Origin of the sequence: Vibrio sp. JPW-9-11-11 (assembly GCF_013369335.1) — a bacterium.
In the GTDB taxonomy this organism is placed as follows: domain Bacteria; phylum Pseudomonadota; class Gammaproteobacteria; order Enterobacterales; family Vibrionaceae; genus Vibrio.
On record NZ_SZQJ01000001.1, the window covers coordinates 1 to 57,671 of the forward strand.

General features: G+C 49.4%; 52 protein-coding genes, 1 tRNA gene and 2 rRNA genes (1 of these 55 running past the window's edge). 29 read left to right on the forward strand and 26 right to left on the reverse strand.

What is annotated here, in order from left to right:
- From FCU94_RS00005 to nagE, 4 genes are all read left to right on the forward strand, one after another.
- Nucleotides 1-191: ribosomal RNA gene (locus tag FCU94_RS00005) — 23S ribosomal RNA — on the forward strand; the annotation flags it as partial.
- A gap of 91 nt (nt 192-282) precedes the next feature.
- Nucleotides 283-398: ribosomal RNA gene (gene rrf, locus FCU94_RS00010) — 5S ribosomal RNA — on the forward strand.
- 69 nt (nt 399-467) lie between these two features.
- Nucleotides 468-558: transfer RNA gene (locus FCU94_RS00015), tRNA-Ser, on the forward strand.
- Between the two features lie 155 nt (nt 559-713).
- Nucleotides 714-2,192 carry an N-acetylglucosamine-specific PTS transporter subunit IIBC gene (nagE, locus tag FCU94_RS00020; RefSeq protein ID WP_176286541.1) on the forward strand — a complete coding sequence of 493 codons (1,479 nt, stop codon included), beginning with the start codon at nt 714-716 and terminating at the stop codon, nt 2,190-2,192.
- Between the two features lie 27 nt (nt 2,193-2,219).
- On the opposite strand, the gene FCU94_RS00025 is transcribed toward nagE, so the two are convergent.
- The 7 genes from FCU94_RS00025 to glnA all read right to left on the reverse strand — a co-directional run bounded on the left by FCU94_RS00025 (nt 2,220) and on the right by glnA (nt 12,462).
- Nucleotides 2,220-3,533, reverse strand: a complete 1,314-nt coding sequence (locus FCU94_RS00025) for a sensor histidine kinase (RefSeq protein ID WP_176286542.1) — start codon at nt 3,531-3,533, stop codon at nt 2,220-2,222.
- A complete protein-coding gene (locus tag FCU94_RS00030; RefSeq protein WP_176286543.1) occupies nt 3,517-4,191 on the reverse strand; it encodes a response regulator transcription factor in 675 nt (224 codons plus the stop codon). Before FCU94_RS00030 ends, FCU94_RS00025 begins: the two co-directional genes overlap by 17 nt.
- 291 nt (nt 4,192-4,482) lie before the next feature.
- Nucleotides 4,483-5,484, reverse strand: a complete 1,002-nt coding sequence (add, locus tag FCU94_RS00035; protein WP_176286544.1) for an adenosine deaminase — start codon at nt 5,482-5,484, stop codon at nt 4,483-4,485.
- Between the two features lie 98 nt (nt 5,485-5,582).
- Nucleotides 5,583-8,123, reverse strand: coding sequence for a bifunctional diguanylate cyclase/phosphodiesterase (locus tag FCU94_RS00040; RefSeq protein WP_176286545.1), 2,541 nt, complete (start codon nt 8,121-8,123; stop codon nt 5,583-5,585).
- A gap of 144 nt (nt 8,124-8,267) precedes the next feature.
- Nucleotides 8,268-9,671, reverse strand: a complete 1,404-nt coding sequence (glnG, locus tag FCU94_RS00045; protein WP_176286546.1) for a nitrogen regulation protein NR(I) — start codon at nt 9,669-9,671, stop codon at nt 8,268-8,270.
- Nucleotides 9,672-9,697: 26 nt separating this feature from the next.
- Nucleotides 9,698-10,750: a nitrogen regulation protein NR(II) gene (gene glnL / locus FCU94_RS00050; RefSeq protein WP_176286547.1), complete on the reverse strand. Its 1,053-nt coding sequence runs from the start codon at nt 10,748-10,750 to the stop codon at nt 9,698-9,700.
- Between the two features lie 302 nt (nt 10,751-11,052).
- Nucleotides 11,053-12,462, reverse strand: a complete 1,410-nt coding sequence (gene glnA / locus FCU94_RS00055; protein ID WP_176286548.1) for a glutamate--ammonia ligase — start codon at nt 12,460-12,462, stop codon at nt 11,053-11,055.
- Nucleotides 12,463-12,954: 492 nt separating this feature from the next.
- Here glnA and typA point away from each other — a divergent pair, with 492 nt between their 5' ends.
- Both typA and FCU94_RS00065 read left to right on the forward strand, forming a co-directional pair.
- Complete coding sequence (typA, locus tag FCU94_RS00060) at nt 12,955-14,784, forward strand: translational GTPase TypA (RefSeq protein WP_176286549.1); 1,830 nt, start codon at nt 12,955-12,957, stop codon at nt 14,782-14,784.
- Between the two features lie 76 nt (nt 14,785-14,860).
- Nucleotides 14,861-15,403, forward strand: a complete 543-nt coding sequence (locus tag FCU94_RS00065) for an AAA family ATPase (protein ID WP_176286550.1) — start codon at nt 14,861-14,863, stop codon at nt 15,401-15,403.
- Nucleotides 15,404-15,433: 30 nt separating this feature from the next.
- Here FCU94_RS00065 and FCU94_RS00070 read toward each other — a convergent pair whose 3' ends face one another.
- Nucleotides 15,434-16,075 (reverse strand): DUF2959 domain-containing protein, encoded by a 642-nt coding sequence (locus tag FCU94_RS00070; RefSeq protein WP_176286551.1) that lies wholly within the window; start codon nt 16,073-16,075, stop codon nt 15,434-15,436.
- A gap of 35 nt (nt 16,076-16,110) precedes the next feature.
- Between FCU94_RS00070 and FCU94_RS00075 the strand changes: the two genes are divergently transcribed.
- From FCU94_RS00075 to FCU94_RS00085, 3 genes are read left to right on the forward strand one after another with little or no spacing between them, the layout of a single operon-like run.
- The gene (locus FCU94_RS00075) at nt 16,111-17,058 is read left to right on the forward strand and encodes a virulence factor BrkB family protein (RefSeq protein ID WP_176286552.1); all 948 of its coding nucleotides are present in this window, start codon (nt 16,111-16,113) and stop codon (nt 17,056-17,058) included.
- The gene (gene dtd, locus FCU94_RS00080) at nt 17,030-17,464 is read left to right on the forward strand and encodes a D-aminoacyl-tRNA deacylase (RefSeq protein ID WP_176286553.1); all 435 of its coding nucleotides are present in this window, start codon (nt 17,030-17,032) and stop codon (nt 17,462-17,464) included. Before FCU94_RS00075 ends, dtd begins: the two co-directional genes overlap by 29 nt.
- A 44-nt stretch (nt 17,465-17,508) precedes the next feature.
- Complete coding sequence (locus FCU94_RS00085; RefSeq protein ID WP_176286554.1) at nt 17,509-18,432, forward strand: bifunctional GNAT family N-acetyltransferase/hotdog fold thioesterase; 924 nt, start codon at nt 17,509-17,511, stop codon at nt 18,430-18,432.
- Here FCU94_RS00085 and FCU94_RS00090 read toward each other — a convergent pair.
- From FCU94_RS00090 to hslR, 4 genes are all read right to left on the reverse strand, one after another.
- Nucleotides 18,429-20,339, reverse strand: a complete 1,911-nt coding sequence (locus FCU94_RS00090) for an AsmA family protein (protein WP_176286555.1) — start codon at nt 20,337-20,339, stop codon at nt 18,429-18,431. The two genes, FCU94_RS00085 and FCU94_RS00090, sit on opposite strands and share 4 nt — an antisense overlap.
- Nucleotides 20,340-20,452: 113 nt before the next feature.
- On the reverse strand, nt 20,453-22,084 hold the full coding sequence (gene pckA / locus FCU94_RS00095; RefSeq protein ID WP_176286556.1) for a phosphoenolpyruvate carboxykinase (ATP): 1,632 nt from the start codon (nt 22,082-22,084) through the stop codon (nt 20,453-20,455).
- Nucleotides 22,085-22,422: 338 nt separating this feature from the next.
- Nucleotides 22,423-23,298, reverse strand: coding sequence for an Hsp33 family molecular chaperone HslO (hslO, locus tag FCU94_RS00100; protein WP_176286557.1), 876 nt, complete (start codon nt 23,296-23,298; stop codon nt 22,423-22,425).
- Between the two features lie 29 nt (nt 23,299-23,327).
- On the reverse strand, nt 23,328-23,714 hold the full coding sequence (gene hslR / locus FCU94_RS00105) for a ribosome-associated heat shock protein Hsp15 (protein ID WP_176286558.1): 387 nt from the start codon (nt 23,712-23,714) through the stop codon (nt 23,328-23,330).
- Between the two features lie 251 nt (nt 23,715-23,965).
- Here hslR and gspC point away from each other — a divergent pair, with 251 nt between their 5' ends.
- Genes gspC through FCU94_RS00165 form a run of 12 tightly spaced genes read left to right on the forward strand, consistent with a single transcriptional unit; the run spans nt 23,966 to nt 35,166 of the window.
- The gene (gene gspC / locus FCU94_RS00110; protein WP_369597228.1) at nt 23,966-24,853 is read left to right on the forward strand and encodes a type II secretion system protein GspC; all 888 of its coding nucleotides are present in this window, start codon (nt 23,966-23,968) and stop codon (nt 24,851-24,853) included.
- 38 nt (nt 24,854-24,891) lie between these two features.
- The gene (gspD, locus tag FCU94_RS00115) at nt 24,892-26,919 is read left to right on the forward strand and encodes a type II secretion system secretin GspD (protein WP_176286559.1); all 2,028 of its coding nucleotides are present in this window, start codon (nt 24,892-24,894) and stop codon (nt 26,917-26,919) included.
- Nucleotides 26,919-28,409, forward strand: a complete 1,491-nt coding sequence (gspE, locus tag FCU94_RS00120) for a type II secretion system ATPase GspE (RefSeq protein WP_176286560.1) — start codon at nt 26,919-26,921, stop codon at nt 28,407-28,409. Before gspD ends, gspE begins: the two co-directional genes overlap by 1 nt.
- On the forward strand, nt 28,409-29,632 hold the full coding sequence (gspF, locus tag FCU94_RS00125) for a type II secretion system inner membrane protein GspF (RefSeq protein WP_176286561.1): 1,224 nt from the start codon (nt 28,409-28,411) through the stop codon (nt 29,630-29,632). The genes gspE and gspF overlap by 1 nt, the downstream gene beginning before the upstream one ends.
- 38 nt (nt 29,633-29,670) lie before the next feature.
- Complete coding sequence (gspG, locus tag FCU94_RS00130; RefSeq protein ID WP_176286562.1) at nt 29,671-30,114, forward strand: type II secretion system major pseudopilin GspG; 444 nt, start codon at nt 29,671-29,673, stop codon at nt 30,112-30,114.
- Nucleotides 30,115-30,132: 18 nt separating this feature from the next.
- Nucleotides 30,133-30,717: a type II secretion system minor pseudopilin GspH gene (gene gspH / locus FCU94_RS00135; RefSeq protein ID WP_176286563.1), complete on the forward strand. Its 585-nt coding sequence runs from the start codon at nt 30,133-30,135 to the stop codon at nt 30,715-30,717.
- Nucleotides 30,704-31,060 carry a type II secretion system minor pseudopilin GspI gene (gene gspI, locus FCU94_RS00140; protein ID WP_176286564.1) on the forward strand — a complete coding sequence of 119 codons (357 nt, stop codon included), beginning with the start codon at nt 30,704-30,706 and terminating at the stop codon, nt 31,058-31,060. Before gspH ends, gspI begins: the two co-directional genes overlap by 14 nt.
- Nucleotides 31,047-31,715, forward strand: coding sequence for a type II secretion system minor pseudopilin GspJ (gspJ, locus tag FCU94_RS00145; RefSeq protein ID WP_176286565.1), 669 nt, complete (start codon nt 31,047-31,049; stop codon nt 31,713-31,715). The genes gspI and gspJ overlap by 14 nt, the downstream gene beginning before the upstream one ends.
- Nucleotides 31,702-32,715 (forward strand): type II secretion system minor pseudopilin GspK, encoded by a 1,014-nt coding sequence (gspK, locus tag FCU94_RS00150; protein WP_176286566.1) that lies wholly within the window; start codon nt 31,702-31,704, stop codon nt 32,713-32,715. The genes gspJ and gspK overlap by 14 nt, the downstream gene beginning before the upstream one ends.
- Nucleotides 32,684-33,895 (forward strand): type II secretion system protein GspL, encoded by a 1,212-nt coding sequence (gene gspL / locus FCU94_RS00155; protein WP_176286567.1) that lies wholly within the window; start codon nt 32,684-32,686, stop codon nt 33,893-33,895. Before gspK ends, gspL begins: the two co-directional genes overlap by 32 nt.
- Before the next feature lie 10 nt (nt 33,896-33,905).
- Nucleotides 33,906-34,397 carry a type II secretion system protein M gene (locus FCU94_RS00160; RefSeq protein ID WP_176286568.1) on the forward strand — a complete coding sequence of 164 codons (492 nt, stop codon included), beginning with the start codon at nt 33,906-33,908 and terminating at the stop codon, nt 34,395-34,397.
- Nucleotides 34,398-34,401: 4 nt separating this feature from the next.
- Nucleotides 34,402-35,166 carry a type II secretion system protein N gene (locus FCU94_RS00165; protein WP_176286569.1) on the forward strand — a complete coding sequence of 255 codons (765 nt, stop codon included), beginning with the start codon at nt 34,402-34,404 and terminating at the stop codon, nt 35,164-35,166.
- A 45-nt stretch (nt 35,167-35,211) separates the two neighbouring features.
- Here the strand turns inward: FCU94_RS00165 and envZ are convergent, their stop codons facing one another.
- Nucleotides 35,212-36,519 carry a two-component system sensor histidine kinase EnvZ gene (gene envZ, locus FCU94_RS00170; protein WP_176286570.1) on the reverse strand — a complete coding sequence of 436 codons (1,308 nt, stop codon included), beginning with the start codon at nt 36,517-36,519 and terminating at the stop codon, nt 35,212-35,214.
- Nucleotides 36,520-36,594: 75 nt separating this feature from the next.
- Nucleotides 36,595-37,314, reverse strand: a complete 720-nt coding sequence (gene ompR, locus FCU94_RS00175; RefSeq protein ID WP_176286571.1) for an osmolarity response regulator transcription factor OmpR — start codon at nt 37,312-37,314, stop codon at nt 36,595-36,597.
- 169 nt (nt 37,315-37,483) lie between these two features.
- Between ompR and greB the strand changes: the two genes are divergently transcribed.
- A complete protein-coding gene (gene greB, locus FCU94_RS00180; protein ID WP_176286572.1) occupies nt 37,484-37,966 on the forward strand; it encodes a transcription elongation factor GreB in 483 nt (160 codons plus the stop codon).
- 52 nt (nt 37,967-38,018) lie between these two features.
- Here greB and FCU94_RS00185 read toward each other — a convergent pair whose 3' ends face one another.
- Nucleotides 38,019-39,917: a putative ATP-dependent zinc protease gene (locus tag FCU94_RS00185; RefSeq protein WP_176286573.1), complete on the reverse strand. Its 1,899-nt coding sequence runs from the start codon at nt 39,915-39,917 to the stop codon at nt 38,019-38,021.
- A gap of 214 nt (nt 39,918-40,131) precedes the next feature.
- Here FCU94_RS00185 and FCU94_RS00190 point away from each other — a divergent pair, with 214 nt between their 5' ends.
- A complete protein-coding gene (locus tag FCU94_RS00190) occupies nt 40,132-42,453 on the forward strand; it encodes a Tex family protein (protein WP_176286574.1) in 2,322 nt (773 codons plus the stop codon).
- 100 nt (nt 42,454-42,553) lie between these two features.
- Here the strand turns inward: FCU94_RS00190 and FCU94_RS00195 are convergent, their stop codons facing one another.
- Together FCU94_RS00195 and bioH are read right to left on the reverse strand one after the other, a co-directional pair.
- Entirely contained in the window at nt 42,554-43,024 is a 471-nt protein-coding gene (locus FCU94_RS00195; RefSeq protein ID WP_176286575.1) for an ATP-dependent Lon protease, read from the reverse strand.
- Between the two features lie 89 nt (nt 43,025-43,113).
- Nucleotides 43,114-43,932, reverse strand: coding sequence for a pimeloyl-ACP methyl ester esterase BioH (bioH, locus tag FCU94_RS00200; RefSeq protein ID WP_176286576.1), 819 nt, complete (start codon nt 43,930-43,932; stop codon nt 43,114-43,116).
- Between the two features lie 57 nt (nt 43,933-43,989).
- Here bioH and FCU94_RS00205 point away from each other — a divergent pair, with 57 nt between their 5' ends.
- From FCU94_RS00205 to cysQ, 4 genes are all read left to right on the forward strand, one after another.
- The gene (locus FCU94_RS00205; RefSeq protein ID WP_176286577.1) at nt 43,990-44,691 is read left to right on the forward strand and encodes a ComF family protein; all 702 of its coding nucleotides are present in this window, start codon (nt 43,990-43,992) and stop codon (nt 44,689-44,691) included.
- Nucleotides 44,692-44,777: 86 nt separating this feature from the next.
- Nucleotides 44,778-45,365, forward strand: a complete 588-nt coding sequence (gene nfuA, locus FCU94_RS00210) for a Fe-S biogenesis protein NfuA (protein WP_176286578.1) — start codon at nt 44,778-44,780, stop codon at nt 45,363-45,365.
- A 124-nt stretch (nt 45,366-45,489) separates the two neighbouring features.
- The gene (gene nudE, locus FCU94_RS00215; RefSeq protein ID WP_176286579.1) at nt 45,490-46,053 is read left to right on the forward strand and encodes an ADP compounds hydrolase NudE; all 564 of its coding nucleotides are present in this window, start codon (nt 45,490-45,492) and stop codon (nt 46,051-46,053) included.
- Nucleotides 46,054-46,093: 40 nt separating this feature from the next.
- Complete coding sequence (gene cysQ / locus FCU94_RS00220) at nt 46,094-46,921, forward strand: 3'(2'),5'-bisphosphate nucleotidase CysQ (protein WP_176286580.1); 828 nt, start codon at nt 46,094-46,096, stop codon at nt 46,919-46,921.
- Between the two features lie 8 nt (nt 46,922-46,929).
- Here the strand turns inward: cysQ and recG are convergent, their stop codons facing one another.
- The 6 genes from recG to FCU94_RS00250 form a co-directional block, all read right to left on the reverse strand.
- Nucleotides 46,930-49,008 (reverse strand): ATP-dependent DNA helicase RecG, encoded by a 2,079-nt coding sequence (recG, locus tag FCU94_RS00225; RefSeq protein WP_176286581.1) that lies wholly within the window; start codon nt 49,006-49,008, stop codon nt 46,930-46,932.
- Between the two features lie 74 nt (nt 49,009-49,082).
- Nucleotides 49,083-49,766, reverse strand: coding sequence for a tRNA (guanosine(18)-2'-O)-methyltransferase TrmH (trmH, locus tag FCU94_RS00230; RefSeq protein ID WP_176286582.1), 684 nt, complete (start codon nt 49,764-49,766; stop codon nt 49,083-49,085).
- 98 nt (nt 49,767-49,864) lie between these two features.
- Entirely contained in the window at nt 49,865-51,991 is a 2,127-nt protein-coding gene (gene spoT / locus FCU94_RS00235; RefSeq protein WP_176286583.1) for a bifunctional GTP diphosphokinase/guanosine-3',5'-bis pyrophosphate 3'-pyrophosphohydrolase, read from the reverse strand.
- Nucleotides 51,992-52,031: 40 nt separating this feature from the next.
- Nucleotides 52,032-52,304 carry a DNA-directed RNA polymerase subunit omega gene (rpoZ, locus tag FCU94_RS00240; protein WP_004410883.1) on the reverse strand — a complete coding sequence of 91 codons (273 nt, stop codon included), beginning with the start codon at nt 52,302-52,304 and terminating at the stop codon, nt 52,032-52,034.
- Nucleotides 52,305-52,380: 76 nt separating this feature from the next.
- A complete protein-coding gene (gene gmk, locus FCU94_RS00245) occupies nt 52,381-53,004 on the reverse strand; it encodes a guanylate kinase (RefSeq protein ID WP_176286584.1) in 624 nt (207 codons plus the stop codon).
- 185 nt (nt 53,005-53,189) lie between these two features.
- The gene (locus FCU94_RS00250) at nt 53,190-54,056 is read right to left on the reverse strand and encodes a YicC/YloC family endoribonuclease (protein ID WP_176286585.1); all 867 of its coding nucleotides are present in this window, start codon (nt 54,054-54,056) and stop codon (nt 53,190-53,192) included.
- A gap of 140 nt (nt 54,057-54,196) precedes the next feature.
- Between FCU94_RS00250 and rph the strand changes: the two genes are divergently transcribed.
- Together rph and pyrE are read left to right on the forward strand one after the other, a co-directional pair.
- On the forward strand, nt 54,197-54,913 hold the full coding sequence (gene rph, locus FCU94_RS00255; protein WP_176286586.1) for a ribonuclease PH: 717 nt from the start codon (nt 54,197-54,199) through the stop codon (nt 54,911-54,913).
- A gap of 120 nt (nt 54,914-55,033) precedes the next feature.
- On the forward strand, nt 55,034-55,675 hold the full coding sequence (pyrE, locus tag FCU94_RS00260; protein ID WP_176286587.1) for an orotate phosphoribosyltransferase: 642 nt from the start codon (nt 55,034-55,036) through the stop codon (nt 55,673-55,675).
- Nucleotides 55,676-55,754: 79 nt separating this feature from the next.
- Here pyrE and lpxL read toward each other — a convergent pair whose 3' ends face one another.
- The 3 genes from lpxL to coaBC all read right to left on the reverse strand — a co-directional run.
- Nucleotides 55,755-56,708: an LpxL/LpxP family Kdo(2)-lipid IV(A) lauroyl/palmitoleoyl acyltransferase gene (lpxL, locus tag FCU94_RS00265; RefSeq protein WP_176286588.1), complete on the reverse strand. Its 954-nt coding sequence runs from the start codon at nt 56,706-56,708 to the stop codon at nt 55,755-55,757.
- 22 nt (nt 56,709-56,730) lie between these two features.
- Nucleotides 56,731-57,321 (reverse strand): nucleoid occlusion factor SlmA, encoded by a 591-nt coding sequence (slmA, locus tag FCU94_RS00270; RefSeq protein WP_176286589.1) that lies wholly within the window; start codon nt 57,319-57,321, stop codon nt 56,731-56,733.
- A 108-nt stretch (nt 57,322-57,429) separates the two neighbouring features.
- Nucleotides 57,430-57,671: the 3' portion of a bifunctional phosphopantothenoylcysteine decarboxylase/phosphopantothenate--cysteine ligase CoaBC gene (gene coaBC, locus FCU94_RS00275; RefSeq protein ID WP_176286590.1), read on the reverse strand. 976 nt of this gene lie beyond the right edge of the window; the window shows 242 of its 1,218 coding nt (coding positions 977-1,218); the start codon falls outside the window, past its right edge; the stop codon is at nt 57,430-57,432.

The window sequence follows — 57,671 nt, forward strand, 5'->3', positions numbered from 1 at the left end:
GCCCGGTAGCTAAGTTCGGAATCGATAAGCGCTGAAAGCATCTAAGCGCGAAGCGAGCCCTGAGATGAGTCTTCCCTGACCCCTTGAGGGTCCTAAAGGGTTGTTCGAGACTAGAACGTTGATAGGCAGGGTGTGTAAGCGTTGTGAGGCGTTGAGCTAACCTGTACTAATTGCCCGTGAGGCTTAACCATACAACACCCAAAGGGTTTTGATGGACTCAAAGCAAGAACAGATTTGAATGTGTAGAGAACACAATAACAGCTTTCCGAATTAAAGAATTTGCTTGGCGACCATAGCGATTTGGACCCACCTGATTCCATGCCGAACTCAGAAGTGAAACGAATTAGCGCCGATGGTAGTGTGGGGCTTCCCCATGTGAGAGTAGGACATCGCCAGGCTTTAAATATTGTTACCCGTAATACGTGTAATCACATCATCAGTGTACTAATCTGACGATGACAATTTGTGGAGAGATGGCTGAGTGGTTGAAAGCACCGGTCTTGAAAACCGGCATACGTTAATAGCGTATCTAGGGTTCAAATCCCTATCTCTCCGCCACTTTAAAAAAACCGCTAATTACTTAGCGGTTTTTTTTCGTCTGTAGAAAATGCTTCTGCAACATTAACTAATCTTAATCTAAGCAAAACGACCTCTTAATCCCAGCTTTAGTAACCTTGTCTCGAATAAACTGATAACGATATAGGGGACACAAGGTGAATATATTAGGGTATTTACAAAAAGTCGGTAAGGCGCTGATGGTGCCAATTGCCGTATTGCCAGCTGGCGGTTTAATGCTCGGCTTGGGCTACGCCATCGACCCTGCGGGTTGGGGTGCTAACAGTACGTTGGCAACAATACTTGTTTATGGTGGTAAAGGCATCATGGATAACCAAGCATGGTTATTCGCGGTAGGTGTTGCTTACGGTTTGGCTAAAGATAATAACGGCGCAGCGGCACTGTCTGGGCTTTTAGGCTTGCTAATCATCGAAATGATCGTGGGAAATATTGCAGTTATTTCTCAAATCACAGGGGTTCCTGTCGAGCAAATGAGTAGCTCTGAGCTTATCGCATCCAAAGCGGCGGTGAGTGCGTTTACGGGGATCATGATGGGGATAGTAGCGGCGACGCTCTATAACCGTTTCTACAATATCAAGCTTCCAGCGGCACTCGGGTTCTTTGGTGGCCGACGATTCATTCCTATTATTACCTCACTTTCGGCGATCTTCATTAGCTTAATCATGGTTTATGTATGGCCAGCGGTATATGGCTCATTGGTGAACTTTGGTATCTCCATTTCTGAGATGGGTGCAACAGGCGCGGGCCTATATGGTTTCTTCAACCGCCTACTGATCCCTGTTGGTCTTCACCATGCGTTAAACCAAGTGTTCATTTTTGACCTAGTAGGCATTAGCGATATTTCGAAATTCTGGTCTGGTACTGGTGAGCTCGGTGTCACAGGTATTTATCAAGGTGGCTTCTTCCCTGTTATGGGCTGCGGCCTACCAGCCGCGTGTTTGGCGATGTACCACTGTGCAAAACCAGAGAACAAGAAAAAAGTGGGCGGCATTTTAGGAGCATCCGCTCTTACGGCCATTCTCACTGGGGTGACAGAGCCTATTGAGTTTGCCTTCATGTTTGTCGCACCTGTGCTTTACGTCATTCATGCGATTCTAACCGCAGCATCACTTTACATTGCGGCGAGCATGCAGTGGATTGCGGGCTTTACTTTCAGTGGTGGTTTGATTGATTTCGTATTGTCGTTCAACCTTCCTCTTGCAATGAAGCCTTATATGTTGATTATTCAGGGGTTAGGTTTCGCTACTGTTTACTATGCAGTGTTCCGTTTCGCTATCATTAAGTTCGACTTAAAAACGCCGGGCCGTGAAGATGTGGATTCGGAAGACGTGGTTCAAGGCTCGACTGACGAAGTTGCCGCTCAGTACCTAAAAGCATTAGGTGGTCATGCTAACTTAACTTCCATCGACTCGTGCATTACTCGTTTAAGACTGACGATGAAAGATGTCAACATTGCTGATGAGGCGATGTTGAAAGCCATTGGTGCAATGGGGGTGGTCAAGATGGGTGAGAACAACCTTCAGGTAATTATTGGCACAGAGGCCGAATCAATTGCGCATGCGATGAAGAATATCCCAGACTCTCAAGATCTCTCTCAGGTAACGGTCCCGAGTTAATCTCTTAAACAAATAAAAAGGCCAAGCCTACTCGGTTTGGCCTTTTTTATTTGTCGGTTTGAAGTAGATTCGTGCTCTAAGCCCTGGATTATTATCTCTAAACACTAGCTTGGCATTATGTTGGCTTACTACAGCATCGACGAGCGATAGCCCTAGACCATTACCAATTTCAGTTCGACTCTCATCTGCACGATACATTGGGTTACACACAAGCAGCTTATCTTGATCAGATATTCCAACGCCATTGTCGGCGACCACTGCGCCGAAATGATCAATCACTACGCTGATTTCGCCTTCATTTGGCGTATATTTGACGGCATTTTCAATGAGGTTGAACAGAGCGCGAAAAAGCAAAGAGCGGTCTCCGACAATAATACAAGGGTGATCCTGGCGAAAGACCAGTCGCTGTTGTTTTTGCTCTGCTATTGGGCTGATAAATTCTAAGGCATCGTTGGCAACCTGGCCGAGATCAACGCTGTCTGTGGCGATAGACTGTTGACCGCTGTTCAATCGTGCAATTTCTAACATGCTGTTAAACAAAGAAAGCAGCAGTTCGAGCTCTTCGTGACAGGCAGAGAACTGGTGGTATTGATGTGAATTGAGCTCGGTTTGCGACAGAATCTCTTCAAGCCTTAGTTTTAGGCGAGCGATCGGCGTTCGCATGTCGTGTGCAAGCCCGGTGGTGAGTGACTTTAATGACGACTCATTTTGGCGAACTTGAGTGATCATATAGTTGAGATGGATGGCCAAAATATCGAATTCATCATCACGACGAGAAACATCTAAGCGCACTTCACGCTCTCCACAAAGCACTCGGTTCATTGCTTTGTTGGCCTTCTCCAAGCGTTTCAAAATAAGCACAGTGAACAGTAACGCGGCGATAAGCATGATAGCCACGGGGAGGATGATGCCGGAAAATACAATCGGAATCAGTTGTTGGCGATGTTCTTCGAGTATCTTGTCATCAAAGCCAACTTCCAGTTGGTAGCGTTCACTTAAGTTCACGCGCGCTGTGCCCGTGGGCAATTGACTCACAGGGTAAACCTGCAGGTTGCGTGTGGGGATTGGGTTCTCAATAATGCGATAAACGAAGGGAGCCGTCGATGATTGTTTGGTCTCTAATAGTCGTTGTATATCTTCTTGGCTTTGTAGCGCGGCGTATCCGAATTCCAGTAACTCATCGTTGAGCTGGCGCGTTAGCTGTTGGCGATGAAACTGCTCAGAATAGTCGTAGATTTGATGGATAGCAGCGATATTCGCCACCGAAACCAGTAAAAATAGCCCAACTAAGATTCGAAAAACCGAAGACCGTGTTAATACGTAGTTATCGACGAAGGACATACCCTGCCCCTCTTACCGTGTGGAGGAGATCGTGGCAGTCTGCCTCTTCGAGTTTTCGGCGAAGGTTGGCTATATGTACGTCGATAACATTGGTTTTTGGATCAAAGTGGTAGCTCCAGATGCTCTCAAACAATCGCATCCGAGAAACCACTTGTTCGCAATGCTCAATAAAGTACTGTATTAACTGAAACTCTTTTGGTTGAAGCAAAAGCTCTTGGCCATTACATAGGCACTTATGAGCTTTCAAATTGATGCTTAAGCAATCGTATTCAATCAGTGTTGGCTGGGAGGTGGTTCGAGTGCTTCTTCGAATAATGATATCGACACGTGCAAGTAGCTCGGCGAGCGCAAAGGGTTTGATCAAATAGTCATCACCGCCTGCTTTTAACCCATCGACACGGTCTTCCACACTGTCCATCGCGCTCAAAATCAGCACAGGCACATCGGTCTCGGTCGCTCTAACAGCCGACAGAACCTTTATGCCATCAAGGTAAGGGAGCATTCGATCTAAGATGATGAGCTGATACTCGCTGCTCAGTGCCATCATTAGCCCTTTTTTACCGTCTTCAGCTTGATCTACGTTATAGCCATGCTCTTGTAGGCCTTTAGCGATAAATTCGCGCGTTGTGGTGTCATCTTCGATTACGAGTATTTTCACGGCTACCTCCAAAAAGAACCATCGTAGTGTAACCAAAAACAGAGACTAAAAATTGAGAAAAGGTTGGCTCGCGTGACTAATGCGAGCCAAGACGATTTTAGGGGGAACTTAATTGTTCAATCGTGTGGATACTGTTGTTATGTTTATCGTTTTTATTATTGAATACCGAGGGTTGATAGAACCTTTAGGAAAGATTAAACATAGTTAATGTTAGCTGGGTTACCGGTTGTTGTAAGCAACAAAAAACCGACACTAGGTGTCGGTTTTAACTGGGTGTTGATTGAGCGTAATTTAACGTTTTGCTGCCATCTCGCGCAGGGCTTGTTTCTCCTGCTCGGAAAGGAAGGCTATCTCAAGACCGTTGATCTGAGCTTGACGAATTTGATCTTGCGTCAGACCCGCTTGCGGCGCTGCCACCTCATATTCGTATGGAAGTTCAATGCCTTCGACAGCTGGGTCGTCGGTATTGAGACATGCCAGCACGCCGTGATCTAAGAACTGTTTCAGCGGGTGGTGAGCTAACGAGTCGACCGTACTGGTCTGGAAGTTTGAGGTGAGGCACGATTCGATACCAATACCATGCTCTACGAGGTAATCCATTAGTTTCGCATCGTGAACCGCTTTGACCCCGTGACCGATACGGGTTGCACCTAGCTCTTGAATCGCTTGCCACATACTCTCCGCCCCTGCGGCTTCACCAGCATGCACCGTGACGTTCAAACCAGCATCTTTCACTTGCGCGAAGTGTTTTACAAAGCGGTCACCAGGTTGACCGAGTTCGTCGCCCGCTAAGTCGACCGCAACGATATGCTCTTTTTGGGTCAGGATGGCGTCTAGCTCTTGCTGACAAGCATCAGTACCAAACGTGCGGCTCATAATACCAATCAGGTTCGCCTTGATGCCAAAATCACGAACACCCGCCTGTACGCCATCAACCACCGCTTCGACAACACCTTCGACAGGCAATTTGTGTTTCATTGCCATGTAGTAAGGAGAAAAACGTAACTCGGCATAGTCAATTTGAGCGTTGAGTGCATCTTCAACGTTCTCATACGCGACGCGGCGACAAGCGTCTAAATCACCAAGAACCGCAACGCCCCAATCTAGCTTAGATAGGAAGGCAACAAGTGAAGGCTCTGCTTCGACGATTTGAACATGTGGGGTTAATGACTCAACATCGTAGGCGGGTAGAGCGACACCAAATTTTTGTCCCAGCTCCAAAATCGTTTGTGTGCGGATATTGCCATCAAGGTGGCGGTGTAAATCTGTTAGTGGAAGGTTCTTGGTTATCATTATCGTCGTTCCGGTTAAGTCAATTGTGCTAAGTATAAGAATCAATAGCAGAAGTGTCAGTAGAGTAAGCACATAAAACCAACCATAAATGCTGGTTTTTATTTCATGTTAACCAAATTTGTTGGCCATTCTTGATAAGGGACGGGGCGACCATAGAGGAACCCTTGACCAAGCGGGCACTCGAGTTGTACCAGCATTTTAGCTTGCTCGGCGGTTTCAATACCTTCTGCCACAATGTCAACTTTCATACTCCGGGTCATATTGATGATCGCGGCGACAATCGAGGTGTCTAAATTATCGGCAGATAACTTATTGACGAACGTGCGATCGACTTTCAGGCAGCTAAACGGTAGCTTGTGTAAATAGGCTAATGAGCTATAACCCGTCCCGAAATCATCGATGGCAATATGCACGCCTAAGTTACGAATTGCCTGCATGTTCTCGAGCGTGATGGGATCGTTATCGACGATGCGAGATTCGGTGATCTCTAACGTGAGGTTATCTGGACTGAGTTGTGACTCGTCGAGTATTCGTTTTAAGGTGTCGATAAAGTCTGGTTGAGAGAGCTGCTTAACCGACAAGTTAACGTGCATATGGAAGTCTTGGGACCATTTGCCCTCTTGGATACCTTGAACCGTATCTTTACACGCTTGGCACAAAATAGTTTCACCTATCGCTCCAATCAATCCACTCTCTTCTGCAATGGGAATAAATTCGACCGGTGGCGTTAATCCTGACGTTGGGGAGAGCCAGCGAGCAAGGGCCTCGGCGCCAATGATTTCACCACTGTTTAGGTCGACAAGAGGTTGATAAAATGGGATGAACTCATCACGCTCTAGCGCGTCCTTAATTTTAGCTTGCATCAAGGTTCGTTTTCGCGATACATCCGCCATTTCGGGGCGGTAATAGCTGATGCTTGTCACTTCATGTTTGGCGTTGCTAAGGGCAATGCTGCCGTTACGTAGCCATTGAGTCATGTTGGTGGCAGGTCCCTCTTCAACAACGCCTATGCTGACACTGACCACGACACTGTCGCCCTCCATCGGAAAGGGAGCGGCAAACATCTGTAAGAGACGATTTGCGATGACGATGGACTCTTCATGGTTTTGAGTCTGCGGTAAGTAAATGGCAAATTCATCGCCACCAATCCGTGCTAAGTAGTCTTGCTCGCTAAACAGAGCTTGGAGGCGTTGAGATATGATAGACAGCAGTTGATCGCCTTGGTAATGACCTAAGCTGTCGTTGATATCACGGAATTTGTTGATACCGATAATGAGCAGTGTTCCATCTAACATTGGCAGCTTATCGCAGGTATCAATCAATCCTTCGCGGCTATAAAGCTTGGTCAAGGAGTCGTAGAGCAGTTGTGAACGCAGCGCTTTGAATGAGACTTTAAGGTTATTGGCCATTTCATTAAATGCATAGACCAATAAACTGGTCTCATAGATACCGCCGGGCTTCGGCATGTGGCTTTCCCAATCACCTTTTGCAAGCCGCTTTGCGGCCGCGGCAGTTGAAGTAATCGGCGCAACGACTCGGTTGAAAGCGACTAAACCCAACAAGATGCCAACAAAACTGGCAATAACGCCAATGATCCAACTGTTGCGCTGCGTTTCGGGTACGTTACCGAGCAAGTTCGATTCAGAAATCGCCACGCCGATATACCACTTTAAGCCGTGGCTATCGATGTAAGGCGTTAAATGATTGAAATAACGTTCATTATTGATGGTCAACGTAAAACGTTGAGTTTGATTTTGTTGATAAAGATTGTGGTCAGTATTGTACTTGGCATGAGCTTTAATGACGGGATTATCGCTTTCAATCGCCAATAACCGATCGCCTTTTTTACTTAATGCGGTCCCCCACGAAACCACGCTGCCTGACGTAGAGTGGGCCACAAGACGTTGTTTATCATCGACAAGATAGAGCGTTGCGCTGGTTTTACGCTGTTGGTTGCGCAGAAAAGTGTTGAAGGTGTCGATCTTAATGTCCGTGACAACAACCCCCTGAAAATTTTGTGAATAAAACACAGGCGTGAGCGCAGAGAGCGTGATTTCCTGACGTTCATCGGCATTGGCATAGATAGAGGACCACATAGGGGTAAGTGCTTGAGCCACTGGCGCGTACCAAGGGCGAATACGTGGGTCGTAGCCGTCGATCACTGAACGCACATCCTCACTGACCACTTGCCCGCGATAAATCACCAGACGATTATCCGTTCTTTGGTCTTGTACCATTAAGGTGTAGCCACTATTGGGTTCTTTACGAAAGCCGACGTACTCGGCCCCTTCACCGCCAAAGCCGATAACGTCGAGTTGAGGTATGGTGTGGTATAGATTGCGAAATGAGGTGAGAAGGTATTGCTCAATAGCAGTGGTATCACCACGCTGGTACAAGCGGTTAAAGCCAATTGAGTGGCTGAGCGCTAGGCTCGCTTGAAATGGTTCTTCCAGAAAGCGGCCGAGCTCGAGGTTGACGTTGTCGGACAGTGCGGACAATTGCTTATCACTGATGTCGACAACCATCTCTTCGTAGTTATTTTTCTGTACCGTGACAATGATGCCGATAGTAAAGATAAATATCAGTACAAAGGGCAACACAACGGCTGTTCTTAGTGTAATTTGCGTCGTCGCTGGCATCACTTCTTCAATAAATACGCGAGGGGTATCTATATATCTTAATAAAACTCAGCCAGTTTGCTGATATTTTTTAGCGGTTAATCCCTAATTTTTAATAATTTTTTAACCTTGTCGTCAAATTTGTATTTAACCGCTTGCCGTGGGTCAATAAAGTTCTTTTAGCTTTCTAGTCAATGTGTTACGACCCCAGCCTAGTACTTTGGCTGCGTCCTGTTTATGACCATTGGTATGCTCTAAGGCGGCTTCAAGCAAGATTCGCTCGAACTCGGGTAAGGCAAAAGAGAGCAACTCAGTATCCCCTTGAGATAGGGCATGGCGTGCCCAGCCCGACAGTTGTTGCTGCCATGAGCCGCCCGTCATTGTCTGATTGTGGCTTTTCTCCTCCAGTAGTTCACTGGGAAGATCGCTGGGTAGCACCTCGCTCCCACTAGCCATCACGGTTAACCAGCGACAAATGTTTTCGAGTTGACGAACATTGCCTGGCCAGTTGAGTCGATTCAGTGTTTCTACCGTGCTCGGATGGAGTGTTTTGACATCGACGCCCAGCTCTTCAGAGGCTAGGGCCAAGAAGTGCAACGTCAGTTTTTCAATGTCTTGTTTGCGCTCACGCAACGCGGGTATTTGGATACGAATGACATTGAGGCGATGAAACAAGTCTTCACGGAACTTACCTTTGTGGACCAACTCTTCAAGATTTTGGTGGGTTGCAGCCACAATACGTACGTCCACTTTGATCGGGGAGTGTCCGCCGACGCGATAGAATTGGCCGTCGGCCAGAACACGCAATAGACGCGTCTGAATATCCAGTGGCATGTCACCGATCTCATCCAGAAACAGTGTGCCGCCATTGGCTTGCTCGAAGCGGCCCTGGCGAACATTGTTCGCGCCAGTGAAAGCCCCTTTTTCATGACCGAACAGTTCGGATTCGATGAGGTCTTTAGGGATTGCGGCCATGTTGAGGGCAATAAAAGGATTACTCGCCCGCGGGCTATGCCGATGCAGTGCGTGTGCAACCAGCTCTTTACCGGTACCTGATTCGCCGTTGATCAACACGGAAATGGATGAACGAGACAGCCGGCCGATGGCGCGAAATACTTCTTGCATCGCTGGCGCTTCACCGATGATCTCTGGCGGTGTGTAACTGTCATCACTTAGCGACGCTTGCTCTTGTTTTTGCTCATGACGGTGGGCAATCGCTCTTTCGACCAGCGTTAAAGTTTCATCCACATCAAACGGTTTCGGCAAGTACTCAAACGCGCCTTTTTGGTACGCATTGACCGCGGCGTCTAAGTCTGAGTGGGCGGTCATGATAATGACAGGTAAGTCTGGTGAGCGTTGATGTACTTGCTTGAGTAGCTCAATGCCGTCAATTCCAGGCATACGGATATCGGACACCAGCACATCGGGTGTTTCTCGCTCCAGAGCCATCAGTACGCTTTCTGCGTCGGCAAAAGTTTCACACTTGATGTTCGCTGAAGAGAGGGTCTTCTCCATTACCCAGCGGATCGAGCTGTCGTCATCCACGACCCAAACGTATCCTTTACTCATAAATTGATTTCCTTACAGCAATGCCACTAACTTTGAATCGGTAAATAAATAGTAAATGTTGTGCGACCAGGCCAGCTTTCTACGTCTATTTTGCCTTGGTGTTGGTCAATCAGGTTTTGGGCAATAGAAAGACCTAAGCCCGTTCCTCCCTCACGGCCGCTGACCATGGGGTAAAAAAGAGTGTCTTGAAGGTCGATTGGAATGCCCGGACCGTTATCGATGATCTCAATTCTCGCCGCGAGTTTGCAGCGCTGGCCATGAATATTGGCTTGATGCACTGTTCTGGTGCGAAGCGTAATTTGACCATCGGTTTGTTGCTTGAGAATTTGCCCAGCATTACTGACGATGTTCAGCAGTGCTTGCTCGATTTGATCCGCGTCCATAATGATATCAGGCAGGCTTGGGTCATAATCGCGATCAATAGCAACGCTTTGGTTGGCTTCTAAGTCGACCAACTGGCGAATCTTTTCGAGAATGAGGTGTAAATTGGCGGGCTGCTTCTTGCCCGGTTTTTGTGGCCCTAATAAACGATCGACCAGTGCCCGTAGTCGGTCCGCTTGTTCGATAATGATTTGGGTATACTCGCCCAAACTTGCGTCAGGCAAAGCCCGCTCCAATAGCTGCGCCGCACCGCGTAACCCGCCGAGTGGATTCTTTATTTCGTGGGCCAGGCCGCGAACTAATAGCTTTGCGGCTTGTTGTTGGGCGTGTTGGTTGAGCTCTTGCGATAAGCGACGCTGTTGCCCAATTTTACGCATCTCCACCAACAGCATCAGCTCTTTGTTCCACGAGATCGGGCTGACCGTAACTTCTAACATCAGTGGCTTACCGTCGACGACAAAGGTAACGTCGCTATCGGTAATGCTCTGGCCACTCTGTAGAGGCTGAGACAGCAATGCCAAGTCCATGGAAGCGTGTTGAATCAGGTTCGATAGGGGATGGTCGACGATACGTTTAGCGCTCTGGGAAAACAGTTGTTCTGCTGATGGATTGGCGTAACGTACTTGCAGCGATTCGTTCATGATCAGAATCGCGGTCACTTGATGATTTAAGATGATATCGTTGAGCTTGCTATCCACTGCTTTACCCTTTCCTTGACCCCGAACTGTGCAACGCACCATTTTGGTGCGCGTGGACATTCAAGTATGGCGCATCACCGCTGATAACTGAAGGTAAAACCTCGCTAAGCTGTGCGTTAACGCTGTTTGTTTCACCGAAATAGCCACTTCTTGCAGTAAATGCACCGTAATAGGTTGTGATAATGCAATAAGCTTGCCGTATTGATTCTTTCGATTGAGTAAAAACAAAAAGGCTCGCCTACAAGAGGCGAGCCCAATTATCTATCTACCAGTTATGCAACTAGTATTACATCGGCGCACGATTACACTGAGTAGTACAGTTCAAACTCAAGTGGGTGAGTTGTCATGTTGACTTTCTCTACGTCTTGAGACTTAAGGTCGATGTAAGAGTCGATAAAGTCGTCAGAGAACACGCCGCCAGACGTTAGGAACTCACGGTCTGCATCTAGACACTCTAGCGCTTCTTTCAGAGAGTAAGCCACTGTTGGGATTTCAGCTGCTTCTTCTGCAGGAAGGTCGTAAAGGTCTTTATCCATTGCTTCGCCTGGGTGGATCTTGTTCTTGATGCCGTCAAGACCAGCCATAAGCATTGCAGCGAAACATAGGTATGGGTTTGCTGATGGGTCACCGAAGCGCAGCTCGATACGACGTGCTTTAGGGCTTGGTACCACAGGGATACGGATAGAAGCACTGCGGTTACGTGCAGAGTAAGCAAGCATAACAGGTGCTTCGAAGCCTGGGACAAGACGCTTGTACGAGTTAGTCGATGCGTTAGCGAATGCGTTGATCGCTTTAGCGTGTTTGATGATACCACCGATGTAGTGAAGCGCCATTTCAGATAGGCCGCCGTACTTGTCACCAGCAAATAGGTTAACACCGTCTTTGGCTAGAGATTGGTGAACGTGCATACCGCTGCCGTTGTCACCAACTAGGGGCTTAGGCATGAATGTCGCTGTTTTACCAAATGCGTGAGCAACGTTGTGTACCACGTACTTGTAAACCTGAATTTCGTCCGCTTTCGCCGTTAGAGTGTTGAAGCGAGTTGCGATTTCGTTCTGACCTGCAGTCGCCACTTCGTGGTGATGCGCTTCTACCACTTGGCCCATCTCTTCTAGGATTAGACACATTGCAGAACGGATATCTTGTGAAGAATCAACAGGTGCGACTGGGAAGTAACCGCCTTTAACGCCAGGGCGGTGACCTTTGTTACCACCTTCGATGTCAGAACCTGTGTTCCAAGCGGCTTCGATGTCGTCGATCTTGAAGAAAGAACCAGACATGTCAGTGGCGAATTTCACATCGTCAAATAGGAAGAACTCTGGCTCTGGACCCACTAGTACGGTATCCGCGATACCTGTTGAACGTAGGTAATCTTCTGCGCGTTTAGCGATAGAGCGAGGGTCACGGTCGTAGCCTTGCATTGTTGCAGGCTCTAGGATGTCACAACGAACGTTTAGCGTTGCGTCTTCTGTGAATGGGTCAAGAACAGCAGATGATGCATCCGGCATCATTACCATGTCAGATTCGTTGATCCCTTTCCAGCCAGCAACTGATGAACCATCAAACATCTTACCTTCTTCAAAGAAGTCTGCGTCAACTTGGTGAGCAGGAATCGATACGTGCTGCTCTTTACCTTTTGTATCTGTAAAACGTAGGTCAACAAACTTAACTTCGTTTTCTTGGATCAGCGATAGAACGTTTTCTACTGACATCTTGGATAACCTCCAGTGTTGTTAAAGCGGTTTTGCTTGGTGCTCGTGTTGAGTCCAGCATTGATTAATTACATTGCAAACTTATTAATCGATGCTGATATAAATAAAAGCTAAAACCATGCCAAAAAAATTAATCCATTAATTTCAATAAATTAGCGGGGTAAGTATTAAAATGGTGCATGCGTTTGCACCAAAATGATCTTTGTTTGCACATTAATGGTGCAATTTAATGGTTGCACCAAGAGTAAACAAACGAGCGTCTCCATTCAGCCTAGATTTGGCCTTTATGTCAATCGGGATTTCCCCACACTCGCCGCACTATTGCGTTCAATCAAAAAATATCTCGCGATATGAGGCGAATCAGATCACATATTTCTGGGTTTTTCGCTAAAATCTGGTACATTATGGCCGTTTTTTTAATCAAGTAAGTACGTGGACAACACCAACAGTGTGTGATCGGCGTGCTTCTGCCTATTCGAGCGAATCAAATCCATGGCTACTCCACAGATTGATAAATTAAGAAATATCGCGATCATCGCGCACGTTGACCACGGTAAAACAACACTGGTTGATAAACTACTACAGCAATCAGGTACGTTAGAGTCTCGCGGTGAAGCTGAAGAGCGAGTCATGGACTCAAACGATATCGAGAAAGAGCGCGGAATTACCATTCTTGCTAAGAACACAGCAATCAACTGGAATGATTACCGCATCAACATCGTAGATACTCCAGGACACGCCGACTTCGGTGGTGAAGTAGAACGTATCATGTCGATGGTTGACTCAGTACTACTTATCGTTGACGCAGTTGATGGCCCAATGCCACAAACGCGCTTCGTAACGCAAAAAGCCTTTGCTCATGGCCTAAAACCAATCGTTGTTATCAACAAGATTGACCGCCCAGGCGCGCGTCCTGACTGGGTGATGGACCAAGTCTTCGACCTATTTGATAACTTAGGTGCTACTGACGAACAGTTAGACTTTAAAGTGGTTTACGCTTCAGCATTGAACGGTTGGGCTTCTCTAGAAGAAGGCGAAACTGGCGAAGACATGGAACCACTATTCCAAACGATCGTTGAAGAAGTCACCGCCCCACAAGTTGACCTAGATGGTCCGCTACAGATGCAAGTGTCTCAGTTAGACTACAGCTCTTACGTAGGCGTTATCGGTGTTGCGCGTGTCACTCGTGGTTCTGTTAAGCCGAACCAGCAAGTCACGGTTATTGGTGCTGACGGTAAAACTCGTAACGGTAAAGTGGGCACGGTAATGGGCTACCTTGGCCTAGAGCGTCACGAAGTTGAGCAAGCGAACGCAGGTGACATCATCGCCATTACAGGTCTTGGTGAGCTTAAAATCTCAGACACCATCTGTGCACAAAACGCAGTAGAAGCGTTACCACCGCTGTCTGTTGATGAACCAACCGTAACCATGACGTTCCAAGTAAACACCTCTCCATTCGCGGGTAAAGAAGGTAAGTTCGTGACTTCACGTAACATCCTTGAGCGTTTAGAGAAGGAACTGGTACACAACGTTGCACTTCGCGTTGAGCAAACAGACGATCCAGACAAATTCCGCGTATCAGGTCGTGGTGAGCTTCACCTATCTATCCTGATCGAAAACATGCGTCGTGAAGGCTTCGAGCTTGCAGTATCGCGTCCAGAAGTAATCATCAAAGAAGAAGATGGTCAGCTATTGGAACCATTCGAAACGGTAACTATCGACGTGATGGAAGAGCACCAAGGCGGCATCATGGAGAACATCGGCCTACGTAAAGGTGAGCTAAAAGACATGTCTCCAGATGGCAAAGGCCGTGTACGTATGGACTTCGAAATGCCATCTCGTGGTCTGATCGGTTTCCAAACGGAATTCATGACACTGACTTCAGGTTCTGGACTTCTATACCATACATTTGATCGCTACGCGCCACATAAAGGCGGTAATATTGGTCAACGTGTTAACGGTGTACTGATCGCGAACGCGATGGGTAAAGCGCTCACTAACGCGCTGTTTAACCTCCAAGAACGTGGTCGCCTATTTATCGGGCATGGTGTGGAAGTTTACGAAGGTATGGTTATCGGTATTCACAGCCGTGATAACGACCTAACGGTAAACGCACTGAAAGGTAAGCAGCTCACTAACGTTCGTGCATCAGGTACCGATGACGCACAGGTTCTTACGCCGCCAATCAAGATGACGCTTGAGCAAGCACTCGAGTTCATCGATGATGACGAACTAGTAGAAGTAACCCCTGAAAGCATCCGTATCCGTAAGAAGTTCCTGACGGAAAGCGATCGTAAACGCGCGTCTCGCTCGGCGAAGTAATTTTCAGCGATAGCGAAATAGCATAAAAAAGCCCCGAGTTCCGCTCGGGGCTTTTGTGTTTGTAGAGAGGAAAGGTATGCAGCCAATTATTATTACCGGTGGTCCGGGAGCAGGGAAAACGACGTTACTAAACGCACTGGGTGAGCAGGGGTATGCGACGTTTGCTGAAAGCTCTCGAACCTTGATTGAACAGCAAAGCCAGTTGGATAACGGTATCTTACCTTGGACTAATCTTCCTCAATTCGCCAACTTATGCCTTGATCTAATGGGCAAGCAAAAACGAGCAGCGCTGAAGTATTCGGTCGCCTTCGTTGACCGAGCGATTGCAGACATTGTGGGCTATTTGAAAGTGGCGGGTTGTGAAATCCCGTCAAGGTTTGTCACACAAAGCGCTGGCTATCATCCGAAGGTGTTCTTTTGCCGTCCAGAGCAATCTGTCTATGTTCAGGATCAAGTGCGGCCACACAGCTTTGAAGAAGCGTTAGAGATACATCAGGTTCTAGTCGAGACTTACACTGAGTTAGGGTACCAAGTGGTCGAGGTGCCATGGTCGAGCGTGGCGGAAAGAGTGGCGTTTGTTGCCAACGCGTTGGCACTTCACCATCAGGCGGCAAACTAACACCTCCTCGCGAGGAGGAGGTATATCCCATTATTTTTGGCTCAGTTGGTGCAAAAATTTGTCGGATTCTGCAATCGCAGCATTCATTTGCGTAATCGCGAACTGAATATCTTGCTCTAGGTTAGTAAACTCACCTTGTAGAGCACCAATCGCGCTAGCGTTGAGGTTATGCTTCAAATAGAGCGTGTTATCACGCAGCGTGTTGAGTACTGGCGTCATCTTATCTTCAGCACGTTTCATTGCTGACAGCATGGTTTTGTATGAGCGCTGGGTCTCGTTAAGTTTTTGTTCGCTGGCGCGACGCAGTTTACTACTGGTGTATAGCTCAAGTTCGTCTTGCCATTCAGCGAACAGGGCGTCGGAGACATCTTCAATCGCGGCGATACGGTCACTCACATCTTGCGCGGCTTTTTCGCTATCTTGATACTTGTCATTGATTTGGTTGTACACCGTTTCAAGCTCACCACCGTCAAAGTTGGTCAGTGCGGAAAGGGCTTCTAAAGCACTGGTGAACTCTTGCTGGGCGTCTTGCTGAGATTGCTTAGCGTCTTCGACGCGATCCACCATGATGTCACGTTTGTGATAGCCTACTTGCTCCATTGCAGAGTAATAAGCGGATTGACACCCTGTTAGGGTAAAAATCGACAATACAAACACCAGTAAGTACGGCATGATGGGATCCTTTCCTTTAAAATTACCCTGTTAGGATGACTGAGTTGCTAGGGAGTTACAAGTTGAAAATCGAACCCTTACTAACGCAAGCACTGCTCTTTGCGCGCTATCTTCTGACGCGAATGAAACACGACCGAGTCAATGTTAATGCAGGTTATTTGGCTTACATTACACTGTTGTCGATTGTCCCTATGCTCACGGTATTGTTATCCGTTCTGTCTTCTTTTGCCATTTTTGACAACGCCGGTGACGCCATCCAAGACTTTGTGATCACTCACTTTGTTCCAGCCGCTGGCGATGCGGTTAAAGGGGCATTACTTGAGTTTGTCGCTAATACGGGGAAAATGAGCGCGGTGGGGGGCGGGTTTCTGTTTGTGGCTGCGCTGATGTTGATCTCCAACATCGATAAAAATCTCAACTACATTTGGCGGGTGCATAAAAAGCGTCGCGCGGTGTTTTCTTTCTCTATGTACTGGATGGTGCTGACCTTAGGGCCGATCTTAGTTGGTGCGAGTATTGCTGCGACTTCGTATGTCACATCACTGAAAATCATCGACCACGAGGCGATCAGTGGTGTGTACAATCAACTGCTGCGCTGGCTACCTTTTTTATTATCCTTCTTTGCTTTTGCCGGTTTGTATCTTCTGGTACCGAATAAAAAAGTGCAGCTCTCTCATGCGGCGCTTGGGGCGATAGTGGCTGCGCTGCTGTTTGAGGCGAGCAAAAAAGGCTTTGCGGCCTACATTACTCAGTTTCCCTCGTATCAACTGATATACGGTGCGCTCGCGGCGATCCCTATTCTGTTCGTTTGGGTCTATCTGTGTTGGTTAATCGTACTCGTTGGCGCTGAGGTCACGGCGTCGCTGGGAGAAAGAGAGCAATGGAGAGAATTACCCCAAGAAGTGGTACACTCTTCGCCATCACGCAATCGATTAATAGTAAAAGGAAAAAACAGTGATAGCACTGATTCAGAGAGTGAGTGAGGCCGCCGTTCGAGTTGATGGTCAAGTGGTCGGAGAGATCGACCAAGGTCTGCTTGTTCTGCTCGGCGTCGAGAAAGACGATGATGAAGCGAAAGCCAAGCGACTGATGGAACGTGTGACCACTTATCGAGTGTTTGAAGACCAAGACGGGAAAATGAACCTCAATGTGAAACAAATCGAAGGTAAAGTCTTGGTGGTGTCGCAGTTTACCCTGCCGGCTGATACCAAGAAGGGCACTCGCGCGGGGTTCTCGCGTGGCGCGCATCCTGCTGATGCCGAGCGACTGTACGACTATTTCTCAGACCGCTGTGCGGAAGTTTTGCCGACTGAGCGTGGCCGCTTTGCGGCGGATATGAAGGTCTCTTTGGTCAATGATGGCCCCGTGACTTTCTGGCTACAGGTATAATTAACTCTTGAGCGAATCACGCCGCCACAACAAAAAGGATTTTTATGTTTAAGCTGATCACGCCGAAAACGGATAACCAACTTAATAAGTACTATCACTTTCGTTGGCAGATGCTGAGAGAGCCTTGGCAGATGCCGATAGGCTCTGAACGTGACGAGTATGACCCGATGAGCCATCATCGCATGATCGTTGACGGCCGGGGGCGTCCGATGGCGATCGGTCGGCTATACATTACCCCGGATAGCGAAGGTCAGATCCGTTTTATGGCGGTGAAAAATAACCGTCGGAGCAAAGGGATGGGTTCTTTGGTGCTGGTGGCTTTGGAGTCACTCGCGCGCCAAGAAGGAGCAAAACGCTTGGTGTGTAATGCTCGAGAAGATGCGATCTCGTTTTACGAAAAGAATGGCTTTGAGCGACGCGGTGAGTTGACCGACGAGCGCGGTCCCGTGCGCCACCAACAAATGGTCAAGCAGCTCGATCCCATGGCTAATGTGCTGCGTAAACCGGAGTGGTGTACCGAGTTGCAAGAGCGCTGGGAGAACCAGATCCCAATCAGTGACAAGATGGGGATTAAGATCAATCAGTACACCGGCTATCAGTTTGAGTGTAGCGCGCAGCTCAATCCTAACCTCAACCCGCACAATACCATGTTTGCTGGATCGGCGTTCACCTTAGCCACACTGACGGGTTGGGGGATGACTTGGCTACTGATGAAAGAGCGCAACCTCAGCGGTGATATAGTGCTGGCGGATAGCCGTATTCGCTACCGTCATCCAGTCACTCAAAGTCCGGTCGCTTCCACATCGCTCGACGGTATTAGTGGCGACCTAGACCGCCTCGCCGCAGGGCGAAAAGCGCGCATCGTGATTCATGTCACCATCAATAGTGGCGATTTGCCTGCGGTCGAATTTATTGGCACCTACATGCTGTTGCCGGACTACCAAGCGGTGATTGGCAGCGACGATTAGTTTGTCGTTTGAGCGCGACGGGAAGACGTTGGGGAATCACAGACCGACTTGATCACGTTAGTGTGAGCGACAATGTCTGACCATAACTCTAAACACTCTTGTCGACTCTGGATCAATAAGCTGGCAAACGGTGCTTTGGTCAAGTCCCATTCACCAGCCAGCTGAAGTGTGTCTTGTTTACCTTGCACGCTGACGCGCCCTCGATCGGCGGTGGCGATCACCTTATCCAACGCAAAGACTTGCTCAAAGTGCTGCTCCCCATCGGCTGTGCTCGCTTTAATCGACGCCTGGCGCAAGCTAGCGCTCGCTTTCCCACTTAGGCTGTGCGCTAACATCGAATAGTCACCGGATAAACCGGATAGAGCCAGATTGACTTCGGCCAAACCGGTTAACTCAAACGGCAGTGCCTGATCGAGCAAATAGTGTTGTAAAGGCAGACCGTCGGCGTGGAGCTCTAACTGCCATGGCGCGCTAATGGTTGCTCTATCCCACCACCCACGTGCTTCAATATAGCCTTGTTCAAGAGGAACAAATGCGCGTGATAGCGTCAGCTTATCGTTCTCTGCCGTGACGCTGATTTTAGTCTGAGTGGTCATTAGGCTGTCGAGATTGGCGCTATGAGCAGTGAGGCTAAGTGAGCCTTGCCATACTCCCCACAGGGCTTGCTTGATCAAGCTTAAATCACGCCCCTCGATATTGAGTCCAGAAACTTGCCAGTACGGCTTGCGCTCGACTTGAATCAGTTGGCTATTGGTGACCGCTAATTGGTCTATGGTTAGGCTTTGTAGTGGTGCCAATAGGTGACGCGAATCGGCGAGCAACTGTTCAGTGTGATCGAGCCATTTCACACCATTAATATCGAGTTTATCTAAGTGAACACCTTGCGGTGATATTGCGCCTTGCAACTGAATTCGGCCTTGTTTGAAATCGGTATCAAATTCATCAATCAGCAACCCTTGGTCTGCCATTCTCAATTTGGCGCGTGGAGAGATAAGCGTTACGCGTTTATCCGCAATACTATCGGCAGCAAAAGAGGCATAGCCAGACGCTTGTTGCCATAGCGTCTGGGTGAGGAATAGGTTTTCCAAAGAAGCGTCAAGATTTTCAAAGCGCCAACCTTGGTAATTGAATGATCCGCCGAGAATATCGAGGCTGTTGATATGGCTAATCGGCAGCTGTTGGTTGCTGAAGGTGGTCAGCAGTCGTTCAAGAGGTGTGGTATCGGGGAGCGCGAGTTTATCTATGGTGACATTGATGAGTGACCAGCCGTGCTCATATTGCTCGGCTTGGCCCGAAAAGGCAGCATTACGCCAGCTAAAAGAGCTACCGAAAATCGTGCTATTGCTGGGTTGGTAACGCATATCAACCAATAAATCATCGAGTGCTTCGCCCTGCATATAGAGTTGCTTTGCGGTCAGTTGAATATCGGCAAATGGAATGGTTTGGTCTTCTTGAACCCAACGGGGCTGATTCATTTGTGCGCTAACGCCGCGGGCTGACCACTTCGGCGCGCTGATATCGACATGCTTAAGCGCCAACTGTTGCAAGCTAATATGGTTGAAAATGGCGTGGTTCAATTGCTTGAGTTGCAGGTTCGCGCCTTCGACAAGTATGGAGTCGAAGGCCAGCTTACCTTGTTGCCAGGGCTGCCGACTTAACCACACGGTCAGCTTGGGGGCTTGCAATGGGGTGTTGGCATCATTCAATTCGACGTTGGCTAAGGTCAATTGTAGCGGAGGCTGATAATGCACCTCTGTTGTCGATATTGAATAGGGAGCAAAGGTGTTGAACAGGGTGGTGAACGTCTGCGCGGCGTAACGGCTTTGCATTAGGGCATATAAGGTCGCAAAGGATAAAACCAAGCCAGAGATCGTTATTATACTCAGCCACCATAGTGCTCTTTTCACATTGACCCTCTTGCGTCCGTTTAACTTGCTACTAGCTTGGATTAGTTTTGCTGTTCAAGCAACAAAAAGCCCCTCCAAAGAGGGGCTTAGCTAAACAAATGATGCCGATGTCACTAATCTAACTGAGGACCAGCTGCAATCAGTGATTGGCCTTCTTCGTTATCGGTGTATTTTGCGAAGTTGTTGATGAAACGAGTCGCCAGATCTTTCGCTTTACTTTCCCACTGCAGTGGGTCTACGTAAGTATCACGAGGGTCGAGAATGGTGGGGTCGACATCGTGAAGCGCGACAGGCACTTCTAAGTTGAAGATAGGGATCTGTTTGGTTTCGGCTTGCTCGATAGAACCATCCAAAATCGCATCAATGATCGCACGCGTATCTTGAATCGAGATGCGCTTACCACTGCCGTTCCAACCGGTGTTCACTAGGTAAGCTTCTGCGCCCGCCTGCTCCATGCGTTTGACCAGCACTTCAGCGTACTTGGTTGGGTGCAGCGTAAGGAATGCGGCACCAAAACAAGCGGAGAAGGTCGGTGTTGGCTCGGTAATACCGCGCTCAGTACCGGCCAGTTTAGCCGTAAAGCCCGATAGGAAATGGTACTTAGTTTGCTCAGGCGTCAATTTAGAGACCGGAGGAAGGACACCAAACGCATCTGCTGATAGGAAGATCACTTTGTTGGCATGGCCGCCTTTCGAAACAGGCTTGACGATATTTTCGATGTGTTCGATAGGGTAAGAGACACGTGTGTTCTCTGTCTTAGAACCATCATCGAAGTCAATTGAGCCGTCAGAACGAACCGTTACGTTCTCCAATAGAGCGTCGCGACGAATGGCGTTGTAGATATCTGGCTCGGCTTCTTTGGATAGTTTGATGGTTTTCGCGTAACACCCACCTTCGAAGTTGAAGACACCATCGTCATCCCAACCGTGCTCGTCATCCCCGATCAGTGCGCGTTTTGGATCGGTCGACAGTGTGGTTTTACCCGTGCCAGACAAGCCGAAGAAAATCGCCACTTCGCCGTTTTCTTTACACATGTTGGCACTGCAGTGCATTGACGCGATGCCTTTGAGTGGTAAGAAGTAGTTCATCATGGCGAACATGCCTTTCTTCATCTCACCGCCGTACCAAGTCCCGCCGATTAATTGCGTACGCTCTGTGAGGTTGAAGACGGTGAAGTTTTCAGAGTTCAGACCGTGCTCTTTCCACTTCTGGTTGGTGCACTTCGCGCCATTCATCACCACGAAATCAGGTTCAAATGTCGCGAGTTCTTCTTCACTAGGACGAATAAACATGTTCTTAACGAAGTGAGCTTGCCACGCGACTTCTGTGATGACGCGAATACTGAGGCGAGTGTCCGGGTTGGCGCCACAGTAACCATCAATGACGAAAACGCGTTTACCCGATAACTGGTTAGTGACGAGTTGTTTTAGATCGTCCCACACCTCTTGAGTGATCGGCTTGTTATCGTTTTTCACTTGGTCTGATGTCCACCACATATGTTCCTCGGTAGTGGCATCTTTAACGATGTACTTATCTTTTGGTGAGCGGCCGGTAAAAATACCGGTGTCGACTGCGACAGCGCCAAGCTCGGTCACTACGCCTTTTTCGTAGCCTTCGAGATCTGCGCGAGTTTCTTCTTCAAACAACACTTCGTAGCTTGGGTTGCGTACCACCTCTTTAACGTTGTGAAGTCCGTGTTGGGTAAGATCAATTGTTGCAGCCTTTGTATGTTCCATAACGGTCATAGGTGCTCCTTGTAGGGATATTTTGTAGGGATTTTGTAATGATTTTTTTAATTTTATCTGCTCACCATGCTAGCAATGGGCTTTAGAGAAAACAGGGATATAGCTCAAAAAATATCCGCGTTTTTCATGAGGGATTAAGCGACGCATCACATATTGGTGCGATTAGTTTATCGTGTGCGCAAAGCTTTGCGCTAGGGCAAAAGCATTAATATTCGATTAAAATTAACAGGTTGTTTTATTACGGCTAAAGCGAGATATAGCGCGGGTAGGATCACAAAAAAGGCCCGCGAGTGCGGGCCTTTTGATGGGTAAATTACAAGCTTGATGTGCCACAAAAATTAATGCAGCGTGTTGTTGCCGGATCCAGCTTCACGGAACAGTTCAGACACTTGGGCTTCGTCGAACGTATAACTCGTGCCGCAGTAATCACAATGTAAAGAAATCGACCCCACTTCAGCCAAAATGTCATTCACTTCCTCACGGTCAATGGTCACGATGGCTGAACCACTGCGCTCACGTGAACAGCCACAATGGAAGGCGACCGGTTGAGGTTCAAACACGCGAACCTTCTCTTGGTTATATAGACGGTAGAGCAGCTCGTTAGCTTCAAGCGTGAATAGCTCTTCATTCTTCACCGTCTCAGTTAGCTGTTCGAGGTGTTCAAAGTCTTCCGGTTTACCGGTTCCATCAGGCACGACTTGAATTAGCATACCAGCCGCATGAGCTTGCCCATCTTGTTCTCCGGTGCGTAGCCACAGGCGTGTCTTCAATTGTTCTGAGTTAGCAAAGTAACCTTCTAGAATTTCGGCCAAGCTATCGCCCTCAAGGCCGACAATGCCTTGGTAGCGTTCACCTTTTTTAGGATCGATGGTGATTACTAGGTACCCTTTACCCATCATATCGTGGATGCTGGCATCATCAGCGATATCACCTTCGTAGCGCGCCACTCCACGAACTTTTTGCTCGTTGTCACCGTTGATCACCGCCAGCGACACCGGCCCATCGCCTTGCAGTTGCAAAGTAATTGAACCTTCAAACTTAAGCGTCGCGGTTAACAGTGTGGTGGAAACCAACAGCTCACCAAGCAGTTTTTGCAGCGGCGCTGGGTAATCCTTGCTAGAAATAATACGTTGGTAAGCTTCATCCAATTGTACCAACTCACCACGAACTGAAAGGTCTTCAAATAAGTAGCGGTTCAAAACATTGCTTGCCATGTGGCGGGTCCTCGTTAATTTTTCCAGCTTTATTGGTGTTTGAATTTAATGATGTCGCGACGTTGTTTTTTGTCAGGGCGACGGTCTGGACTTGGGTTGTGGGCGTGCAGTTTACGGCGCGTTGCGTTTTCTTCGCGTTTACTCACGCTCTCGGCCGTTTCAGAGTAAAGGGTTTGCGCCTCGGGCGCTCCACGGCGTTGGTCGGAGATTTTCTCTATGACCACGGTTTTCTCTTCATGACCCTGTCTTAGAGTGATCATGGCTCCCAGCTCAACAGCTTTACTCGGCTTACTGCGTTGGCCATTATAGTGAACTTTGCCACCATCGACCATGTTTCGAGCGATGGAGCGCGTCTTGTAAAAACGTGCGGCCCACAGCCATTTGTCGAGTCTCACTGCTTCTGTTTGGGAACCCATGGTGATTGTTTCTCTCTAAGGTAATTGGCGTTGATTCCAGCTAGTTGCTGTAACAATGGTGACGTGTGTGGCATTTTTCAAGCGAAATCATAAAAATTATGCGCCGTTAAAGTGACGTGCAGCGGTTTAATGTATAGGTTGTTTCATATTTTGCTACAATCTTCGCTTGCTCTTTGGGCAGAAAAAACGCACAAAGTCATCGCAATAAAAAATACGTATCTTTTAGAGAAATCAATCAATAAGGACAGTGGGTGAAACAATTTAGTGTAAATGCACTATATCAGCTAGGTGAAGCGTTCAAGGACGTCCGCGTGCAACAGCGAGTGAGCTATGCCGTCATGCTTTTGTTGCTGGCGATGTGTGCCTGGATCGCCGGTCAGATGATCTGGCAACCTTGGCAGCAACCCGTCATATCCGCATGGCAGCCGGCAAAGTCCATCGGGTCTGGTTCGAGTTCATCATCGCGGCTTGACCTTTCACAACTGCAAAATAGCCATATTTTTGGCCAATATCAGAACTCGGTTCCAGTTGTGAAACAACCCAAAGTGCAAGATGCGCCGAAAAGCCGTCTCAATGTAGTATTGGTCGGGATCGTGACCAGTTCTAACCCGAGCAAAAGCTTGGCCGTGATCGCCAATCGTGGTCAGCAAGCCACTTACGGCATCAATGAAGTGATAGAAGGCACGCGTGCCAAGTTGGTTCAAGTGCAAGCTGATCGTGTCATTATTGATAACTCGGGACGTAACGAAACCATTATGTTGGAAGGGCTGAAGTACAATCGTTCGGCCCCACCTCGTCAAGAGAATACGATCACGCGTAAAAAGGTGGCGGGTGATGCGCTGGAAAAAATCCAGCAGGAAATCAGCCAAGACCCGAAGCAGATTTTCCAATACGTGCGAATGTCGCAAATCAAGCAGGATGAAACGATTGTTGGCTATCGTTTAACGCCGGGCAAAGACGACGCACTATTTGAGTCAGTTGGCTTACAGTCGGGGGATATTGCGGTGTCGATTAATGGCATGGACCTTACCGACCCTTCTGTGATGGGGGAGGTTTTTCGTAATCTTTCTCAGCTCACAGAGCTGACGCTGACCGTAGAGCGAGACGGTCAACCACATGAAATCTATATTGAATTATAAGACAGCGACCAAGAGATCGTTGATCCGAGGAGTACACAGTGAACCATTGGCTTAACAAGAGCGTATGGCTTTTAGCGGGAAGCTTACTCGCCTCACCTATGGCGGTGACGGCAAATGATTTCAGTGCCAGTTTCAAGGGCACCGACATTCAAGAATTTATCAATATCGTTGGCCGCAATTTAGAGAAAACCATTATTGTTGACCCATCAGTGCGCGGTAAGGTGGATGTGCGCAGTTACGATATGTTGAGTGAAGAGCAGTACTACAGCTTTTTCCTCAATGTGCTCGAAGTGTACGGCTTTGCTGTTGTCGAAATGGACAACGGTATCTTAAAAGTTATCAAGTCGAAAGACGCGAAAACCTCAGCGGTACCGGTTGTCGGCGATGGTAATATCAATGGGGATGAAGTCGTGACTCGCGTGGTTGCGGTGCGTAACGTCTCAGTGCGTGAGTTGTCACCGCTGTTACGTCAACTCAACGATAATGCCGGAGCGGGTAACGTGGTTCACTATGACCCGGCCAACATCATTTTGATCACCGGTCGCGCTGCGGTGGTCAATCGCTTAGCCGATATTATTAAACGCGTCGACCAAGCTGGCGATAAAGAGATCGAGGTGGTTGACTTAGCCAATGCGTCAGCGGCGGAAATGGTGCGTATTGTCGAAGCGCTGAACAAGTCTGCTGACAACAAGAACACGCCCGAATTTCTGCAGCCTAAGTTGGTGGCAGACGACAGAACCAACTCGATCCTCATTTCTGGTGATCCGAAAGTCCGCGAACGACTGCGCAAACTGATCAAACAACTCGATGTCGAAATGGCCTCAAAGGGGAACAACCGTGTGGTTTACCTCAAATACGCCAAAGCGGAAGATTTGGTCGATGTACTCAAGGGAGTGTCGGACAACCTGCAAGCGGAAAAGTCGAGTGGTTCGAAACAATCGGGAGGTTCAGCGCGCAGTGATGTGGTGATTGCCGCCCATCCAGAGACTAATGCTTTGGTGCTGACCGCACCGCCAGATATTATGCTGGCCATTCAAGATGTGATCGCCCAACTCGACATCCGTCGTGCTCAAGTTTTGATTGAAGCGTTGATCGTCGAAATGGCCGAAGGGGATGGCATTAATTTGGGCGTGCAATGGGGATCGCTCGATGATGGTTCGATGATCCAATACGGTAACGCAGGCGCGCCGATTGGTCAGGTTATGGTCGGCTTAGAAGAGGCGAAGGATACGACGACCACTAAAGCGGTTTACGATTCTGACGGCAACTTTTTACGCAACGAAAATACCACAGAAAAAGGCGACTATTCGACGCTGGCTTCAGCGTTGGCTGGCGTGAATGGCGCCGCGCTAAGTGTGGTCATGGGGGATTGGACGGCGCTCATCAGCGCAGTTTCAACGGATTCCAACTCCAACATTCTCTCCTCGCCGAGCATTACGGTTATGGACAACGGCGAAGCCTCGTTTATCGTCGGTGAGGAAGTGCCGGTCATTACAGGCTCCACCGCGGGCTCGAACAACGACAACCCATTTCAGACGGTGGATCGCAAAGAGGTTGGCATTAAGCTCAAAGTGGTGCCACAAATCAACGAAGGTAACTCAGTTCAACTCAATATTGAGCAAGAAGTATCAAACGTACTGGGCGCCAATGGCGCCGTAGACGTACGTTTTGCCAAACGTCAGCTCAATACCTCCGTGATGGTCGAAGATGGGCAAATGATTGTGCTCGGTGGCTTGATTGATGAGCGCGCGCTTGAGAGTGAGTCTAAAGTGCCGCTACTGGGCGACATTCCGTATTTGGGCCATTTGTTTAAGTCAACCAGTACCCAAGTTGAGAAGAAAAACTTGATGGTGTTTATCAAGCCGACCATTATTCGCGACGGCATGACAGCGGATGGCATTACTCAGCGTAAGTACAACTTTATTCGTGCCGAGCAGCTGTACAAAGCCGACCAAGGGCTCAAGCTGATGGACGATGCGCATATTCCCGTGCTGCCAAAGTTTGGTGAGGAAATACGTCATCCTGTTGAAATTCAAGCTTTCTTAGATCAAATGGAAGCCGAATAATGGATGCGTTGGTTACTCCACAACTGAAACGTCTGCCGTTTAGCTTTGCCAACCGTTTCAAAATGGTTTTAGAGCAAAACGGTGATGATTTGGTGCTGTATTATGTTGAGCCAGTTATCATGCCCGCTTTACTTGAAGTCAAGCGAGTGTGCGCGCGTCGAGTGACTTTGCAAGCGATGGATAACGAGGCGTTTGAACGCAAACTCACCGAAGCGTATCAGCGTGATTCGTCAGAAGCGCGCCAATTAATGGAAGATATCGGCGCCGACAACGATGACTTTTTCTCACTTGCGGAAGACTTACCCCAAGACGAAGACCTGCTTGAGTCGGAAGACGATGCGCCTATCATCAAACTGATCAATGCCATGCTAGGGGAAGCGATCAAAGAGGGCGCGTCGGATATTCATATAGAGACGTTTGAAAAAAGCCTGTCGATCCGTTTTCGTGTCGATGGCGTGCTGCGCGATGTACTGGCACCTAGCCGCAAGCTTGCACCGCTGTTGGTGTCGCGCGTAAAGGTCATGGCCAAGCTGGATATTGCGGAGAAACGGGTCCCACAAGATGGGCGTATTTCTCTGCGCATTGGTGGTCGTGCTGTCGACGTTCGCGTGTCGACCATGCCTTCGTCGCATGGTGAACGTGTGGTAATGCGTCTATTAGATAAAAACGCGACGCGACTCGATTTGCACAGCTTAGGCATGACCGAGGCGAATCACACGGCCTTTAGGCAGATGATCCAGCGCCCGCATGGGATTATTTTGGTGACCGGCCCCACGGGATCAGGTAAGTCGACCACCTTGTATGCGGGCTTAAGCGAAATCAACAGTAACGAGCGCAACATTCTGACCGTCGAAGACCCGATTGAATTTGATATTGATGGTATCGGCCAAACGCAGGTGAACCCAAAAGTCGACATGACGTTTGCCCGTGGTTTGCGCGCCATTTTGCGCCAAGACCCTGATGTGGTGATGGTCGGTGAGATCCGCGACCTAGAAACCGCACAAATTGCGGTACAAGCCTCGCTAACGGGTCACTTAGTGATGTCGACACTGCATACCAACACCGCAGTTGGCGCGATCACACGTCTACGTGACATGGGAATCGAGCCGTTTCTCATCTCTTCGTCGCTGCTGGGTGTGCTCGCTCAGCGCTTAGTTCGAACGCTATGCCAAGATTGTAAAACCCCTTATCAAGCGGACGATGAAACCAAGAAACTGTTTGATGTTGGGTCAGAGCAAGCGTTGACCCTCTACCGAGCCTGCGGCTGTGAACAGTGCAATTTCAAAGGGTATCGTGGTCGTACCGGTATTCACGAGTTGCTGCTTGTCGATGAAGACGTGCAAAGCTTAATCCACAGTGAAGCGGGTGAGCAGGCGATTGAGAAAAGCATTCGTGCTCGCACGCCGAGCATTCGTCAAGATGGGATGAATAAAGTGCTGGCTGGCGTCACTTCGTTAGAAGAGGTGATGCGAGTGACCAAGGAAAGCTAATGGCGGCATTTGAATACAAGGCGCTCGATGCCAAAGGAAAGACCAAGAAAGGGGTGACGGAAGGCGACAATGCTCGTCAGGTCCGTGCTCGTCTCAAAGAACAAGGCTTGATCCCGGTTGAGGTCAGTGAAACACGACAAAAAGCCGCCAAACGCAGTCAAAGTGGTGGTTGGCAGTTTAAGCGCGGCTTGAGTACTCCAGACTTGGCGCTGATCACTCGTCAGTTAGCGACACTAGTCCAATCGGGTATGCCGTTGGAGGAGTGTTTAAAAGCGGTCTCTGAGCAGTCAGAAAAGCCACGCATTCGCACCATGTTGCTGGCGGTGCGCGCTAAAGTCACCGAAGGGTATACCTTAGCAGATAGCTTGGCCGACTTTCCCCATGTGTTCGATGAGCTATTTCGCTCAATGGTGGCGGCGGGTGAAAAATCTGGTCACCTCGATTCGGTGCTGGAGCGACTCGCAGACTATGCCGAAAATCGCCAGAAGATGCGCTCTAAACTGCAGCAAGCGATGATCTATCCGGTGGTGTTGGTAGTATTTGCGGTCGGGATTGTCGCCTTTTTGTTGGCGGCGGTGGTGCCGAAAATTGTTGGTCAGTTTGTTCAAATGGGTCAAGAGCTGCCGCAATCGACCCAGTTTTTGCTTGCCTCGAGTGACTTTATTCAAGGTTATGGGGTCTATCTACTGTTGACCTTGATGGTCACTATCTATCTGGTCAAGTTCGCTTTGAGTCAACCTAAGCTACGTTTGAGCTGGGATCGCAAAGTGATTGCCATGCCGATGGTGGGAAAAATAGCCCGTGGTCTGAATACTTCGCGTTTTGCCCGTACCTTATCCATCTGTACCTCGAGCGCGATTCCGATCTTAGATGGGATGCGCGTCGCCGTGGATGTGATGTCCAATCACTATGTGAAACAGCAAGTGCTCGTCGCGACCGATAATGTACGCGAAGGGGCGAGCCTGCGCCGCGCGCTAGAGCAAACCAAACTGTTTCCTCCTATGATGCTGCATATGATAGCCAGTGGTGAACAGAGCGGTGAGCTAGAGAGTATGCTGACGCGCGCGGCCGACAACCAAGACGCTAATTTCGAGTCAACGGTGAATATCGCGTTAGGCATTTTTACTCCTGCCCTGATCGCGCTGATGGCAGGACTGGTGCTGTTTATCGTCATGGCAACCTTAATGCCGATTTTAGAAATGAATAACTTAATGAGTTCATAATGGCGCTGTTAAATCGCGCCGTGCTAGTGGAGAAAAAAATGAACAAAAGAAACAACAAACAGTCTGGCTTTACCTTATTAGAAGTGATGGTCGTGGTGGTGATCTTGGGTATCCTTGCCAGCTTTGTGGTGCCTAACCTGCTGGGCAACAAAGAGAAAGCCGATCAGCAAAAAGCCATTACCGACATCGTCGCGCTGGAAAATGCGCTCGATATGTACAAACTCGATAACAGTGTTTATCCGTCTACCGACCAAGGCCTAGAAGCGTTAGTGACTAAGCCATCAAGCCCAGAGCCGCGCAATTACCGCAGTGGCGGTTACATCAAGCGCCTACCTAGCGACCCTTGGGGCAATGATTACCAGTACCTGAGCCCCGGCGATAAAAGTAGCGTTGATATCTTTACGCTTGGTGCAGATGGTCAAGAAGGGGGCGAAGGGGCGAATACCGATATCGGGAACTGGAATATTCAAGATTTTCAGTAATCGATAGCGGAACCTGAAATGGGTCGTGATGCGGGCTTTACCCTGCTGGAAATATTGCTGGTGCTAGTGCTGATGTCATTGGCATCGGTGGCGGTGATCGCTACTTTGCCAGTGAACGCCGAAGATAACGCCAAGAAACAGGCGCAATCGCTCTATCATCGAGTCTCATTGCTTAATGAGGAGTCGATGTTAAGTGGCAAAGACTTTGGTTTATATATCAATGAAAAAACCTCGTTGCTGCGTTTTATGGTGTTAGATGCCGAAGGGTGGAAAAAACTCGATGATCGACAAATCAACCCCGAGTTACAACTGGCATCAAATTTGGCACTGCAACTCGATTTAGGCGGCGATGTGTGGAACGACAAACAGCGACTGTTTAAACCCGGCAGTTTGTTTGATGAACAGATGTTTGCCGAGCAAGATGAGTCGCAGCGCTTGCCTGATCCGCAGATCTTTATCATGTCCAGTGGCGAGGTGACGCCATTTTCTCTCGCCATCTACCCTCAACAAGGGAACAGCGAGCAAGACGCTTGGCATGTGGTGGCGAAAGAGAATGGACAGCTCCTATTGTTGGCACCAGGAGAGGCAGATGAAGCGAACTGAGCGAGGTTTTACCTTACTGGAAGTCTTGGTGGCGTTGGCGATTTTTGCCACCGCCGCTATCGCAACGATCCGTTCGGTCAGCCAACATATCAACACCCTCAGCTTTCTAGAAGAGAAGACGTTTGCGGCCATGGTCGCCGACAATCAGATGGCCAAAGTGGTGTTAGCGGGCAGTCAGCCCAGTCAGAAAAAAGGTCGCGAACAACTGGCGAATCGAGATTGGTTCTGGCAGGTATCGCCTGTGCCTACCACGGGCGATACGCTGCAGGCGTTCGATGTCAAAGTGGCAACCAGTGAAAAAGGCGACCCTGTTGTGACAGTAAGAAGTTATGTTCCCAAATAAGCGACCTCGCCATAGGTTAGCCCGCCAGCAAGGCTTCACCTTGATTGAGGTGCTGGTGGCCATCGCAATTTTTGCCAGTTTAAGCGTAGGAGCGTATCAGGTCCTTAACCAGGTGCAGCGCAGCAACGAGATTTCGCTGGAGCGCAGTGAGCGGCTTAAGTCGCTGCAACGCGCCTTGGTGTTTATGGACAATGATTTTCGCCAAATGGCGCTGCGCCAGTCGCGTAGCAATGGTGAAGAGCCGCAACCTGTGTTGATTGAGTGGCAAGACTATTTACTGGATTCTGACCAAAAGGGGTTAAGGTTTGTACGTGGGGGGTGGCACAACCCTCAGCAGCAGTTCCCCCGTGGCGAAGTGAGTAAAGTGGGCTACCGCCTCAAAGACAGCCAGCTTGAACGCGTGTTTTGGCGCTATGTGGATACGCCGGCGGGTCAAGAGCCGGTCGTGATGCCGCTACTGGATAACGTAGAAAGCTTTGAACTGCGTTTTTGGGATGGTAAGCAGTGGCAAAACGAATGGCAAACCAAGCTCGCTTTGCCAAGTGCCGTGGCGATCAAGCTTGTTCTCAAGGATTACGGAGAGATAGAGCGTATCTACTTAACCGGTGGTGGTGCGATTGAACCCAGTGAAGGCGGTGTCGATGGTAGCCAGTAAGCAGCGTGGAGTTGCCTTAATCATAGTATTGCTACTGCTGGCAGTGATGGTCAGTATTGCGGCCAGTATGGCCGACCGATTGTTTGGCCAGTTTCGCCGCGCGACCAATCAACTTAACTATCAGCAAGCCTACTGGTATAGCGTTGGCGCTGAAGCGCTGGTGAAAGTGGGCTTGGAGCAGAGCTTTCGTGACTCAGATACCATCAATATGTCGCAACCTTGGGCTGTTGAAAAACAGACTTACCCACTTGACTACGGCACCATGAGTGGTCAGTTGGTTGATAAGCAAGCTTGTTTTAATCTTAACGCGCTAGCCATTGCGCAAGTGCAGGCAGGGTCGAGCAGTACACCGTATTTGGTGGAAGTGTTTCAACGTTTACTCGAAGTGCGCGAAGTCGACAGTTATCAGGCTGAAACCATTGCTCAATCGCTATGGGAATACGTAGATAGCGATACCAGTGTCAATTCCAGTTCGGGGGCAGAAGACAGTTATTATGAGTCCATGTCACCGGCCTACATGAGCGCCAACAGCTTGCTGGCCGACGGTTCGGAGCTAAGAGCGATTCAACAAGTGTCGGGCGAGGTGATGACCAAAATCGCGCCGCTTGTTTGTGCGTTACCAGTGGCAGATCTACGCCTCAACATCAATACCATAGTGCCTGAGAATGGCGCTTTGCTAGCCGCGCTGTTTTATCCTGCATTGAGCCTTGATGCTGCTCAGCAGGTATTGGAGCAGCGTCCTTTCGATGGTTGGGCGAGTGTGGATGATTTTTTTAATGAAAGCGCGCTAAGTAGCGTGAGTACAGAAGCGCGAGATAAGGCCAAAGGCTATTTGGCGGTAACCAGCAGCTACTTTGAATTGGATGCTGAAATTATCGTTGCTGACTCTCGAGTACGGCTGCGAAGCTTGCTTTACAGTAATAATAAAGAAACTGCGACGGTCATTCGCCGTCGCTTCGGAGGTATCGGTGAACGAGTTTCTGATCGTTCGACTGAGTAACAATTTAGACCAAGCCGTACAGTGGTTAGTGTGGTCTGAAGTGCAAAAGGAAGTGATTGCCAGTGGCGAGCTGGCCAATCAGCATGAGTTAGCGGATCTGGCTTCATATGCGGAGCAACGTCGCACTCTGGTTTTATTGGCGAGCGACAGCTTGGTGTTGGCTGATCTCGCCATTCCAGCAGGAGCAAGTCGTCAGCTAGAAGCCATGTTACCTTACGTTGTGGAAGACGATTTGGCGCAAGATGTCGATCAGCTTCACTTCTCCATCTTACATAAGTCAAGTGGCCGAGCACAGGTGTGCGCGGTCGACAGCGAGTGGTTTGAAAGTGTGCTAACGCGCCTGCGTGATATTGGGTGTCAAATTATCAAAGTGATGCCCGATACGTTGGCCTTGCCCGATACGGCAGGCATCAGTGCGGTTGAGCTTGATGGCAGTTGGCTATTGAAGAAGTCGCCCTATATGGGGATGGCGGTAGAGTCAGATTGGTTGGCGCTAGTGGCTCAGTCTGAGTGGGTCAAACAAGACGATGCTTTTTTGCCTTTGAGTGCTTATTCCCCGTTACCAGAGCTTGACTTAGCCCCTGAGCAAGAGTGGCACAATGCGCAGCCTAGCTTGGTAATGGCCATGCTGGCCGAGCATGCGTTGGCGAGTAAAATCAACCTACTGACCGGTCAGTTTAAACCCAAATCTTCGTTTCATCGTTACTGGAAAGTGTGGCAAAAAGTGGCGATTGCCGCGAGCCTGCTGATCGCCGTGGTTGTCGTTGATAACGTACTTAAGATCCAAAACTATGAGGCGCAAGCGGCGGCGTACCGTGCTGAGAGCGAGCGTATTTTCCGTCAGTCACTGCCCGGAAAAACAAAAATTCCGACCGTCAGTTATTTAAAGCGCGAAATGGGTCGGGAAGCGTCGCGGCTTGCGGGTGGAGGTGCGGATAATGCTTTATTGGCGGTATTAGTCGAGATGACGCCAACGCTCTCAAAGGTGCCAGCACTTTCCTTAACTAGCTTTAAGTACGATAGCGGTCGCAATGAGATCCGCCTGCAGGCACAGAGCAAAGACTTTCAAACGTTTGAGCGCGCTGCGCAACTGCTGTCGGAACAGTTTACGGTTGAGCAAGGACAACTGAACCGCTCTGGTGATGTGGTCAATGGCTCATTTGTCCTAAAGCCTTTGTGAGGTCGAGAAAATGAAACAATTAACCAATACCTTGCAAAACTGGTGGCTGAGTATCTCTCAGCGTGAGCAACGCTTAGTGGTCGTTTGTGGCCTGCTGTTGTTGGTGGGCGGCCTCTATTGGGGCATCGTCCAACCAGTTAATGAGCGTGCAAACCAGGCTGAAATGCGCATTCAGAGTGAAAAACAGCTTCTAACTTGGGTCAAAGACAAAGCCGATGAAATCAGCCGGCTCCGAGGGAAAGGTGGCCACTCAGTCTCGAGCTTGCCTATCAACCAGGCGGTATCATCCAGCGTTGGACGCTTCAATATCGAGCTGATTCGCGTGCAGCCAAGAGGTGAAGCGTTTCAGGTTTGGATTGCGCCTCTGCCTTTCAATCAGTTCGTCAATTGGCTGTCTTTTTTACAAGAAACTCATGGCATTGGTGTGGAATTCTTAGATATAGACAAAGCAGAGCGGGACGGCATGGTCGAAGTTAACCGCTTGCAGCTCGGCAGAGGGTAGTGGTGTGAAAAGAGTGATTTTATCTGCACTGCTGCTGAGTACCGTTTTGGTGACCAGTGCGCTTGTTCATCTGCCTGCCCAGTTTTTACTGATGTATGTCCCCTTGCCCGCGGCGCTCAAGTTGACCGGAGTCGAAGGGACTTTATGGCAAGGCTCGGTTCATCAACTCAGTTGGCAGCAGAAAACTTATGGCGCGGTGACTTGGCAACTCAATATCAGCCAACTGTTGACCGGTAAACTGGAAGCGCAAGTTCGCTTCGGGCGTGGCAGTGATTTTGGTGTGCAAGGTCGCGGCGTTATTGGTTATTCCACACAAGGTGCCTATGCGCAAAACCTGATTGCGTCGATGCCAGTCGACCAAGCGATGCGCTTCGCGCCAAGCTTACCGATCCCTCTGGATTTAACCGGTCAGTTGGAGCTGAGTGTGCGCGACTACCGCTATGCTGCACCTTATTGTCAGCGCGGTGAGGGCAGCCTGGTATGGAATACCGACAAGGTCGTTACACCGATGGCGGCGCTCAATACTGGGCCTGTGGTGGTCAACTTTACTTGTCAGCAAAGCGTGATTGAAGCGCAAGGTGAGCAGAGTAGTGCGGATGTTACCAGTCGCTTTAGTGCTCAGTTGAGCGCAAATAATCGCTATTCTGTTTCGGCTTGGTTTAAGCCTGGAACATCGTTTCCAGAAAACCTTAAACAGCAGTTGCAATGGCTGCCTAATCAAGCAGACAGCGAAGGTAAGTATCCCATTAGTTATCAGGGAAGTTGGTAACAGAGCAACGAAATAGGGCAGCATACGCTGCCCAATTTATTAGGTCTATTTCATCGCTGGGAAGCTAATCTGCACTTTTAGTCCACCACCGCTACGGTTATTGACGATAACAGAGCCATTGTGCTGACTGAGGATGCGTTTGACGATTGCAAGGCCGAGTCCCGTCCCTTCGCTGCCTCGCGCGGTATCACCGCGGGTAAAGGGTTCAAATAGCTTACCGATTTGGCTCTGCTCTATGCCGGGACCATTATCTTCAATACAGACCCAAACCAGTTGGTTGTCGGCAGTGATGCCAGTGCTGATCCGAATCCAGCCATTGCCATAGCGAATCGCGTTGACCACTAAATTACTCACTGCGCGCTTTATCGCGATGGGACTACCCAATGTCTGTTTGAGCGGTTGGTGGAATTTGGTTTCAATTTTTACTTCGTAGCTACCCTCTGAAGACGCCACATCCTCGGCGATGTCGTTTAGATCAACACTGATGAATGACTGTTTGTTGACTGGCTTAAGGTAGTCCATAAACTGGCTGATAATTTCATTACACTCTTCGGTGTCACTGATGATCCCCTCCGCCAGATAGCTGTCTTCAGGAGACATCATTTCGGTTGCCAGTCGGATCCGTGTTAACGGCGTGCGTAGATCATGGCTGATGCCTGCCATCAATAAAGCCCGGTCCTCTTCGAGGGCTTGAATCCCTTTCGACATTTGGTTGAATGCGCGGGTTACCGAGCGGATCTCCGACGCGCCTTTTTCTGGAATAGGCGGAGGAATTTCGCCTCGTCCTACGCCTTTGGCTGCTTTTTCCAGCGCGATAAGCGGGCGGTTTTGTAAGCGAATAAACAGCCAGCCTCCGGCCACGATCAGCATCGCCATCAACAAACTATTGCGAAACAGCGGGGTAAAATCGTCTTCCTGCAATTCGGAGAGAGGAATACGTAGCAGCGAGCCTGGTAGCGACTCTATCTTCATCCACAAGATGTAACTCTCTTCGCCAAGCATCATGCGCACATCGGTTCTTGAACCGAGCTCGTTGCTCATCTCCTGACTCATCAGATCTATGGTCATCGCTTCATAGTATTCGTGAGCAATCGGGCTATCTTCGCCATGAATAGTCACGCCAAGCTGCTCCAGTACACGCTGACGCAACGGCCCGTCCATATTGAGCCCGTCTTCTAGATTGGCGGAATCATCGAGCATCAAGTTGATTTCATGGCCGAGGATTTTGTTGAATTGCTGCAAACTGGGCATCAAGGCGTAGTTGAATACCGCGTAGTAGGAATAGACCTGGCTGGCGATAAGCAGGGTAAGAAAGATAAAAATTGATTGAGTGAATGAGCTGCGAATGCGCATAACACCTACCTCGACAGAGCGCGGATAAAAACAAAGAGTGCGAGCCTAAGCTCGCACTCTAACAATAACAATCAGTTAGGCTTCTTTGCCATCTGGGACAAATACATAGCCTAGCCCCCAGACCGTTTGAATATAGCGTGGTTTACTGGGGTCGACTTCAAGCATGCGGCGTAAACGTGAGATCTGAACATCAATCGAGCGCTCCATTGCCGAATACTCTCGACCACGGGCCATATTCATTAGCTTGTCACGAGACATGGGTTCGCGCGCGTTGGTGACCAGAGCTTTAAGCACAGCAAACTCACCTGAGGTGAGCGGCATGGCTTCGTCACCGCGAAACATTTCACGCGTACCAAGGTTTAAGCGGAAATCGCCAAACTCGACAATCGACTCTTCACTGCTTGGGGCGCCGGGGAGCTCTGTGGTTTGACGACGCAAAACCGCTTTAATGCGCGCGAGTAACTCGCGTGGGTTAAACGGCTTGGGTAAGTAGTCATCCGCTCCAACTTCTAAGCCGACAATACGGTCGATTTCATCGCCTTTGGCGGTCAGCATTAGGATAGGTAAGGTGTTGTTGGCGTTACGCAGCCTGCGACAGATCGACAAGCCGTCTTCACCAGGCAACATTAAATCGAGCACCATCAAGTGGAACGTTTCGCGTGTCAGTAGGCGGTCCATCTGCTCACTGTTGGCAACGCTGCGCACTTGGAAGCCTTGTTCAGACAAGTAGCGCTCAAGTAGGGCACGAAGTCGTGCGTCATCATCAACAACTAAGATCTTGTGATTTTCTTGCATGTAATGGTCCACCTAATAGATAAGCTTGCGCGACCTTTGGGTCGTGTTAACCCCATTGCGCAGCTTAAAATGTAACACTGTTCGTCAGTGATTGGCGCAAAGAATTGTTAACGTTTATTTCCTTTTTAGCTAATGTATGTCGTAACTGCAATTGATTAACGTCAGAATTATGAAAACAAACCTAATAACCCGCGAAGGCTTTGATCGACTTAAGAAAGAACTCGATTTCCTGTGGAAAGAGGAGCGCCCCGAAGTGACCAAGAAAGTGACTTGGGCGGCGAGCTTGGGCGACCGAAGTGAGAACGCCGATTACCAGTACAACAAGAAGCGCTTACGTGAGATTGACCGCCGCGTACGCTATTTACGCAAGCGGCTAGAACAAGTCAAAGTCGTCGACTATTCGCCGCAACAAGAGGGTCAGGTCTTCTTTGGCGCTTGGGTTGAAATTGAGAATGAGGCGGGTGACGTGAAGGCGTTTCGCATCGTCGGGCCCGATGAAATCTACGGCGATGCCAAAGGTTATATTTCGATCGACTCACCAATGGCTCGGGCACTACTCAAAAAAGCCGTCGATGACGAGTTTACTGTTCGCACTCCAGAGGGGGACAAAGAGTGGTTTGTAAATAGCATTCGCTACCAGCCTGAATCTTGATACCAACCTGAGTTCCCATTTACCCCGGTTGGTATTCGATCCGTTGTTCGCTTTATTTCTCGCTGGCAGGCTTTTCGGTCAGAATATAATTTTCATCGCTTGAGACCACCGCGCCGTACTTAAGGAAGTTTTTACCCAGTATCATGCTGTAGTGGAAGCGGCTGCGGTCTTGCAAGTTGACCTTAACCTTTTTCTCGAGTGTGCCGAGCTTAACAAACAACTCCACCACAGGGCGCACCGTCGGTTTTTCCCCCGCTTTGGCGGTGATGGTGATGCTATCGACGACTGGGAGCGTGAAGGCTTGTCGCATGCCTAGGTCGTTTTGATACTCAAAGCTGACCATCTGTTGCCCTGACTGTTTAAACAGCTTGATGTTCTGTGCATTGATCGAGCTAATATCGGCACCGGTGTCGAGTTTGACCGGAAAGCTCAATTGGTCGATTTGTGCCACTTCAATATGACCGGCTTTAAACAAGGGGTATGAGTCGAGTAAGTGGTCGCTACGGGTGTTGATAAGTACTCCGTGTGGCGACATTTTTCGGCCGATAATAAAGCGCTCTTTTTGTTGGTCTGGTGCTAAAACATCAATCGCGTAGGGAAGCTCTATTTCTTGGCCGTGGATAACAAAAGTGCCAAACACGACCGGACGTATCGCATTGCCCACTTTCAGTTTTTTGTTGATCGGTTTCGAGAACTGCTTGGCCTCACCATCTGGGGTTGAAAGGTAGTAAGTGACCCAGTCTTTACCGCGGTCTTGATAGATTTCAAAGCTGGAAACTCTGAGCAGCGGTGTTTTCACATACAGTGACGGCTCAGCCGCGAGTACCACTCCGTCGAGGTTTAAGGATTCTTGCCCTGACACCTGCAACGCTTTGGATTTTGGATTAAAGCGAGTGGCGGAATCGGATAACAGGGATTGGCCGCTGGTGTCGAGCATAAAGTATTGATTGAGTGTCTCTTGGCCGAGACGAACTTGACTGCTGAACTGGCTGCGATCGCTGAGGTAAACCAGCCAGTGTCGACGAAGTTCGCTGTGGAGAGTGACCGGAATGTACACCATAGGGCGTGCTTCACCACTGACCTTGAGCATGCGTACCAGTGGACGAGTTAAGGTGCTGGTATTGCCATTGGCATCATGGATATCAAAGCTTACCTGCTGTGCCTGGGTATCAATGTTGATGTTGGTGGCATGTAGGGCGCTGTAGCGATTGCTGAGTGAGTAGGAAAGCGACTGCGTGATTCCCGCTATCTTTATCTGCTCGTTTTTCCCCACCAGTTGTGCTTGCGGCTGTTGCTGTAGATAGTCGAAACCGGCAAATACCCAAGCGTTGTTCTCGAGGAACGTTTTACCCACTAAGATTGGCGCAGAAAATTGACGGCGGTCGGTCAGGTTCACTTCAGTTTCAACCGTCACGCCCGCGATGGTCATAGGGAGTGTTACGGTTGGGCGTACAATCGGTTTAGTTTGAGTTCGGTTGCGTATCACGCCAACACGAGTCAGCGGCAGGCTGACCGCGACTGGCTCACTATCGTAGGGGTGAGTGAGCTCAAAACTGACCGTGACTTGATACGGAACAAACAGCTCGGCATTCCAGGCACGATAAGCGACATCGTCAATGGCTGGGTAGTCGATTAAGGCTTGCAACAACGCCTCGTCTTGTAACGCTTTAAATTTAGGGTGGTCACTGGTGATATGAATATTGCTGGCGTGAAGAGAAGTGGTGTCGGCGCCAGTATCTATTTTCCCCGCGATGGGCACTTGCTGTAAGTCATCGATGCTATTGAGATAAACATTCTCGACTCTCCCAAGCACCAGTTTACCATCGAGTTGATAGACGGGCGCGTTGCTGGTGGCATGGATGGTTGCATCCTGGTGGCTGCTATTGGCGAATACCGAGCCAGATAAAGAGGAGAATGTGAGCAGTGTGAGAGCCAAAAACAGTTTTTTCATAGCGATACCATCGACACGTTATGGGGAGTGGGTATGAATGACATTAGTTAAGTGTAGCGAGCTTAAGTTCTGATTTAACATTAGTTTTGACACAGATTTCACACAATTGCCAACCTGTTGAACACCACCTTAACCGCAAAGACAAAAAGTATTGGCTTTTAGCCTTGCGGCCCCAATATAGTAAAACGTTTAACGCAAAAAAGAGATTCAACGGATGAGCCAAGCTATCTGTCATTTGATTGCTCAAGAACTGAGTGTTCGCCCCGAGCAAGTTACCGCTGCCGTCACCCTAATTGACGATGGCAACACAGTTCCGTTTATCGCCCGGTACCGTAAAGAGGTCACCGGAGGGTTAGATGACACCCAATTACGTAATCTAGATAGTCGCTTATCCTATTTGCGAGAGCTTGAAGAACGTCGTCAAACTATTCTCAAATCGATTCAAGACCAAGGTAAGCTGAGCGATGAGCTAGCCGCTGAGATCAACCAAGCGGACAGCAAAACACGCCTTGAGGATCTTTACCTACCTTATAAGCCAAAACGTCGTACCAAGGGACAAATTGCCATCGAAGCGGGCTTAGAGCCTTTAGCGGACCAGTTGTGGCATCACCCGCAAACCGACCCGGACACGGAAGCCAGTAAGTATATTGATGCCGAGAAAGGCATTGCTGACAGTAAAGCGGCGCTCGATGGTGCACGTGCCATCATGATGGAGCGCATTGCTGAAGACGCCAACCTACTGGAAAAAATTCGAGGTTATTTGAACCGCAACGCCGAGTTGGTGTCGCGAGTCGTGGCAGGGCAAGAGCAACAAGGTGAGAAGTTTAAAGACTACTTTGAGCACAATGAACCTTTGAGTAAAGTGCCATCACATCGCGCTTTGGCTATGCTACGCGGCCGCAATGAAGGCGTCTTAACCCTGGCGATGAACGCTGACCCTCATCAAGAGGAAGGGGCGAGACAGTCGCATTGTGAAGCGTTGATCAGTGACCATTATGGGATCTCTCTCAGCAGCGCACCTGCCGATAGCTGGCGTAAGCAAGTGATCAGTTGGGCTTGGCGGATTAAAGTGTCGATGCATATGGAAACCGAGCTGATGGGCGCGATGAAAGAGCGCGCCGAGATTGAAGCGATAGAGGTGTTTGCGACCAACTTGAAAGACTTGTTGATGGCGGCGCCAGCGGGCCCACGAGCCACGTTGGGTCTTGACCCGGGCTTACGTACCGGCTCTAAAATTGCCGTGGTCGATTCGACAGGGAAAGTGTTGGCCACCGATACGATTTATCCGCACCCGCCTCAGAAGCAATATGAAAAATCGGCTCAGGTCGTGGATGCTTTAGTTCGAAAATATCATGTCGATCTGATTGCTATCGGTAATGGTACCGCTTCACGTGAAACCGACAGCTTTGTTGGCGATGTGATTAAGCGCGGTAACCTCAAAGTACAAAAGATTATGGTCAGTGAAGCGGGAGCCTCGGTTTACTCTGCGTCAGAGTTGGCAGCGAAAGAGTTCCCGAACCTCGATGTGTCGCTACGTGGCGCGGTGTCGATTGCACGTCGCTTACAAGATCCATTGGCAGAACTGGTGAAAATCGACCCGAAATCGATTGGTGTCGGTCAGTATCAGCATGATGTAAGCCAATCTATGTTGGCTAAGCGATTAGATGCCGTGGTCGAAGATTGTGTGAACGCAGTCGGCGTCGATGTCAATACCGCCTCACCTGCGCTATTAACCCGCGTCGCCGGGCTATCCAATACCATTGCCCAAAATATTGTCGACTTCCGTGATGCTAATGGCCGTTTTGAAAGTCGTTCTACGCTAAAAAAGGTAGCGAGATTGGGGCCCAAAGCGTTTGAACAGTGTGCGGGCTTCCTGCGCATTATGGATGGTAAGAACCCGCTCGATGCGTCTTCGGTTCACCCCGAAGCCTACCCAGTGGTCAAAGCTATTGCGGAAAAGAACCGCAAAGACGTTAAAGCCTTGATGGGTGACACTCAGTTCCTTCGTGGCTTACACGCGGTTGATTACACCGACGATAACTTTGGCGTGCCAACCGTGACCGATATTATTAAAGAGCTCGATAAGCCAGGTCGAGATCCGCGACCTGAGTTTAAAACCGCGACCTTTGCCGAAGGCGTTAACCAAGTGTCAGACTTAGAGCCTGGAATGATCCTAGAAGGAGTGGTGTCGAACGTGGCCAACTTTGGTGCGTTTGTCGATATCGGCGTGCATCAAGATGGCTTAGTGCATATTTCTGCGCTGACCGATCGTTATGTGTCTGATCCACGTGATGTGGTTAAAGCGGGCGATATCGTGAAAGTGAAAGTGATGGAAGTGGATGTGCAACGTAAACGTATTGGCTTGTCGATGCGTTTAAGCGATGAGCCAGGGCAAGATAACCGCGCTCAGCGTGCAAGTGCGCCGCGAAGTCAGCAGCGTCAAGCGCAAAACAGTCCGCGTCGCCGCGACGAGTCTCAAGGCAATAGCGCCATGGGCGGTGCCTTTGCCGCCGCGTTTGCTAAAGCGAAACGTTAAGCGTTGACTGGAATACTGATAAAAAAAATCCCCGCAGTAGTGATACTGGCGGGGATTTTTTTGGGCATTACGTCATCAGTCGTTAAGGATTGATGATGTACTACAACACCGCAATGACATCAGAAGGTGTATTCGGGGCCACAGCATCGCCGTAATGAAACTTGATCACGGTTCGCCGTTTCTCCATGGTCCCTTCTGTTATCGCCGCATCGATTATGCGTCTCGGCAAGCGAAAACGCATGGCGTAGCCTTTACCTTGATGTTCGCTATAACTCTCGAGTGCCAGCAATTGAAATAGCCTGTCGAGCGTGTCTTGAGGCTCTTCTTGATAAACCGACACCGTTTCGCCACTTTGTTCCGTCTCATAGCTTGGATGCTCTGAGGGGTCCCATGACGACTGCTTGCGCCGTTTCTCGTCTGCAGTCACTTTCCGTTCTGCGTTGCTCTTGGTCAATGCAATCGTGGGGGCAACCGGCTCACGAACTTTATTGTCACGCGCTGCTTGCTCCGTTTGCACATTAACCGATGGGGCGATGAGTGGAACACTTACGTTCGTTGGTGATACGAGCATCGTTTAATCTCCTCACGCCCAACCGGCAGAGTGTCAACTCTTTCGGTTAGCTTATTTATCGACCAATCTAGTCAAATGTTTAGCACATTTTACAAATTGTTGCATAATGTCGACTCGTTACCGATAAATCGCTGCACTTGTTCGCAGAAGGACTCAAATTCGGTCATAAACGGTGCGTGAGAAGAGGCACTGAACACATGGCTTTCACTGTTGGGGATTAGGCTGCCGACGTCGCTGGCGACTTTGACTGGCACTAACCCATCGAGACGGCCATACAAACGTAATATCGGCATGCTCAACTCATGTAACCGGTGACGATAGTCAATATCTCCTAGCAAGTTTAAGCCCGATAATAACGACGTCGGGTTTGGCGTCGGGCGCGACAGGACGGCTTGCTTGAGGTGCTTCACATCTTTGCGCGCGGATGGGCTACCCATGGCTTGCAACGCCATAAAGCGTTCAATGGTCAGTTGAAAGTCTTCGACCAACTGCTCAGTAAAGGCCCCCAAGACTTTAGGCTGAATGCCTCGCCACGACTGGTGCGCGGCAAATTTGGGTGAGCTCGCGACCGTGATCAGCTTAGTGACTCGTTGTGGGTGATTGAGCGCGATGTGAGTGGCCACTAGCCCGCCGAGCGACCAGCCGAGCCAAATCGCTTGTTGCGGGGCATGAGCGAGAACTTGTTGGGCCAAGTCGTCCATCGCGACAAACTCGGCTTGATGACTATGACCGAATCCGGGCAGATCCACCACATGCACTCGGTAGTGTTGACTCAGCACATCGACACTTTGTTGCCAGACAGCGCCATTCATCCCCCAGCCATGGATGAGAACCACATCTTGTCCTTGTCCGGTTACCTGCCAAAACAACTCTGGCTGTTTGCTCTCACTTTGTTGCACTTTATCCATCCTTTTTTGCTCTGCTTTGCGGCCACACTGTTGTGGATACCCACTGTAAGCGAGCTCATGTTAGCGCAAATATTCCACAAATACATCGCGGACCTGTTGCCTTGCCATTGCGAGCTCTGTCTGCTGCCGATTCACACCGGGACGGCTTCTAGCAGTTTTTGCGCTGTCTGTTTAGGCTACTTTGCGCCGATAGAGCGCTGTTTGCGCTGCGGGTTGCCTTGTGTGGACGAGCCTGAGCAATGTGGCCACTGCTTAAAGCGCCCGCCGCTCTGGCACCGGCTCTACTGTGTTGGCGACTATCAGCTACCACTGGCGAGCTATGTTCATCGTTTGAAGTACCAACGCCAATTTTGGCAGGCTGACAAGCTCGCGCAGTTGCTGAGCGGGCAGATAACCCAACCTGCAGAATTGATCACTTATGTCCCTCTGCATTGGCAGCGTGCTGCTTGGCGTGGTTTTAATCAGAGCGAACGTTTGGCACACGCACTGGCGAAGCAACTTGCTATCCCCTGCGCAAGCTTGTTTCGTCGAACGCACGCGACGCGCCCTCAGCAAGGGCTAAATCGAGCTCAGCGGCTGGCGAATCTTACTGATGTGTTTGCATTAAAATCTCTCCCTAATATGAGCCGAATAGCGATTGTTGATGATGTCGTGACCACTGGCAGTACCGTGCAGCATTTATGCAAATTACTGCTTGATGCAGGGGTGAAAAATGTCGATATTTACTGCATTTGCCGCACTCCAGATCCCGTGAGTTAGCCGAATTTTTGTAAAAGGCTAGATCTCTCAATTTTCAGGAGTAGAATGGTCAACTAATAGCCTACAAAATTACTCAGGTATTCGTCGTGTCAAATACAATTACTATTACTGAAACTGCCCAAAAACACTTTGCTAACCTGCTCAGCCAGCAGCCAGAAGGCACCAATATTCGTGTGTTCGTTGTTAACCCTGGTACCCAAAACGCCGAGTGTGGTGTCTCTTACTGCCCACCAGAAGCGATCGAATCGACCGACACCGAGCTCGCTTTCGAGGGGTTCTCGGCCTACGTCGATGAGTTGAGCCTGCCTTTCCTTGAAGACGCAGAAATTGATTTTGTGACTGACAAAATGGGTTCACAACTGACTTTGAAAGCTCCTAACGCCAAAATGCGTAAAGTCGCCGATGATGCGCCTTTAGTCGAGCGTGTGGAATATGTCATCCAAACTCAAGTTAATCCTCAGTTGGCGGGCCATGGCGGTCATGTAAACCTAGTCGAAATTACCGATGATGGTGTTGCGATTGTGGCGTTTGGCGGCGGCTGTAACGGCTGCTCAATGGTTGATGTCACGCTTAAAGAAGGCATCGAAAAAGAGCTATTGCAACAGTTCGAAGGTGAACTATCGGCGGTACGTGACGCGACTGAGCACGACCGTGGTGAGCACTCTTACTATTAGGCTCATAGTTTAACCGAATGAAATACATAGGGTTGGCCTTAGGGCGAACCCTTTTTTTTGATTTCAAACCCAGTTATTTTCTCCTATATTAGGAGGTCGTCTCTCGGTGCTAAGGAGCAAAGTCGTGGCAAAAAGGACTCCACCAGATATTTTGGCAAAACAAACGGTTGCACAATCTCGATTGTTCGCGATTGAAGCGCTCGATCTGCGTTTTAGCAATGGTGAGCAACGAACTTATGAACGGATGAAGCCGAGCGGCCGCAATGCGGTTATGATGGTCCCTGTTACCGAACAAGGCGACCTGTTGCTGGTTCGAGAATATGCGGCAGGTACTGAACGCTACGAACTCGGCTTCCCTAAAGGGCTGATTGACCCCGGCGAAAGTGCCGAACAAGCGGCGGTGCGTGAGCTCAAGGAGGAGATTGGCTTTGGTGCAAATAGGTTAACGCCGCTCAAACAAGTGGTACTCGCCCCCTCTTATTTCTCGAGCAAAATGACCCTGTTTATTGCAGAAGATCTATACTCAGAACAGTTGGAAGGGGATGAACCAGAACCGTTAGATGTGGTCCGTTGGCCGCTCGCTCAAGCTGAAGAGCTGCTTACGCACCTCGATTTTAGTGAAGCGCGCAGTATTACCGCGCTACTGCTTGCTCTGCGCATATTACAACCATCACTCTCAGTGAAGTAGACCCGAAAGAGGTCATCGCGCAGCGCACTAAGGAACATTTATGCCAATAACTAAAGATCTCTCTCATCATTTACCTGCAGTGATTGAAATCGCCCGTTCGGCCGGGCAACTGATCCTCGAAATTTACGAGAAAAAAGAGTACCAAGCGTACACCAAAAGTGACGAAACACCGGTCACCAGTGCCGATATCGCAGCCCACAAGTTGATCACAGAAAAGCTCTCTGAGCTGACTCCGGATATTCCGGTATTGTCTGAAGAAGATGCCGATATTAGCCTCGAGCAGCGCTCTCAATGGAACCGGTACTGGCTAGTCGACCCGCTCGATGGCACGCAAGAGTTTATTGCTCGCAGTGGTGATTTCGCCACCATTATCGCGCTGGTGGAAAACAACAAACCAGTGATGGGCGTGGTATATGGGCCAGTATCTGGGGTGACTTACTACGCCTATCATGGTAAAGGGGCATGGAAAATTCCAGATCTCGACCAAAATGTTCGCATCAAGACTCATACTCACGATGGTCAATCCAGCCCGATTGCGATGGCGATCAGTCGTCGTCAAGACATCAACCGGATCACTCGCCGTATGAGTAGTGAGTGGAACTACGACTTAGTGCCTCTCGGTTCGGCAGCGCTTAAGGCGTGTTTGGTCGCCGAAGGTGCGGTCGATTGTTACTTGCGTCTTGGTCCGACCGGAGAGTGGGATACCGCGGCAACTCAGTGTATTGTTGAAGAAGCGGGGGGCCGTATTCTCAGTACCCACCTTGACCCATTGTCGTACAACGAACGCGATACTTTGGAAAACCCGAACTTTATCGTTCTGGGGGATGAGAACCTGCCTTGGGATGGCATTTTGCAGGTTAAGGATTAAGTTTCTCGCTACGCCTTCGAATAGACATCTCGGTCACCGAGCCAGCGGTCGATAATGGCGACGGCACTATCGGGATAGTTGTCGTGAACGTGGCGAGCAATACGCTGAACTTCGGGAATCAGGCTCTGATCGCGCACCAGATCAGCAATTTTAAAGTCGGCCATGCCGGTTTGCTTGGTGCCGAGCAACTCTCCCGGCCCGCGAATTTCTAAGTCGCGCTGTGCAATCACAAACCCATCGTTACTCTCGCGCAGAACACCGAGGCGTTTCTGCGCGGTTTTGGACAGCGGGGCATGGTAGAGCAGCACACAATGGCTGGCGACGCTACCCCGACCGACTCGGCCGCGCAACTGGTGCAGTTGTGCCAGACCAAGTCGCTCTGGGTTTTCAATGATCATCAAGCTCGAGTTTGGCACATCAACCCCAACTTCAATCACTGTGGTTGCCACGAGTAGATGTAGCTTGTTGTCTTTAAAGTCCTGCATCACCGCTTGCTTCTCAGCAGGTTTCATGCGCCCGTGAACCAAACCGATTTTGACATCCGGAAGCTTGCGCTGCAGCTCTTCAGCGGTATCGGCCGCCGCTTGCGCTTCGAGTACTTCAGACTCGTCAATCAAGGTACACACCCAGTAGGCTTGCTTGCCCTCATTTAGACAGGCGTGACGAACGCGTTCAACAATATCGTCCCGTTTGGTATCGGGAATGGCCACGGTTTGAATCGGCGTGCGCCCTGGTGGTAGCTCATCAATCACTGAGGTTTCCAAATCGGCGTAGGCGGTCATCGCTAAGGTGCGTGGAATGGGTGTTGCGGTCATGATCAGCTGATGCGGAAAGGCACCTTGTTTCTCGCCTTTTTCGCGCAGCTCCAGCCGCTGGTGGACACCAAAGCGGTGCTGCTCGTCAATAATCACCAAGGCTAAGTGGTGAAACGCAACGTGTTCTTGGAACAGCGCGTGGGTACCGACCACCATTTTCGCCTCGCCATTGGCAATTTGCTCGAGTTGAGCCTGTTTGGCTTTGCCTTTTAGTTTTCCCGCCAGCCAGCCGACTTTAATGCCCATTGGTTCAAGCCATGCAGAGAAGTTGATGGCGTGTTGTTCGGCAAGTAGCTCGGTAGGCGCCATTAACGCCACTTGATAGCCATGTTCTAGTGCGCGTAGCGCCGAGAGGGCGGCGACTAAGGTTTTTCCTGAGCCAACGTCGCCTTGAACTAAACGCATCATCGGATGAGGCTTGGCCAAGTCTTGCTCGATTTCTTGGACTACTCGGGTTTGAGCTTGGGTTGGGGTAAAGGGCAGACTATTGAGGAGCTGCTGCTTGAGCGTATCGCGCGCTGCTAAGGGTAAGGCGGTGTCTCGTTGGCCTTTACTGCGCACCGCCAGCATAGATAAATTTTGCGCCAGGAGCTCTTCGATAATCAAACGCACTTGCGCCGGATGTTTGCCGTTATCAAACTGGTTTAAATCAAGGCTTGGGGGGGGGCGATGAATCGTATGCAATGCCTGGGCAAGCGTAATTTGGCTGTCATAAAGCCCGCTTGGCAAGAGTTCTTGTACTGCGGCTTTATCCAGTAATTCAAGCGCTTGGTCAGTTAAGTTACGCAGCGTGATTTGGCGTAGGCCATCGGTGGTGGGATAAACCGGAGTCAACGTTTGTTCCACATCTGGGCTTTGGTGCGGTGCATAGAATTTGTAGTCGGGATGGACGATTTCCAACCCATAACTGCCGCGTTTAACTTCGCCATAGGCGTGGACCGTTCTACCTTCGGCAAAGTTGTTTTTCATCGCGGCGTTAAAGTTGAAAAAGCGCAGCGTAATGGTGCCATTACCATCGCTGATTTTGACGGTCAGCATTTTGCGTTTGCCAAACAGCGTATCGACGCTCATCACTTTACCCTCAACCGCCGCCCACAATCCAGCATGCAGCTTGACCATTGGATAAATGCGGGTGCGGTCTTCGTAACGAAGAGGGAGGTGAAACAGCAAATCCTGAACGGTAATCAGGCCAACTTTTGCTAATTTCTCAGCCACTTTGGCGCCGACGCCGGTCAGTGACGTTAAAGGAATAGCAGAGAGAAGTTGGGACATAAAAACGCTCGATAAGTCATTCTATAGGTTAGTAATAGTTAACCATTGAGCTGTGTTTTTGTACAGGATAAATGTTACTTCTTCTGCATCTCTGCCCACCAATCATCATCGGCGATGATTTGGCCTTGCTCATCGAGTGGCGGGTAGGGCAGTTTTTTGCGCTTGGCGACTTTGGCGAGCACTGGGTGGCCACGCTCAAACAGCAAACGGTGAATGGTCTCTTCTGGTACCGAGCTTACTTCGTTGTCGTACATGCCAGCCGCTTGGCGTTGACGCTGCGCTTCATACAAAATCACCGCACTGGCCACAGAGACGTTGAGCGACTGAACCATACCCACCATAGGAATGATGATGTCTTGGTCGGCGAGTTGTTTCGCTTGTTCAGACGCACCGACTTTCTCACTGCCGAGAATAATGGCGGTGGGCTTGGTGTAGTCAATGTCACGAAAGTCAACGGCCGTCTCTGAAAGGTTGGTTACCAGCACTTGCATGCCTTGCGCTTTTAATTCTGAAATCGCGTCTTCGATGCTGTCGTGAGTCTCCACTTCGACCCAGTTGCGAGCCCCCGCTGAGGTATGACTCAGGGTACGCATTTCGTTCGGCCAAACCGCGTGAATCTTATGGATCCCTGTGGCATCGGCACTGCGAATGACAGCGGAAACATTGTTTGGCTTATGGACCTCTTCGAGGCACAGGGTGAGGTCGGCTTGGCGTGCCTTGAGGACTTGTTGAATTCGGTTGTAACGTTCTAAGTTCATAGTGGTAGTGCGATATGTGAGTGACGCTAAAGGTTGATTCAAAAATGCCCTTGAAACCAGTGGCCTCAAGGACATTTTTATACGGGTACAAAGGCGAGTTAGTTCTTGCGGCGACGGACTTTTAACGTCTGTGGCATGGCTTTAATTTTGCGCATAATGCCTGCAAGATGAACGCGATCTTTGGTGGTCAGGAGCACGGTAACGGTATAAAGTCGGCCGTCGCGCTCTTCCGTCGACAGCCCGTGAATGTTCGAGCCCGTTTTAGAGATAACATTGGTCAATTCTGCTAAAGCGCCTTGACGATTTTGTACATCGACCGTCACTTCAGTGATGAACTCTTTATCGTAATCGTTTGACCATTCGACCGCCATGTATTTATCCGGCTCTTTTTGGTAGCCGCGTACATTCGGACACATTTCACGGTGCACGACTAAACCACGACCGGGTGAGACGTGGGCAATAATGTGATCGTCTGGAATCGGGTGACAGCAGTTAGCAAACGTTAGCAAAATGCCTTCAGCGCCGCGGATAGGCAGTTTCTTCTTCGCTGTTCCATCGGCATTGATGGTTTCGCTCTCAGTGAGCTCATCTGCATCGCCAAGCAGACGGCGGGCAATGACGATACTCATCAACTCGCCAAGACCAATCGCCGCTAACAGATCATCGACGGTTTTCACTTTCAGATCGGCCAGAACGTGATTAACGTTCTCTTCACTGATATCAGACAGCGACAGTTCACCTAAGGCGTGATTAAGAAGTCGACGACCGAGTGTGATTGACTCTTCACGGCGCATGGTTTTCAGCACTTGACGAATCTTAGTACGAGCGCGTGATGTCACCACATAGTTAAGCCATGCCGCGTTAGGACGAGCGCCGGGCGCGCTGATGATCTCGATAGTTTGACCGTTCTTGAGTGATTTACTCAGCGGGTATGGGTTGCGGTCTACACGTGCACCGACACAGGTGTTGCCCACGTCGGTATGTACTGCGTAGGCAAAATCAACCGCAGTGGCCCCGACAGGCAGCTCGACGATGCGCCCTTTCGGCGTAAAGACGTAAATTTCGTCTGGGAATAGATCCGATTTGACGTTTTCAATGAATTCGAATGAGTTGCCAGCGCTTTGCTGAAGCTCAAGCAAGCTTTGCATCCAGCGCTGAGCTTTGACCTGTGCCGTAGTGCCAGTTCGTTCGCCATTGCCTTTATAAGACCAGTGTGCTGCGACACCTTTGTCGGCCATCTGGTCCATATCTTCAGTGCGGATCTGCACTTCAACCGGTACGCCGTGAGGCCCAACCATAGAGGTGTGAAGCGATTGATAGCCGTTGGCTTTTGGTACCGCAATGTAATCTTTCATTCGCCCAGGGCGTGGCTTGTACAGGCTGTGCACTTGACCAAGCACACGGTAACAAGTGTCGGCGTCTTCAACGACCACGCGAAACGCGTAGATGTCCATAATGGTGTGGAAGCGCTGCTCTTTGGTTTTCATCTTGTTGTAGATGGAGAACAGATTCTTCTCCCGCCCCACTACGCGTGCATTCAGCCCGACTTCTTCAAGGCGGCCTTCAATTTCGTTATGGATGCGTTGAATCATCTCATTACGGTTACCACGTGCGGCCTTAACGACCTCTTTAAGAACTCGGTAGCGATTTGGGTACAGTGCTTCAAAACCCAGCTCTTCAAGCTCAGTTTTGATGTTGTGGATACCCAAGCGGTGGGCAAGTGGTGAGTAGATTTCTAGGGTTTCACGCGCGATACGACGCTTTTTGTCGGGGCGAAGTGCGCCCAGCGTACGCATATTGTGGGTGCGGTCAGCCAGTTTGATCAAAATGACGCGGATGTCTTGCACCATGGCAAGCACCATCTTACGGAAGTTTTCTGCCTGAGCTTCCTTGCGATCGCGAAACTTAAGCTTATCGAGCTTAGAAACGCCATCCACCAGTTCTGCTACGGTATTACCAAACTGAGTTTCTAGCTCTTCTTTGGTGACTTCAGTGTCTTCAATGACATCGTGTAGTAGTGCTGCTTGTAGGGTTTCAATATCTAGGCGCATTTCGGCCAGAATACGAGCCACTGCAACAGGGTGGATGATATAGGGTTCGCCGCTTGAGCGAGTTTGCCCTTCATGGGCGTCTTTCGCTACCACATAAGATTGACGCAGAGCCTCAATTTGAGGCTCTGTTAGGTATTCTTGGGCAACGTCTTTTAGGCTATCGAATAGATACAAACTTTAGGCCCGGAAGATAGTTGTAAAAGAGAAGGTCTGATTAACGGCTGTGAGCGATGCTGCTTACTGCGGCTAGTTCAGCGGCTTCTTGCTCTTGCTGTTCTTGACGCTCACGGGCATCAAGGATCTCTTTAGTGATAAGCCCTTCTTCGATTTCGCGCAGAGCGATAACCGTTTGCTTATCATTCTCTTCAGGCACTAGTGAATCTTTGCCGCCAGTTTGCATTTGACGAGCGCGGCGTGCCGCAATGAGAACTAGGTCGAAACGGTTGCCAACTTTTTCAACAGCGTCTTGAACAGTTACGCGTGCCATGAGAACTCCAAATTAGTTAACTAAAATTTTGAATGACGAGAAATTATACAGGGTGTCAGTTCCAAGTGTCTAGAACTTACTCCGCTAAAAGCGCATCCAGCATGCCTTTATATTTAGCAGTTTGCTTATCTTGCTTCAATCTTTCGGCGCGGATGATTGATTTAAAATCCATAAGAGCCGTATCGAAGTCATCATTAACGATCACGTAATCGTACTCGCTATAGTGAGAGATTTCCGATTTTGCCTCGGCCATACGTTTGGCGATCACCGCATCGCTATCTTGACCACGAGCATTGAGACGACGCTCTAGTTCACCATTCGATGGCGGTAAGATAAACAAACTTTTGGCTTGCGGCATCTGTTGACGAATTTGACGGGCACCTTGCCAGTCAATATCTAAGAACACATCAATGCCTTTGTTGAGATTGTCTTCAATCCAAACACGCGAGGTGCCGTAATAGTTGCCAAACACTTCGGCGTACTCAAGAAACTCGCCTTTCTCGATCAGGTCTTCAAAGTGTTCTTTCTGCACAAAATGGTAATGAACTCCATCTTGCTCGCCAGGGCGCATACCACGGGTTGTATGAGAGACCGACACTTTCATCGCGTAGGTAGGGTTGGTTTCTAGCATGGCTGAAATCAGACTCGATTTACCCGCACCACTCGGTGCAGAAACGATATATAGAGTGCCTTTACCCATAGGGACATTCTCACAGTTGGTTTGATGACAGTCGGCAAGGGGTGCTGACTTATATAAAGATAGCACTGACCTATTGTTTTACCTGAGTTGGCGAAATTTAGGTCAGAAAAATGGACGCGAAGAGTAGCATAAATTTACACTTTGGGACAAGAGCCCGAGTGGGCTCTTGTCGATGCCTAACGTGCTTACTCGATGTTTTGGATCTGTTCACGCATCTGCTCGATGAGCACTTTAAGCTCAACCCCCGAGGCGGTGATGTCGGTGCTAATAGATTTTGAGGCGAGGGTATTCGACTCGCGATTGAACTCTTGCATCATAAAGTCCAAGCGTCGGCCACAAGCGCCGCCTTTTTTGAGAATATTGTTCGCTTCTTTCACATGTGAGTCGAGACGGTCCAGCTCTTCAGCGACATCCGATTTTTGCGCCAACAAGATCAACTCTTGTTCGACACGAGATGGATCGAGCTCAACTTTGGCTTCTTCAAACTTAGAAAATAGGCGCTCACGTTGCCATTCTAAGATTTCAGGCATACGGGCACGTACTTTGGTCACTTCTGCGCTGATGGCATCAAGGCGCTGGGCAATCAACGCTTTCATGTTTTCGCCTTCACGGCCGCGCGCTTCAATAAAGTCACTGATGGCGTCATCGAAGGCTGAAAGCAAGTCTTTGTTGACTTGATCCATATCTTGCTCTTGCGCTTCCATTACCCCAGGCCAGTTCATCACTTGGAAAGGGTTGATACGACTGAGCTCCCCGGTCATGTGCATCACTTGTTCTGCCGCTTTGATGACCTGATTTGCTAAGGTTTCGTTGATAGTCAGTTCGCCTTTGGCGGCAGGGTTAGCTTCAAAACGCAGTGCACATTCGACTTTACCGCGCGCTAAGCGCTTACGAAAGCGCTCGCGCAGCACAGGCTCAAGGCCGCGAAACTGCTCTGGCAGGCGGAAGTAAGTTTCCAAGTAGCGTTGATTGACACTGCGGATTTCCCATACCGCGCTGCCCCAGTCGCCTTTCACTTCTTTACGTGCGTAGGCTGTCATACTATAGATCATCGAATTTTCCTGTTTTATCATCTGTGAAAATAACGCATGCCAATAGTAGCACAGTTCGTCGGCCGATAGCTTTGCCGAGTAAACTTCGCTATAATCTGGCCCCAATCAAATACGTCTCCCCCATAAATAAGGTAATGCCCATGCGTCCAAACGACCGCGCGGCGGATCAAATTCGCCCAATCAAAATGACTCGTAACTATACCGCCTATGCTGAGGGCTCGGTGCTGGTTGAGTTTGGCAATACCAAAGTGTTGTGCAATGCCACGGTAGAAGAGAATGTTCCACGCTGGCTTAAAGGCCAAGGTAAAGGTTGGGTCACCGCAGAATATGGCATGTTACCGCGCTCGACGCACTCGCGTATGCGTCGTGAAGCTGCCAGCGGCAAGCAAGGCGGTCGTACCATGGAAATTCAACGTCTGATCGCGCGTAGTCTACGCGCCGTGGTCGATTTAGAAGCTATGGGTGAGATTATGGTCACGGTCGATTGTGACGTGATTCAAGCTGATGGTGGTACCCGCACAGCGTCTATCTCTGGTGCGAGCGTAGCGATGGCGGATGCGTTCCAACACTTGGTGGAGAACGGCAAGCTCAAAGCCAACCCAATGAAAGGTCATGTAGCAGCGGTGTCCGTAGGGCAGCTTGGCGAAGATATTTTGTGTGACCTTGAATATGTGGAAGACTCTGCGGCCGATACCGATATGAATGTGGTGATGACCGAAGACGGTCGTATGATTGAAGTACAAGGCACGGCGGAAGGTGAACCCTTTAGTCACGAAGACCTGATGAAAATGTTGGAATCGGCGAAAGTCGGTATTAGCGAGATCGTCGCGGCGCAGAAGGCGGCGTTAGAAAATTAATGTTTATTAAATAGCTTCCTATTTAGGAAGCTATTTTTTTATCAAGATTTAGCGAAGGCTAAGTTTTGTACTGTTTATAAACCGTCTAGAAAACTAGACCTTTTATTTAGAGAGAAAGTAATGAAAGCATACCAGCGTGAATTTATTGAGTTTGCCTTAGAGAAAGAAGTCCTAAAGTTTGGTGAGTTTACTTTAAAATCAGGCCGCAAGAGTCCGTACTTCTTTAACGCTGGTCTGTTCAATACCGGTCGTGATTTAGCGCGCTTGGGTCGCTTCTACGCGGCAGCATTAGCCGATTCTGGTATTGAGTTTGATGTATTGTTCGGCCCTGCTTACAAAGGCATTCCTATTGCAACTACTACGGCAGTAGCACTCGCTGACCACCATGACATCGACACGCCTTACTGCTTTAATCGTAAAGAAGCGAAAGACCACGGCGAAGGTGGCAACTTAGTCGGCAGTGCGCTCGAAGGTCGTATTATGTTGGTCGATGATGTCATCACAGCGGGCACCGCGATTCGTGAGTCGATGGAGATCATCCAAGCGAATGGAGCCGATCTGGCGGGTGTATTGGTGGCAATCGACCGTCAAGAGAAAGGTAAAGGGGAGCTGTCGGCGATTCAAGAAGTTGAGCGCGACTTTGGCTGCGCGATTATCTCGATTGTGAGCCTGACCGACCTGGTGACGTTTCTTGAAGAGCAAGGAACGGACAGCGAACACTTAGAAGCCGTGAAGGCGTATCGCGCTGAATACGGAGTTTAGACGTAACTCACTGTCGTGCGCTCTTAACAACAAGGGGCGGATGGTTACCCATCCGCCCCTTTCTTTTTTTAAAGCGGGATTACTTGTATCGAATGCCTTTCTCGATGCTTTCATCTTCCATGGTTTTATAGCGTTTATGTAGCCACATCCATTGCTCTGGGGCGCGTAGAATGACCTCTTCGACGTGTCGGTTCATATAGGCGGCTGCCGCTTTTTCGTCTTTCTGTGGGTACTCTTCTTCAACCGATTTGTTGGCTAAGATTTCATACTGGCCTTGTGGATTTCGAAAGCCTGAACCCATGACGATGGCCGCTTTGCTGGTATAGGCAAGAATGCTGGTTCCAGTGGTGGTACAGGCATCTTGAACCGCAAAAAACGGCACAAATACCGACTTGTTGCGTCCGTAGTCGTGGTCTGGAAGATAAAACAAGCGTTCGCCGCTTCGCATGACGCGAATCATCTGCTTAATGTCTTTTCTATCTATCAGCACGTTGCCATTGTGCGAACGCCCCCAGTATTGGATAAGGTTGTAGGCAGGGTTGTTGTGTGGGCGAAACGCGCCATACCCGCCCAGACCTAGCACAGCAAATGCACGCGCTGTGATCTCTAGATTCAGTGCATGCACGCAGCACAACAGTACCCCTTTACCTTGCGCCTTGTATTGATGCAGTAGGTCGATGTCTTTGGCGACAATACGACGTTTAAAGCGCCAAGTTGGCCAAAACCAGGTGATGCCGGTTTCAATTAGGGCCATACCGGTATTTTTAAAGTTCTCTTCAACCATTTTGTCGCGCTCTAGCGGAGCCATTTCAGGAAAGGCCAGCTCGAGGTTGCGTCGTGCCACTTTGACTCGGGACTTACCCAACTTCATGCCCAGTTTACCCAAGCCACGGCCGATTCGATATAACACGGCATAAGGAAGTAAGTTAACGATCAGCGCTAACAGGCCAAAGCCCAGCCAAACTCCCCAATATTTAGGGTGAATAAGCGCTAGGGTGAACTTAGGTTTTTCAACAGTCGATTTTTTGCTCATAACTATGACTTTATTTCTGTACTTACTGAATTTGTGCGCTCAGCAAGGCCCAATACTCTTCAAAACTGGCGGTAGGTTGATATTTAAAATCACTGCGGACAAAGCGATTCAAGCTGCCTTCAACTTGGCCGAGAAGCTGCGCAGCAAGTACTCTTTCATCGACAGGGAAAGCTTTGCCTTCACGTAGCATGCGTTCGCGTAAGATTTGGCGCAGCGAGGTTTCGATGCGCTCAAACAGTTGATTGATGCGTTCGCGCAGACGTTCGTTTTCAAACATCAGTGCGTGACCAGACAAGATGCGACTTAAGCCAGGGTTGCGTTCTGCAAAGGCCAGAATCAGCTGCAACACTAGGCGAATGCGGGTTAAGGTATCTTTTTCTTCATCAACAATGCGGTTGATGCGCGACATCAGAGATTCTTCGATAAACTCGATCAGGCCCTCAAACATGCGGGCTTTGCTCGGGAAATGGCGATAGAGTGCGGCTTCAGAAACGCCAACCTGTTTCGCCAGTTTTGCAGTGGTAATACGCGACGCGCCCTCGTTGGACTCGAGCATTTCTGCTAAGGCTTGCAAAATTTCATCTCGGCGGTTGGTTTTTCTTGTTCCGGCCATGACCCTGTTCCTTTTGTTACCATTCTGAATAAAAGGGTTTGAGCCGTTGAATGCTCAAACCCGACAACCTATGACATATCCTTTGTCGCGGTGTTGCTAGTAATAAGACTAGAGTGCGCGTTTAGCGTCGAGTTTTTCCGCGACAGTCATCATTATTTGATGCGCTATTTGTTGTTTTGAAGCAAGAGTAAGTGATTGCTTACCCTCTTTCCAGTATAAGGTGATTGCGTTGTGGTTGCTATTAAAGCCTTGGCCTGCAACAGAGACATCGTTAGCACAAATTAAATCCAATTGTTTGTTGACCAGCTTGCTCAGCGCGTAATTTTCAACCTGTTGAGTTTCCGCGGCAA

Bases quoted from the DNA above. Each gene is read 5' to 3' on its own strand.
- FCU94_RS00070 (WP_176286551.1), bottom strand. From the start codon at position 16,075: ATGCCGTACTTACTGGTGTTTGTATTGTCGATTTTTACCCTAACAGGG.
- pckA (WP_176286556.1), bottom strand. From the start codon at position 22,084: ATGACCGTTATGGAACATACAAAGGCTGCAACAATTGATCTTACCCAA.
- gspF (WP_176286561.1), top strand. From the start codon at position 28,409: ATGGCGGCATTTGAATACAAGGCGCTCGATGCCAAAGGAAAGACCAAG.
- FCU94_RS00065 (WP_176286550.1), top strand. From the start codon at position 14,861: ATGCAGCCAATTATTATTACCGGTGGTCCGGGAGCAGGGAAAACGACG.
- FCU94_RS00185 (WP_176286573.1), bottom strand. From the start codon at position 39,917: ATGAAAAAACTGTTTTTGGCTCTCACACTGCTCACATTCTCCTCTTTA.
- typA (WP_176286549.1), top strand. From the start codon at position 12,955: ATGGCTACTCCACAGATTGATAAATTAAGAAATATCGCGATCATCGCG.
- glnA (WP_176286548.1), bottom strand. From the start codon at position 12,462: ATGTCAGTAGAAAACGTTCTATCGCTGATCCAAGAAAACGAAGTTAAG.
- pyrE (WP_176286587.1), top strand. From the start codon at position 55,034: ATGAAAGCATACCAGCGTGAATTTATTGAGTTTGCCTTAGAGAAAGAA.
- trmH (WP_176286582.1), bottom strand. From the start codon at position 49,766: ATGAACTTAGAACGTTACAACCGAATTCAACAAGTCCTCAAGGCACGC.
- hslR (WP_176286558.1), bottom strand. From the start codon at position 23,714: ATGGGTTCCCAAACAGAAGCAGTGAGACTCGACAAATGGCTGTGGGCC.
- ompR (WP_176286571.1), bottom strand. From the start codon at position 37,314: ATGCAAGAAAATCACAAGATCTTAGTTGTTGATGATGACGCACGACTT.
- rph (WP_176286586.1), top strand. From the start codon at position 54,197: ATGCGTCCAAACGACCGCGCGGCGGATCAAATTCGCCCAATCAAAATG.
- FCU94_RS00190 (WP_176286574.1), top strand. From the start codon at position 40,132: ATGAGCCAAGCTATCTGTCATTTGATTGCTCAAGAACTGAGTGTTCGC.
- hslO (WP_176286557.1), bottom strand. From the start codon at position 23,298: ATGGCAAGCAATGTTTTGAACCGCTACTTATTTGAAGACCTTTCAGTT.
- add (WP_176286544.1), bottom strand. From the start codon at position 5,484: ATGATAACCAAGAACCTTCCACTAACAGATTTACACCGCCACCTTGAT.
- cysQ (WP_176286580.1), top strand. From the start codon at position 46,094: ATGCCAATAACTAAAGATCTCTCTCATCATTTACCTGCAGTGATTGAA.
- FCU94_RS00195 (WP_176286575.1), bottom strand. From the start codon at position 43,024: ATGCTCGTATCACCAACGAACGTAAGTGTTCCACTCATCGCCCCATCG.
- gspK (WP_176286566.1), top strand. From the start codon at position 31,702: ATGGTAGCCAGTAAGCAGCGTGGAGTTGCCTTAATCATAGTATTGCTA.
- recG (WP_176286581.1), bottom strand. From the start codon at position 49,008: ATGTCCCAACTTCTCTCTGCTATTCCTTTAACGTCACTGACCGGCGTC.
- FCU94_RS00160 (WP_176286568.1), top strand. From the start codon at position 33,906: ATGAAACAATTAACCAATACCTTGCAAAACTGGTGGCTGAGTATCTCT.
- gmk (WP_176286584.1), bottom strand. From the start codon at position 53,004: ATGGGTAAAGGCACTCTATATATCGTTTCTGCACCGAGTGGTGCGGGT.
- lpxL (WP_176286588.1), bottom strand. From the start codon at position 56,708: ATGAGCAAAAAATCGACTGTTGAAAAACCTAAGTTCACCCTAGCGCTT.
- glnG (WP_176286546.1), bottom strand. From the start codon at position 9,671: ATGAGTAAAGGATACGTTTGGGTCGTGGATGACGACAGCTCGATCCGC.
- FCU94_RS00040 (WP_176286545.1), bottom strand. From the start codon at position 8,123: ATGCCAGCGACGACGCAAATTACACTAAGAACAGCCGTTGTGTTGCCC.
- bioH (WP_176286576.1), bottom strand. From the start codon at position 43,932: ATGGATAAAGTGCAACAAAGTGAGAGCAAACAGCCAGAGTTGTTTTGG.
- gspE (WP_176286560.1), top strand. From the start codon at position 26,919: ATGGATGCGTTGGTTACTCCACAACTGAAACGTCTGCCGTTTAGCTTT.
- envZ (WP_176286570.1), bottom strand. From the start codon at position 36,519: ATGCGCATTCGCAGCTCATTCACTCAATCAATTTTTATCTTTCTTACC.
- gspJ (WP_176286565.1), top strand. From the start codon at position 31,047: ATGTTCCCAAATAAGCGACCTCGCCATAGGTTAGCCCGCCAGCAAGGC.
- FCU94_RS00075 (WP_176286552.1), top strand. From the start codon at position 16,111: ATGACTGAGTTGCTAGGGAGTTACAAGTTGAAAATCGAACCCTTACTA.
- FCU94_RS00250 (WP_176286585.1), bottom strand. From the start codon at position 54,056: ATGATCTATAGTATGACAGCCTACGCACGTAAAGAAGTGAAAGGCGAC.
- FCU94_RS00205 (WP_176286577.1), top strand. From the start codon at position 43,990: ATGTTAGCGCAAATATTCCACAAATACATCGCGGACCTGTTGCCTTGC.
- FCU94_RS00085 (WP_176286554.1), top strand. From the start codon at position 17,509: ATGTTTAAGCTGATCACGCCGAAAACGGATAACCAACTTAATAAGTAC.
- slmA (WP_176286589.1), bottom strand. From the start codon at position 57,321: ATGGCCGGAACAAGAAAAACCAACCGCCGAGATGAAATTTTGCAAGCC.
- greB (WP_176286572.1), top strand. From the start codon at position 37,484: ATGAAAACAAACCTAATAACCCGCGAAGGCTTTGATCGACTTAAGAAA.
- gspI (WP_176286564.1), top strand. From the start codon at position 30,704: ATGAAGCGAACTGAGCGAGGTTTTACCTTACTGGAAGTCTTGGTGGCG.
- rpoZ (WP_004410883.1), bottom strand. From the start codon at position 52,304: ATGGCACGCGTAACTGTTCAAGACGCTGTTGAAAAAGTTGGCAACCGT.
- gspG (WP_176286562.1), top strand. From the start codon at position 29,671: ATGAACAAAAGAAACAACAAACAGTCTGGCTTTACCTTATTAGAAGTG.
- FCU94_RS00025 (WP_176286542.1), bottom strand. From the start codon at position 3,533: ATGTCCTTCGTCGATAACTACGTATTAACACGGTCTTCGGTTTTTCGA.
- gspH (WP_176286563.1), top strand. From the start codon at position 30,133: ATGGGTCGTGATGCGGGCTTTACCCTGCTGGAAATATTGCTGGTGCTA.